Here is a 57,671-nt window from a genome sequence, read left to right on the forward strand (position 1 = left end):
TAAAGCCCTAAAGGTTTTAAAACATGGTTTTTCACATAATTATCGAAACGTTCGCCTGATTGTTTCTCGATTATGGTTCCGATTAGGTTAAAATTGAGGTTACAGTAATCAAATTTACTTCCCGGCAGGTAATCGTTATAACATTTTGCCCAATCTGGGTTTTTATCCGGATTGATGACATCAAGGTTTAAATATCCCTGCGAATCGTTTAAGCTGGAAGTATGCGACAAAGCCATTTTTAAAGTAATTTTCTGATCAGGAAATTTTGGGTTCCTGATTTTAAAACCTACCAGATCCCCGAAATCATCGTCAAGAGAAATTTTACCCGCCTCTACCAGCTGCATAACAGATGTTGCCGAAAAGGATTTTGATATGGATGCGATCCTAAAAATATCCTGATCGGTTAGCGGAACTTTATTTTCCAGATCTTTTAAGCCAAACGAATGGGTGTAAATGATTTTACCGCTTTTTACTACCGCCACCGAAGCGCCAACAGCATTATATTTTTCCATTACCTTTTTAAAATCTGCCTCAGCACTTTCGTTCTGGGCATGCGATTGGTTGTTTAAACCAAGGATTAAAAAGAAGGCAAAAAAATACTGTGAAAATTGAAGTTTCATAAAAAAGCGGATCAAACCTAAATATAGGATTTGGGCGGGGATTAAGTGAGCACGTAGTAAAAAATTTACTTCGCATCGTTCACTTCCAGCCAATGTCCGTCGGGATCTTTAAAATAAATCTGTTTTACGCCATCAACACGGAGGGTAATGCCTTTTTCTTTTCCGGCCCAGTCTTCAAAGCTGATGTTTTTGGTATTGAGTTTTTTCACAAAATCATCAACCGATGGAACGCTGAAACATAAATGTCCGTTTTTATCGAAAGTTTCGTTGCCTTTTGCCCCCTGAATCAAATGCAGCTGTCCGGCCGGCCCCAGGCTAAACCAGGTATGGCGGTTATCTTTAAAGGGCTCAGGAATGATTTTAAGGTTAAAAACACTTTCGTAGAAGGAAGTAGCTTTATTTAAATCGGCTACATAAACGGCAATATGGTTTAAAACAGCAGGTACATTGTCGGTTTTGTTCTGCGCCATGACTTTTTGAAATAGGATTGAAAATAAAATGATGGTGGTTAGGAAGACTTTTTTCATGTTTAAATATCATGTTTTATTTTAACAAGGTAAAAACTTATTCCAACAAAATATTAAGCACAGATAAGGAAGATGAACACAGGTAATTGTTTTAAACTATAGATTTCTCGGCTACGCTTGAAATGAAAATCATGGGGAATTTCTGTGTTTTACGTGAATCCGTGGCAAAAAATAATTACACCAGAAAAAAGGTCTTAGCGAGACGCTAAGACCAGTTAGGGGTAATTGTTTTAAAATACAGCTTTTCTACGACGCATGAAATGAAAATCATGGGGAATTTCTGTGTTTTCCGTGAATCCGTGGCAAAAAATAATTACACTAGAAAAAAGGTCTTAGCGAGACACTAAGACCAGTTAGGGGTTTTACCTGTAAATGAAACTTAGTTTGCGCTCGTTTCCAAACGAGTGTATGAATAGCTAAACGATTTTATCGTTTGTAACTTCAAACTATTCAATGCTCATTACAAACGAGCCTTAACTGAAAATGAGGATTGCAGGGAATTTCTGTGTTTTCCGTGAATCCGTGGCAAAAAAATAATTGCAACAGAAAAAAGGTCTTAGCGAGACGCTAAGACCTGTAAAGAAGAAAAAGATTCTTCGCTGCGCTCAGAATGACAAAACCTTTCTATTTTGCTAAACTTTCAAATTCTTCTTCTGTCAATTCTATTTCTGTGGCTTCTAAGTTTTCTTTTAAATGGTCAACCGATTTGGTTCCGGGGATTAACAGGATATTCGGTGATCTTTTTAGCAACCAGGCCAAAGCAATCTGTGCAGTTGTAGCCTTATGTTTTTCGGCAATGGCTTTAATTTTATCTTCGAGTTTGTGAGGACCAGATGCCAAAGGAAACCACGGAATAAAAGCCAGTCCTTGTTCGGCAGTAAAATCCAACACACTTTCCCATTGTCTGTTGCCCAGATTATAAAGATTTTGAACAGAAACAACCGGCAAAATATCCTGTACCTGCTTAATTTGATCGATGGTCACTTCTGATAAACCTACATTTTTTATTTTCCCTTCTTTTACAGCCTCTATTACAGGTGCCAGGGTTTTGGCTACTTCAACATTGGGATCAATGCGGTGCAGTTGCCATAAATCGATGCTATCTACTTTTAAACGTTGTAAACTCCCTTCAATATCCTGTCTTATTTTTTCGGGCGCACCATTAGGCACCCAATTATTTGGTCCTGGCCGGTCAAAACCACCTTTAGTGGCAATAAAAAGATCTTTTTGAAAAGGATTTAAGGCATCAGCAATAAGCGATTCGTTAAATTTCGGTCCGTACGCTTCGGCAGTGTCAATAAAATTAACGCCATTTGCAACAGCTTCACGTAAAACAGTTATTGCATTTTCGCGATCTTCTACTTCACCAAAAACACCGTTTCCGGTTAATTGCATTGCGCCATAACCTAAACGTTTAACCTCTAATTCGCCGAATTTAAATGTTGTTTTTCCCATTTTGTTTTAGATATGATGATAAATTCTACGCTAATGATAACCGCACAGTGATGGCATTGTTTGTAAAATGAATTTTATGATAAATAAATGAACAAAAGCAGAATTTAACAGGTATTAAACTTCACATCAGATTATTTTCAGCCTATCAGGCTGGTTAAAGATGATTTCAAACACGGCTGCTTATACTATATAAAAATCAAAAAATGCCTTGAATGCTATTTAAAAGTACTTCGGAAGAGCAATTTGGTCTTTCGTAGTAGAAAAAGGTACTGCCGTAGTAGAAAAAGGTACTCGCGGAGCACAAAAAACATCTTCCAGAGGACTATTAAAGAGCTCCGGAAGTACAAAAAGGTACTGCAGGAGTAGAAAAAGGTACTCGCGGAGCACAAAAAACACCTTCCAGAGGACTATTAAAGAGCTCCGGAAGTACAAAAAGGTACTGCAGGAGTAGAAAAAGGTACTCGCGGAGCACAAAAAACACCTTCCAGAGGACTATTAAAGAGCTCCGGAAGTACAAAAAACTCCTTCCGGAGTACTAAGCCGAACTGTTGAAGCACTAAAAGCTACTGCCGAGGTACAAAAAGGTATTTCCGGAGTACCTAGTTTGCGCTCGTTTCCAACGAGTGCATAAATAACTAAACGATTTTATCGTTTGAAAACGAAAAACTATTCTAAAATTGTTCGGAAAGGAGCGTGAGCTGAATTCAGTGCTTTCCGTGAATCCGAGGCAAAAAAATTGCAGCAAAAAAAGGTCTTAGCGAGACGCTAAGACCAGAGCAGCCATAATAAAAGATTCTTCGTTATGCTCAGAATGACAAAAAACAAAAAGTTACCTCCTAGTTTGCGCTCGTTTCCAACGAGTGCATAAATAACTAAACGATTTTATCGTTTGAAAACGAAAAACTATTCAATACTTGCTCGGAAAGGAGCGTGAGCTGAATTCCGTACTTTCCGTGAATCTGCGGCAAATAATTGCAGCAAAAAAGATCTTAACGAGACGCTAAAACCAGAGCAGCCATAATAAAAGATTTTTCGCTATGCTCAGAATGACAAAAAACAAAAAGTTACCTCCTAGTTTGCGCTCGTTTCCAACGAGTGCATAGATAGCTAAACGATTTTATCGTTTGAAAACGAAAAACCATTCAACACTTGTTCGGAAAGGAGCGTGAGCTGAATTCCGTGCTTTCCGTGAATCTGCGGCAAAAAAATTGCAGCAAAAAAAAGGTCTTAGCGAGACGCTAAGACCAGAGCAGCCATAATAAAAGATTCTTCGCTATGCTCAGAATGACAAAAAATAAAAGGCTGCCCCAGTTTGGAACAGCCTGATTGAATGATAAGGATAACTGACTATAAAAAAATTAATTACAACCTAGTTTGCGCTCGTTTCCAACGAGTGCACAAATAACTAAACGATTTCATCGTTTGAAAACGAAAAATTATTCAAAACTTGTTCGGAAAGGAGCGTGAGCTGAATTCCGTACTTTCTGTGAATCTGCGGCTAAAAATTTGCAGCAAAAAAAGGTCTTAGCGAGACGCTAAAACCAGAATAGCCATAATAAAAGATTTTTCACTGCGCTCAGAACAACAAAAAATAAAAGGCTGTCCCGGTTTGGAACAGCCTGATTGAATGATAAGGATAACTGACTATAAATAATTAATTACAAGCTATTTCCATCCGCCACCAAGTGCGTGATAAATATCTACAACAGCGTTTAATTGTTGTTTTTTGGTTTCAATAAGTTCTAATTTCGATTGTAAAGCATCACGTTGTGTCATCAATACCTCAAAATAATCAGCTCTTGCGGCTTTAAACAAATCGTTCGAAATATCGATTGATTGCGTAAGCGCCGTTACCTGTTTTGATTTCAGGTCGTAACTTTTTTGCAGGTTGCTGATCTTCGACAGCTGATTGGCTACCTCAATATAACCATTTAAAATGGTTTTTTCGTATTCAAATACAGCCTGTAGTTGTTTTGCATTTGCAGAAGAATATTCTGCTTTGATGGCATTTCTGTTGATCAGGGGTCCGGCCAGATCTCCTGCTAAAGAGTAAATCAAAGATTCAGGGGTTCTTAACAGGTAAGAAGGGTTAAAAGCCTGGTAACCAATAGCTGCAGAAATACCCAGTGAAGGATAAAACTGTGCCTTTGCTACTTTAACATCTAATTTTGCGGCTGCAAGTTCGTATTCAGCCTGTTTAATATCCGGACGGTTGGCCAGTAACTGCGAAGGTAAACCCGCCTGTACGGTTGCCGGTACCAGATCGGTAAAGCTGGATTTATCCCTGATGATGGGTTGTGGAAAACGACCTACCAGAAAATTAATTTTATTCTCGGTTTCAGTAATATCTTGCTGAATATCGAACTCCAGACTTTTAGAACTTAGTACCTCTGCTTCAAATTTACGTACGGCAAGTTCGTTAACCCTGGTCGCTTGTTTCTGGATTTTCATTAACTCCAGTGCATTGCTTTGCAGTTCGATCGTTTTTTTCACGGTCTCCAACTGGCTATCAGAAGCCAACAATTCATAGTATGAATTTGCTATTTCGGCAATCAGATTGGTGATGACGAAATTCTTACCCTCAACTGTCGACAGGTAATGGTTAACTGCCGCTTTTTTCGAATTACGCAGTTTATGCCAGATATCGGCTTCCCAATTGGCTTGTAAACCAAACTGGTAATCAGGTAATACTTCCGGAACACCTTTGCCCGGAGTGATTTCGGTAGAAGCATCGCCTGCACCAGAGCTTGTGTAACGGCCAACTTTATCCAATCCGGCACCCACACCATAACTTACGCTTGGCAAAAGCTCTCCTTTTCTGGCTTTGATTTCGTTTTTGGCAATCTCGATATCCTGAAGGGTAATATTCAGCTCCTGGTTATTTTTCAGGGCTGTATCAATCAGATTGATCAGGTTAGGATCGGTAAAAAAGTTACGCCATTGTATACCGGCAGTGCTTACGGTATCCTGCGAGCCGTTAAAGCTCACAGGTACATTTTTATTTTCGGCTCGCTGGGCTACTTCTGGTAACTTACAGGCGGTGTATGCAGCGCATATCAACACCAGTCCAAGGCCTTTATAAAGATTTTTCTTAAACATTATTCTCAATTTCTTCAGTTAACGGATGTTCTTCTTCAATTTTGATCAGCTTGTGTTTTGCTGCAATTGATCCGAATATAAAATACAGGCCAGGGATTACAATTACCCCGAAAATGGTACCGAAAAGCATACCTCCGGCAGCGGCCGAACCAATGGTACGGTTACCGATTTTACCTGGTCCGCTTGCAATCATCAAAGGAATTAAACCTGCGATAAAGGCAAAAGAGGTCATTAAAATCGGGCGGAAACGCACGCTTGCACCTTCGAGTGCTGCCTTGAATACGGTTGCTCCCTGTGCATGGCGCTGCGTGGCAAACTCCACAATCAGTACGGCATTTTTACCGAGTAAACCGATGAGCATTACCATGGCCACCTGCGCATAAATGTTGTTTTCCAGTCCCAATAATTTAAGGAAAAGGAACGCGCCAAAAATACCCGCCGGTAAAGAAAGGATTACCGAAAGCGGCAGGATGAAACTCTCATATTGCGCGGCAAGAACCAGGTACACGAAACCTAAACAGATCAGGAAGATATAAATGGCTTCATTACCTCTTGATACTTCATCTTTAGAGATACCTGCCCAATCGATCCCAAATCCCCTTGGCAATGTTTTCTTGGCAACTTCTGTAATCGCTTTAATGGCTTCGCCAGAGCTATAACCCGGAGCCGATTGTCCGCTGATTTCAGAAGCGTTGTACATGTTGTGACGGGTAATTTCTGATAAACCATATACCTTACGCATTTTAATAAATGCCGAGAAAGGCACCATCTCATCGCGGTCGTTTTTAACCGAAAGCTTTAAAATATCTTCTGGTAAAGCCCTGTATTGAGGCAATGCCTGAACGATTACTTTATATTGACGGTCGTATTTAATAAAACTCGTTTCGTAGTTACTACCCACAAAAGTTGATAGCGTGTTCATGGCATTATCGATACTTACGCCTTTTTGTTGTGCAATATCGTTGTCAACATCAAGCATGTATTGAGGGAAACTTGCACTATAGAAAGTAAATACAGATGAAAGTTCTTTTCTTTTGTTCAGTTCGCGTACAAAATCGTTGGCAACGGTTTCCATTTTTTTGTAATCGCCGCTACCCGCTTTATCCAGTAAACGAAGCTCGAAACCGCCCGCTGCACCATAACCCGGAACTGCCGGTGGCTGGAAAAACTCGATGGTTGCACCCGGGATGGATTTTGATTTTTCTTCAAGCTCTTCAATAATTTCTGCTGCAGAATGTTTACGTTCGCTCCAGTCTTTCAGGTTAATTAAACAGGTACCTGAGTTCGATCCCGTACCTTCGGTCAGGATTTCGTATCCGGCCAAAGATGAAACTGATTTTACACCATCAATATCCTCGCACATTTTCTGCAGTTTCTCTGCAATCTGGTCGGTACGCTCTAAAGTAGATCCCGGAGGCGTTTGGATAATGGCGTAAACCATACCCTGATCCTCATTAGGAATAAATCCCGAAGGTACACTTCCGCTTAATGCCCAAACACCCAAACAGAAGGCAACCAATACACCAAAAGTTAAAATCCTGCGGCTTACCACCCTGCTCAATACCAACTCGTACTTGCCTGAAAGCTTGGCAAAACCATTGTTGAAACCATCCAGGAAACGATCTATCAAAGTTTTCTTTTTCGCCGAACCATGATTGTTCTTCAGCATAATGGCACACAATGCAGGCGTAAGCGTTAAAGCCACAATACCTGAAAGGATAATTGCCGTTGCCATGGTAATGGAGAACTGACGGTAAAAAATACCCACCGGACCAGACATAAACGCTACCGGGATAAATACTGATGCCATTAAGAAAGTGATGGCGATAATTGCCCCGCCGATTTCTTTCATGGCCTGTTGTGTGGCTTTTAATACCGAAAGATGCCTGTCGTGCTCCATTTTGGCATGCACCGCCTCAATTACCACAATCGCATCATCTACAACTACCCCAATGGCGAGTACTAATGCAAACAAGGTAATTAAGTTGAGTGTGATACCGAAGAACTGCATAAATACAAAGGTTCCGATCAGTGATACCGGCACAGCAATGGCCGGAATAAGCGTCGAACGCCAGTCGCCAAGGAACAGGAATACCACTAAACCTACCAGGATAAAAGCCTCTACCAGGGTGTGGATTACTTTTTCGATAGATGCATCCAGGAATTTGGAAACGTCGTAACTGATTTCGTAATCCAAACCTTTTGGAAATGAAGCCGATTTAATTTCGGCCATTTTAGCTTTAACATCTTTAATAACCTGACTCGCGTTACTGCCATAAGATTGTTTCAAAACAATTGCAGCAGACGCTTTCCCGTTTAAGGTAGAATACAAATTGTAAGCGGAAGCACTAAAATCTACGTCGGCAATATCTTTTAAGCGAAGCAATTCGCCGTTTGGTGTTGCCCTTACCACAATATTTTCGTAACCTTCTTTGGTATTAAAACGTCCGGAATATTTTAACACATATTCGAAAGCCTGCGAACGTTTACCCGAGCTCTCCCCTGTTTTACCTGGCGAGGCCTCTAAACTTTGCTCATCAAGGGCTTTCATTACCTCATCAACAGAGATTTTATAAGCCTGCATACGATCGGGTTTTAGCCAGATACGCATCGCATAATCCCTGTCGCCCAAAATATCTGCAAAACCCACACCATCAACCCTTTTCAGCTCCGAAAGCAGGTTAATATCAGCATAGTTATACAAAAAGTTCTGGTTCATTTTAGGGTCTTTACTGTACAAGTTGATGTACATCAGCATATTAGACTCTTCACGGGTAATTTTAACCCCTTCACGAACCACCAGAGGAGGAAGTTTATTGGTAACAGCGGCTACACGGTTTTGTACGTTAAGCGAAGCCTGGTTAGGATCGGTACCCAGGTTAAATACCACCTGGATGGAGGCTTCACCATCGTTACCGGCATCAGATGCGATATATTTCATGCCCGGTACACCGTTAAGTGCACGTTCGAGCGGAATAACCACCGATTTAATCAACAATTCGTTGTTTGCTCCAGGGTACTCTGCCGTAATATTTACTTTAGGCGGAGAAATGGATGGGAATTGTGTAACCGGCAGGTAGCTGATGGCCAGCACACCGAGAAACACAATAATAAGCGATATTACGATAGAAAGGACGGGCCTTTGTATGAATTTACTAAACATAAAATAAGTATGGAGGGTTTAGATTATTCTGTTTTCAATCTCAATTGTTTCATCACGTCCTGAGGCTGCTGGAATTTAAAAGCGATTTTATCATCGTCCTTAACTTTCTGCACACCTTCGAGCAAGATCTTATCTTCTACAGTGATGCCATCGCCAATAATGTACAGATCGGGTAATTCGCCTGCAATGGTTATCGCCCTTGAGTGTACTTTATTGTTTTTATCGATTACGAAAACATAGGTTTTATCCTGGATATCGTACGTAGCTTTCTGCGGGATAACAATGGCATTTTTTAGAGGAACAACCATCTGGATTTTTCCTGTTTCGCCATTTCTGAGCAGGTTATCTGAGTTATTGAACCTCGCCCTGAAAGCGATATTTCCGGTCTCATTATCAAATTCACTTTCAATTACCTCCACTTTACCCTTTGATTTAAGCAATTCGTTGTTGGCCAGTAGCAAGCTTACCTCCTGCTGTCCTTTTGCTTTTGCAGCGCTCTGATAGTTTAAATATTCAGGCTCTGAGACGTTAAAATATGCAAAAACCTGACTGTTATCAGATAGACTGGTAAGCAAAGCCCCTTCATCAACCAAACTCCCTAACTTTAAAGGAATACGGTCGATGGTCCCATCAAACGGTGCCCTGATTTCGGTATTAGAAAGGTGGAATTTAGCCAGAGAGGTTTCGGCATTTGCCGATTGCAGTTTCGCTTTGGCCATAGCCAGTTCATTTTTGGAAACGATATTTTTATCCGACAGTAATCTGGTGTTTTCCAGTTCAATTTCTGCCGATTTGGTTTCAGCCTGTGCTTTTAACAATTCGGATTGCGCTGCTTTAGGCATAATTTTAAACAGCAGCTGACCAGCTTTTACATGCTGACCTTCATCTACATAAATATTCTGCAGATAGCCTTTTTCCTGAGCCCTAACTTCGATGTTGCGGACAGATTTAATCTGCGAAACATATTCTTTGGTAAAGGAAGTATCCATTCTCAGCGCTGTGGTTACCGCATAAGTTGCTACTTCTTCTTTTTCTTCTTTTTTCGAGGTACAAGCCGTTACGTAAAGCATAGCACTAAGGCCCAGGCATATTACAACTCTTTTCATTTTTTTTTGTTGAATGGTTAAATCTGATTTATTTTTTCTCTAATTAGTTTGGCTGAGCAGCATTTTTTACGACATAAGCGATATACAACCGCGGTACGGAGGCTTAATAATTTCAATAAATGATGGTTACTCAACGATTTAATTCGATAGCGAAATAAATACAGATTTATGAAGTTTAAATGAAGTTGAAATTCATGTTTCATTCATCAAAACGGACTTTAACAGAAGAAAAAGCTGATTTTCAGCACTAAACAGAAAATTAACGGCACATAATGGGCCAATTAATTAAAATATATGCTCTTTTGCATAAAAGAAACAGGATTCTTTAGTATAAAAATTACATTTTCCTGTTTTAGGATATTTTTAAAATAGTTGATAAGCAAGCATATTTTAGCCAAGCTTAGCAGAGGACCAGAAGGCTCAGCGATGCTAAATCTATCGAGATAGATTTCTCTATCAGATTTAATTAGGCTGCGTCAAAAAGAGATATAGAAAGTAGAATAAGCCCACCATTCCAGTGATTATCATTAAAAATTCTACAATGGCCATTCCTTTCGAAACTATTACAATTTCTTCGGGTTTGTTTTGATTATATATGATATTGATCTGATCACCAACACTATGAAATGGAATAGGTGTACTGTCGCCATCTGTTACATCAATTCTTTTTCCATCAAGAGTAATGAAAAATAAACTTATCGAGAAGCTTATCCTATTACGTTTCATCATTTGATTTATAGCCGTTACAGTAGCCTGGGTTTTTAATCCGCTTTTTGTTAGCTTCACGCGGTCTGCAAAGCGTAAAAGGCCAATCATCATCAATACCAGGCTAAGAATTATAGCACAGATCATTTCAAATTCGGTCAGATGGAGATCAAATAACATATAGGTAAAAGTATATAAATTGCATGATAGTTTACCGTTTGCAAATGGTAAACCGTAAGGCTATTTCTGAAATTTAGCCACGGATTCACGGAAAACACGGAGAACGCATTCTTACTGGCTGGAAAATATTATTAAAAAAGACCCTTCATTTTATTCAGGATTATAAAATGAGTTTGTCAACAAAATACTTTACACCCTATATCAGCGTTATAAATGTGATTTTGACATCGAATTTCTAACCGGATAATCAATTTCAGGTATCGGTTTATGGAATTGCATTCAATTCAACATCTTGCAATAAGATTAGCCAGCATATACTATGCAGCCAATCAAATTGCAGGCTAAAACCTATTAACGCTCAATGAATAAATTTTCTCAATTGCTCTGTATTTCAGTGGCTCTTTTCGTATCAGGCTGTCAAAATAAACAAAATTCAGATCAATGGGACAATGCCTGTCTGGACCCGGGCTTGCCAAAAAACATCATTTATCACGAGCTGGACCAAAAAGGAGAAATTTTTTCTTTTTATGAAAAACACGACAAATCGAAACGCACCAGTAATGTATCGTATTTTAGCTATGGGATACATGAAAAACGTGATACTTCGGGTACAACATACAACAATTGCCGGGCATATTACTCAGGATCTGATACGCTATTGATCAATATTGGTATTAATGGACCTTTCGGAGGACAGGGCCTGCTCATTAAATACGTAAACAAAAAATTTAATACCGAAGCCTACATGCATACGGATTTGGTTATTGAAGGCGAAATGGCCCCAAATCAAAAGATAATATATCAAAAGTTAAGCTTAAACAAGGAAAACTACGAAATCGGGGATAGTTTGTTTGGAAAAATTGAGTTTAAATCAATTGATCTGGATTACTCGGGTGATACCATTTTACGATCCGGCCATGGGAATTTTAGGGCTTTGGTAAAAGAACAAAAGAAGCTCAAATATTAGGTTTCTATTATTTGAGATTTTGATTCCCACAGTTAACGCAATGACAGGGATATTTTCCTGATCAATTGATTATCTTCGTATTTAAAAACTATATACTTTACCTGCCCAATGCCTTTTTTATCACAAATATCCCTGCCTCCACTACGCGGTGGCGGTTATACCGCACAAATTCCAGCTTTGGGTGATGGTTTGCAGTTGAGGTTAAAAAGCAATGTTACGTTTTTTGTAGGCGAGAACGGATCGGGAAAATCGACCCTGCTTGAAGGGATTGCCGAAAGATGCGGATTTAGTTTAAACGGAGGCAACCGTAACCACAACCTAAATACGGGATACCGATTTGAAGGTTTTGAATCGACATTAACAGAATTTTTAGAATTATCGTGGACACCAAGAAGAATAAACGATGGATTTTTTATGCGTGCTGAAAATTTTTTCAATTTTGCCAGTTATATCGACGAGCTGGCACTGGAAGACAGCCGCATTTTGGAGGCTTATGGCGGTCGTTCGCTCCATGAGCAATCGCATGGAGAATCTTTCTTGTCGCTCTTCAATAACCAGTTCGAATCAGGGATTTATATCCTCGATGAGCCTGAAGCGGCATTATCCCCAGCCAGGATTTTAGCCTTTATATCGGTTATCAATCAATTGGAACAAAGCGGCAGGGCACAGTTTATCATTGCTACCCACTCGCCTATACTGATCTGTTATCCAGGCGCAAACCTATACCAATTTGATGAAGATGGGATATCAGAAACTACTTATGAGGATACGGAACATTTTACCCTGACCAAATCATTTCTGGATAACCCGCAGCTTTACCTCCGTCATTTAATCAACCCTTAGTGCTGATAAAATCAGTTAATGCAAAAAAAATAACCCATTCAAAATAAAACACTTACCAGCTAAAATTGTATTTATTTATGTTATAATTGCACAGCACTGAAAGCAAGCCTTACCTTTGCAAAAAATTACCATAATGAACAGTACCCAATCAAAAGCGCTCGAACTTGTTGTAGGCATCATTAAAGATACCATTAGCGATATTAAAATCGAAAACACATCTGCAAATACCGTTACCCTGAAAGATGGGAATGCTACGATACAATTAACACAACGTGAGGGCGAAAATGCGGATCTTGAAACCGTTGTAATCGTAGATCCAAAAGATATTATTTACAGCGAAGACCTGCTTCCTGAACTAAACGACCTTACCTCTGTTACCGTAATTATAAATGGTTTGGATATTGAAACACACCTGGTTTTTCAGGCCGTAAGGGATTGTTTCGACCAGATCAGCAACAGTTACGAATTTTTGAAAATCTTTGAAAAAGACGTGAACACGATTAAAAGCGGATTTAAATTCGGAAGTAATGCCTTTGTGTTAACGGTAGTGAATGAAAAAGATCAGATTTTGATCAGCACAGAGTTTGCAGCTTCATTTGATGCAGCCATCAGAAAAACTGTTGAAGCAGATGCACTTAAAGTACAAACTGCCGTACATAAAATGATTAAAGTAGACGGTGCAATTTAATGCATTTTACTATTAAACATAATAGAGCCTTTTGCAAAATGCAAAGGGCTTTTTTTTTAAAGTTTATTTGCAGAATTTCAGAAAACAGATAAAAAGCATTTTTTTTCAAAAACCGAAAACCCCTTTTAGGAATACTTCGTATATGTGCACAAAGTACCAAACATATACCAAGTTCAAATGTCCCATTTTCCTGAAAACCACTACCTGCTGCCCCTTATCAAGTATTTTGAACAGTTCCATACGCTATCTAATGGTTTCATAGCTGACCACGTATCGCATTGCAAGCAACTGTTGGTTAAAAAAAATAAATTTATACTTTCTCCCGCTGATCACAATTCATCACTTTATTTTATAGTTAGCGGTTTGGTAAGGGGATTTATCAAAGATAATGGCAAGGATATTACCACCAGGTTCAGTTTCGAGAATGAAACCATAGGCGCTATCCACCACCCGAATAATATTTCTCATCATTCTATCGAATACCTTCAGGCACTGGAAGACTCGGAAGTAATCTGCATTCCCTTCAGCCTGATCGATTCGGTTTATTCCCTCTATCCTGAAGCCAACATAATTGGAAGAAAGGTATTGGCTTTTCAGTACTATGCAGCATCAGAGCGTTCCATTTTAGCGCGGATTCCTAATGCTTTACGACGTTACCAGCGTTTTGCCAGTTCAAAACCGATGCAGCAAGACCGCATTCCTTTAAGTTGCCTGGCTAGTTACCTGGGCATGCGCAGCGAAACCTTGAGCAGACTCAGAAATAAGGAATTAAGATTATCGCCCAAAAGGTAAATTAAAGGCTATCTGGTTGAAACCGGAAGAAATCAGCATAAAAGTCAGGAATTTCGCTTTCATTAATCGCTTTGGTTAAAGTTTCTATATCATATTCCAACTTTACAATTTCTGCCTGTACATCATTAGCGATATTTAAAATGCAATAGGTTGCTTGCCTGTGGTTCTCTTTACTTCTACCAACCGAACCGCAATTAACCAGAAGTATATTTTTATGGTGTTTGATATAAGAAATATGCGTATGTCCCATTACCAGGGCATCTACTGATTGATTAGGCAGCATTTTTATTAAGTCTTCGCCAGAATGAGATTCATAAATATATTCATCGTTACTTCTGGGGCTGGCATGTACAAGCCATATATTTTTTATGCCATAATCGGTTTTAAAAGAAAGCATTAACTGGTAAGGTCGCTGTGTTAACCATGTTTTGTGTGCTGCCGTAATTGTCTTCTTGCTAAAATTAATGGCCAGGTTACGCTGGAAGGTCTCTTCTTCATCATGATGGGCCAAAGGAATGATGGTTTGGTTAAAACCTATGCGTTCATCATGGTTTCCTAAAAGGCATGGAATATTTCTTTTCTGCAGCATTGCAATTACTTCATTTCCCCAGGGTGCAAAATCGACCAGATCGCCCAGGCAATAAATATCCGTAATCCCCCTTTGATCAATATCTTCCAGAACTTTTTCCAAGGCAATGAGGTTGGCATGTATATCGCTGATGATGGCTATCTGTATCATAATCTGTTTTTATCAGTAATGCATTTTTGATGCAAAGCTAGATCGTAACTTGCGCCCGGCCATTGTATTAATCAATAAATTTATGGTGTTTTTAAGGGCTGTTTTTCAATAAATATACAGGCACTGTGGCTTTACATCTACTTAACTTTCAACCATCACCGCGCCCCTCTGTAAGATTAAACATGTTAAAGCATTTTCTGTATAAATGATCTTACGCAAACGATTGTTTAAGACCAGACCGAATTGCTCCTTTTTAGGCTACAGACACTCAGAATACCGACTAAAACACACTAAAACAAATAGTTACCACCTACTCTATCCCGGATGTTACTTAATTAAGCCTTGAATTTATCGAATTGTAAATATTCTCTTTACAATAGCCTCCGCTGTCACACCGATAATACTTTTTTCTTAACCTATTTTAACCCTGTCTTAACATCTGCTTTAACTGGCTAAATGAACTTTGGCGCAACTAATTCATTAACAGATAAGATAAACATGAAAAAAATCTTTACCCTTTTATCTTTATTGTTTGTTGTAATTTCCCTGCATGCGCAGGTTACAACCGGAAGTTTGTCCGGAACAATAAAGGATTCGAAAACCACCATGCCCGGTGTAACGGTTAAAGCCACACACGTACCTTCGGGAACCAGTTATGTGGTAAGCACTAATGATGATGGCCGCTTTACCATCTCCAATATGCGTCCGGGAGGACCATACAAAGTGGTAATTACTTATGTGGGTATGGACCCAAAAACAATTGAAAATATCACCCTGCCCTTGGGCGATCCTTACATCCTCAACCTGAATATGGCCGCAGGCAGCAAAGAGCTGGGCGAGGTAAGTATTAAAGGGGCTTCTAAAAACTCGACCCTTAATGCCAGCAGAACGGGTACATCAACCAATCTGGGCAAAAAGGAGATCAATGCGCTACCCACTTTGAGCAGAAGTTTGAACGATTTGATCAGGCTTGCCCCACAGGCAAACGGTGCGGCTATTGGCGGAGGTAACTCGCGCCAGAACAATGTAACCGTTGATGGTGCCGATTTTAACAATAATTTTGGTATCGGTAACAATCTTCCGGGTAACGGAAATCCCGTTTCAATCGATGCATTGGAAGAAATATCGGTAAATGTTACCCCTTATGATGTAAAACAAAGTGGCTTTATCGGTGCATCAATCAATGCGGTAACCCGTTCGGGTACAAACGAGTTTTCGGGTTCTGCCTATACTTATTTCAGAAACCAGAACCAGATTGGTAAGAGAGTAAGCAATTACCCTGAACTAGCCGATCCGACAGACCAAACCTACAAAACTTTTGGGGCGAGAATTGGCGGGCCGATTATCAAAAACAAATTATTTTTCTTTTTAAACGCAGAGCGCGAAAATGAAGTAAGACCTGGCCAAACCCGTTTGGCTGCAACACCAGAAGCACCTTATAATTCGGGTATCCCTAATGTGGTACGCCCTACCGTTGCCGAACTCGATGAAATCAGCAATTATTTAAAAACAACCTACGGATACGACCCAGGGATTTACCAGGGTTATCCATCCGAAACCGAGAGAACAAACTTATTGGGCAGGTTAGACTGGAATATCGACCAGAATAACCATTTCAACATTCGTGGCAGTTATGTTAAAACCAAGCAGCCATCGTTTGTAAGTACTTCGAGAAGTCCGCTGGGAGGATTCCCGGGTGGAGGATCGAGGACAGGTAACACCGCTCTCGCATTTAAAAATTCAAACTATTACCAGGAGAGCAATTTATATTCCATTACTGCTGAGCTAAACAGTAAGGTATTTAGGCGCTTTGCCAATACGCTGCGTTTATCATACACGAATCAGAACGATCCAAGAAGTTCCGACAGTCAGATTTTTCCGCTGGTTGATATCTTAAAAGCCGATGGAAACAGTCAGCCTACACCATTTACCACTTTTGGTTACGAACCTTTTACTTATGGTAATTTAAGGGATGTGCAGGTGTACTCGTTAAACGATTATGTTACCTGGGCGGTAGGCAAGCACAACATCACTGCTGGTTTTCAGGGTGATTACAGCATTACTAAAAATGGTTTCCAGCGTTTTGGAACCAGTTATTATACCTTTAACTCGTGGGATGATTTTAAAAATGGTGCCAAACCGATTGAGTTTGCACAAACTTATTCGCTTTCACCAAATTACGAGCAGGCTTTTCCTACCTATAAATTCTGGCAGTTTTCGGGTTATGTGCAGGATGAAATCTCGGTTACCGATCGTTTAAGGGTTACGGGTGGTATCCGTGCCGAATTGGGCAGCTATCCGAAAATCCTGAAAGAGCATCCATTGGTATCAATGCTTACCTTTCATGATGGCGAACATTTAAATACCGGAAATCTTCCTAAATCTAAAATATCCATTTCCCCGCGTATAGGATTTAACTGGGATGTGATTGGCGATCGTTCGTTACAGGTAAGAGGTGGTGCAGGTCTTTTTGTGGGGCGTATCCCAAATGTATGGATCGTGGCACAGGCAGGCGATGCAGGTATGCTGCAGATTACGGAAACTTATTCAGGACAGAACAATACGCCTGGTCCGTTTAATCCCAATATTGGTGCTTACCGACCAACAACAGTACCAGTTGCCGGAACAGTATTACCTAATCCGATTACAGTAATGGACCGTAACTTAAAAATGCCTGCTTCATTTAAAACCAGTTTAGCAGTTGATGTGAAACTTCCATTCGGCATTGTTGGATCGGTAGAGGGAATATTTAACAGGGATATCAGGACTATCCTTTTCCGCAATGCGAACCTGGTTGATCCGAAACCTTTAAATGTTGCAGGTTACCCGGATAACAGGATGATTTATCCTAATGCGGCTACTGATAAATTTATCAACCCGATTTTAAACGGACTGCCTGTGGCAAACGGTACGGTAATTCCAGGCGTTGGTGCCAGACAGCCAGATGCTTTTAACGTAATTGTGCTTGGAAACGCCAATAAAGGATATTATTATTCGTTAACCGGTACTTTGAGCAAACGTTTCGACAATGGTTTTGGTGCAACGGTTTCTTATATCAGAAGTTCAGCAAAAAGTTTATACGAAGGCAGTGGCGACCAGACTTTATCGGGATGGCAGGCTACCAGCAGTGTAGATGGCGCCAACAACCCGACATTGGGTTACTCAGGCTTTGTTTCACCTGATCGTATTATTGCCTCTGTTTATTACCGTAAAGAATTTATTAAACATTTGGGTACCCAGTTTACCCTGGTTTATGATGGATCGAATGGACGTACTTCTTACACCTACTCTACCGATATCAACAGAGACGGTGTAGGCGGAGATTTAATTTATGTTCCAAAAGATGCTTCGGAAATTACCTTTGTGCCCTTAACCGTTGGAACCGGTGCCGATGCGGTAACCTATACCCCAAAACAGCAAAGCGATTTATTTTTCCGCTACATTGATCAGGATAAATACCTGCGTGGCAGAAAAGGCCAGTATGCAGAGCGTAATGCTGTAATTACTCCATTTAACGGTCAGTGGGATTTTAAATTCTTACAAGACATTTTCACCAATGTGGGCGGTAAACGCAATACCATCCAGTTCAGTATCGATATTAAAAACTTTGGTAACCTGTTGAACAAAAACTGGGGCATGCAAACCAATTTCGGAACCACTTCTATCCTTGTGCCTACCAACGTAGCAGCATTGGTACCAGGCGGAACCACCAAACCAACATTCAGAATCCAGACAGACAGGAATTTCCCTATCGTAAACGGCAATAAAGATGTGGTGGGTTATGCTTCTACTTACGAGATGCAGTTCGGTTTCCGTTATATCTTCAATTAATTCAATTTCTTAATCAGGGGGAAGCCATTTTGGCTTCCCCTCTATTATTTTAATAGCATGTTAAAAAAAATACTATTCCCTACCTTATTAATTACCATTAGTTTCGCGTTAATTTCGTGGGGCGTAATCGGCCACAGGGCCATTGGTAAAATTGCCGAAAACCACTTAAGCAGCAAGGCGAAAAAAGCGGTTCAGGATATTCTGGGCAGCGAAAGCCTGGCCATGGTAAGCACCTATCCGGACGAAATCAGGTCGTACCAGCAGTATTCTTACACTGCGCCCTGGCATTATGTAAACCTGCCTGAGGGATTAAGCTACGACGATTTCAATGCTCAACTGAAATCAATGGATAAACCAAATATTTATAAAGCGCTTTTGCAATGTATAAGTGACTTAAAAGATGCTTCGAAAACAAAAGAAGAGCATATTTTTGCGCTCAAATTCCTGGTCCACCTGGTTGGCGACATCCACCAGCCAATGCATACCGGCCATTCGGAAGATTCGGGCGGTAACGGCATCAAGGTAAAACTGATGCGTAAGGAAACCAATCTTCACGGACTTTGGGATAGCGGATTAATTGATTATACCGGCTTAAGTTACCGCGAACTGGCTGCCGATTGTGATGTAGTTGAAAAAAATGAAGCAAAAACATGGGAAAAAGATGATGTGGCAAAATGGGCTTTCGAATCATACGAAATCAGCAAACAACTTTATGCAGAAGCCGCAAAAAATCCGGAATTCGATTATAGTTATTACCCTGCACATGCCGATATCGTTAAAAAACGCCTTGCACAGGCAGGTATCCGTTTAGCTGCTATACTGAATGAAATTAATAAATAAACACAAAATGAAAAAAATCAATTATAGCCTGTGCTGTATGCTTAGTGCGTTCTTTTTATTTACAGAAAGTAAGGTACAGGCACAAACCGATACCATTGAGCATGTGGCCCAGGGCCGCAAAAATGATGCATCACAAATTAAAAAACCTTATGTAATCCTCATTTCGGCCGATGGTTTCCGTCATGATTATGCAGAGCGCTACAAAGCAGATCATTTACTGGCGCTTAGTCAAAATGGCGTTCAGGCTCAATCTATGATCCCCAGTTATCCTTCAGTAACGTTCCCTAACCATTATACATTGTTAACCGGGATGTATCCTTCGCACCATGGTTTGGTTAACAATAGCTTTTTGGAAGAAAAAACAGGCGAAAAGTATTCGATGGGTGCGAAAACAAAAGTGAGGGATGGTAAATGGTATGGTGGCACGCCATTATGGGTACTGGCAGAACAGCAGCACATGATTGCCGCAAGTATGTTCTGGGTAGGATCGGAAGCCGAAATAAAAGGCCTGCGCCCAACCTATTATTACGATTATACCGAACAGATTAAGGTTGATAAAAGAATCAGTATCGTTAAAAACTGGTTAAGCCTTCCGGAAGATAAAAGACCTCACCTGATTACTTTTTACCTTTCAGAACCAGATCATGCCGGACACAGCTTTGGCCCTGATGCTCCACAAACGGAAAAAGCCGTTAAAATGGTCGACTCTGTGATTTACGAATTAACAAAAGCCATCGAACCGCTAAACCTTCCGGTAAATTATGTTTTTGTTTCTGATCACGGTATGACCGCGGTAGATCGCGAACATCCGATTGCCACGCCAAAAGAAATTGATACCGCTAAATATATCATTGCATCATCGGGTACCATGATGGATATTCATGCCAAAAACAAGGCAGACATACAACCTTTATATGAGGTATTAAAAGCCAATGAAAAGGATTATAAGGTATACCTGAAAAGCAATATGCCTGAGCATTTCCATTACAGCACAACAGACGATCGCATGAACCGTATCGGCGATATCCTTTTAGTACCCGAATGGCCAAAAGTATTTTCGGGCCGCAAGCCTGGTGCCGGTTACCATGGTTTCGATCCATCGGTGGTAAAAGATATGCATGCTACCTTTTTAGCCTGGGGCCCGGCCTTTAAAAAACAGGTAAAAATCCCTTCTTTTGAAAATGTAAACGTATATCCGTTGGTTGCAAACATCCTTGGTTTAAGTTACCAGGAGCCAATAGACGGAAAATTAGAGGTATTAAAACCGATTTTAAAATAACATCAGATGAAAAAATTATTACTGGCATTTGTTGCACTGCTTAGTTTCACAACAGTTTATAGTCAACAGTACGCGCTAAAGTTCAAAACTTTGGAAGAGTTCCAAAAATTTATGCAGTGGACACCTTCGCGTTACCCTTTGATCAGCTGTCACCGTGGTGGTCCTGTTGCTGGATTTCCCGAAAATGCCATAGAAACTTTTGCCAATAGTGTTAAACTCCACCCAACCATTATTGAGTGTGATGCCGCTTTAACCAAAGATTCGGCCCTGGTAATGATGCATGATGACCGTTTAGACAGAACATCAACCGGTACCGGACCTATAGGAGAAAAAACGCTGGCTGAATTAAAAGACATCCGTTTAAAAGATAATGAGGGTACGGTTACATCATTTCATATCCCAACGCTTGATGAGGTTTTAAAATGGGGAAAGGATAAGGTAATTTATACACTGGATGTAAAAAGAGGCGTGCCCTACCAAAAGATGATCGAAGCGGTACGGCGCAACAAAGCAGAAGCTTACAGCATTATCATTACCTACAGCTCCACACAAGCAGCCGAAGTTTACCGCCTGGCTCCTGACCTGATGATTTCTGCATCGATCAGAAGCATCGCCGATCTGGAAAGACTTAACCAAATGGGTATCCCCAATAACCGCATTGTAGCTTTTGTGGGTACTTCTGCGCCCGAAAAAAGCGTTTACGATTACCTGCATAGTAAAGGTATCTGGTGTATTTTGGGTACTATGGGCAACTTAGATAAAAGTGCCAAAGCCAGTGGCGATGCCGTTTATTCGAAACTGGTAGATAATGGTGCAGATATTTTATCGAGCGACAGAAGTATCGAAAGCGCAAATGAGCTGTTAAAATATGCAAAAGAGAAAGGTTTAAGCACCAAAAATCTTGGCGCATTAAAAAAATAAAAATTTTCTAAAACAAAGCGGTAGGTTGTTTGTCTATAATATACACCTACTTATTTAGAACAGATCTGCGAATGAGTAACAGATCAAAAAAGGTTATCATCGTGGATGGTAACCTTTTGTAATTTATAAACCTGACGATATTATAAATAAAAATAAATACACTCATAATCAGGCAGAAAGAAAAAACAACTTTAAAAACGTCAAAAACTGTCAAACAAATCAATTGCTTACTGGTTTATTCCGCACACCTACTTATTTAAAACAGATTTTTTAACTTTGGTTAGTTAAGAAATCAAAAAAGGTTATCATCATGGATGGTAACCTTTCCTATTTTAGGTCTGTGCAGGAAACACCTTAAATTGCTACGCCTTTTCAGTATAAATTATATCTTGAAAAACAAATAACGATTAAACCATATCAGGCCATCGGGGTCAATATGGATATGATCAGAAACATAACTTTCAGGGGATTTAAATCCGTTTTACTAATCCTTCTACTTACCTGCGCATCAGTGCTATCTGTATTTGCCCAATCAGCTTCTGAAGTTAAAAAGATGCGTTTTATGGTTGGTGATACCGGGCGTGAAGCTTTAGTGCATATTCCAAATACGGCAAAAACAAAAGCAAGCCCGCTTATTTTTGTTTTTCATGGTCATGGTGGTACCATGGAAAATGCTTACCGGAGCCATCAATTCGAAAAACTTTGGCCTGAAGCAATTATTGTATATCCGCAGGGTTTAAATACCCCGGGACAGCTTACTGACCCTCAGGGCAAATTACCAGGCTGGCAAAAGGAAGAGGGTGATATGAACAACCGCGACCTGAATTTCTTTGACCAGATGCTGAAAACGCTTCGAACCGATTATAAAATAGATGACACCCACATTTATGCCACCGGGCATTCTAACGGAGGCGGATTTACCTACCTGTTATGGGCAACCCGCGCTGATGTATTCGCGGCCTTTGCACCATCATCAGCTGTGAGCCGAAAAGCAGTCGGCATGTTAAAACCAAAACCTGCTATGCACATTATGGGAGAACAGGATCCATTGGTAAAACCTGAATGGCAAAGGCTGATGTGCAACCTGATATTAAAAGTAAACAGCTGTGATACACAAGGAAAACCTTTTGGCGAATATGCTACCTATCACGCATCAAAAAGCGGAAACCCAGTGATTTTATATGTTCATCCAGGTGGGCACGTTTACCCAAAAGAAGCAGATGAGGTGGTGGTTAAATTTTTTAAGGATATCAAAAAGCCTTAGTGAGATAAGATGACTTGATTCTTTAAGCTAATCTTTACGAGTATCGTTGTAAAGATTCTTCGACTCCGCTCAGGATGACAATCGCCAAATATAGTCCTCATTTGTAACGAGGATTAGTGAGGTATGCATTTGTAATGCCAATAAGAAAGAAATAAGTTTCGGTTGGTGAGACACCAACCGATAAAAATAAGCTAATTGTTAAGAGTATCGCTGTAAAAATCCTTCGACTCCGCTCAGGATGACAATCGCCAAATATAGTCCTCGTTTGTAACGAGGATTAGTGAGGTAGGCATTTGTAATGCAAATAAAAAAGAAATAAAGTTTCGGTTGGTGAGACACCAACCGTTTAAAAAAAGATCCTTCGACTCCGCTCAGGATGACAATCGCCAAAATATAGTCCTCATTTGTAACGAGGATTAGTGAGGTATGCATTTGTAATGCAAATAAAAAAAATAAAGCTCCGGTTGGTGAGACACCAACCGATAAAAAAAGGGTCAGTTAAAAGCATAATCATTTATGCTCCGGGCTTAATCATTTGACCTCTACCTCCAATCGTTTAACTTAAAAGTATAATCGTTTACGCCCCGGGCTTAATCAATTAACCTCCTACACCAATCATTTAACTTAAAAGCATAATCATTTATACTCCGGGCTTAATCATTTAACCTCCAACACCAATCGTTTAACTTAAAAACATAATCATTTATGCTCCGGGCTTAAACATTTAATCTCTACCCCCAATCGTTTAACTTAAAAGTATAATCGTTTACGCCCTGGGCTTAATCACTTGACGTCAAACACCAATCGTTTAACCTAAAAGCATAATCATGTATACTCCAGGCCTGATCATTTGACTTCAAACACCAATCGTTTAACCTAAAAGCATAATCAATTAACCTCCATCACCAATCATTTAACTTAAAAGCATAATCGTATATGCTCCGGGCTTAATCATTTAACTTAAAAGCTGAAACATTTAGTTGTTTTATCAGGTGGTACCACCTTGCTTATTCCTTTTACCAACCTTCGAACATTACATTAAGGCCTTTGCATCCTATCCATACCATAATTGTAATTCGGTTTACTTCCCATTATAAACTTCATCGTTCCTCCATTTACAATATCCTGATGTTTGATAAAAGATTTATTGTAAGGTTTTCCATTTAACTCCACACTTTGGATATAAATATTCTTTGGTCCATTATTTACAGCAGTTACAGTAAAGCTTTTTCCCTGTGGAAGTTTAATGGTTGCAGCATCAAATTTCGGACTACCAATTACATATTGCGCTGAGGCAGGAAATACCGGATAAAAACCCAGCGAAGAAAAGATATACCATGCCGACATCTGTCCGCAATCTTCGTTACCGATAATGCCATCCGGACGGTCGTGGTAAAATTCATCCATAATGTAACGTACCTTTTCGGCTGTTTTCCATTGCTGACCGATATAATTATACAGGTAAGCAATATGGTGGCTTGGTTCGTTGCCATGGGCATACTGACCGATATTTCCGGTAAGATCGACCAGATCTCCTGCGGCCGGAATGGTAAAAAAGTCATCCAGCCTTTTCGTAAATGTTTTCTCGCCACCCAGCATTTCAATCAGTCCTTTTACATCCTGGGGCACCAGCCATAAATACTGCCAGGCATTACCTTCGGCATAATCAGTGGCGTAAGGTTTGGTCGATTTTAAGGGATCAAACACAGGATTCCAGCTGCCATCTTTCATTTTACCACGCGGAAACCCAACGGTTTTATCATAATACAACTGATAATTTTTCGCACGTTTTTCGAAATACTGGTAATCGGCATCTTTGCCCATGGCCTTTGCCATTAAAGCGATGCTTCCATCGGCAATGGCATCTTCCAAAGCATTGGCAACAGGCCTGTTAACGCCAATATCAGAAGGAATGGCTTTAAAATCACGTACATAATTTAATCCACGGAGGTCGCTCATCGCCGTTTTTTTCATGGCAGCAAAGGCCCGCTCGGCATCAAAACCTCGGAAACCTTTTAAATAAGCCTCGGCAATAATCTGCTGACTGCTTACTCCCACCATTGTTCCGGTATCGTAGCCGTTTAAATGCCATATAGGCAAATAACCCTGTTCATCATAAATAGCGAGCATAGTATTTACGAAATCGCTTATTTTATCAGGATTGAGGATAGTGAAAAGGGGATGTTCGGCACGGTAAGTATCCCAGGTAGAAAACACCGAATAATTTTGGAAAGTAGGTTTTTGATGTACTTTATTATCCGCACCCTGATAATCACCATTATGATCGTTAAACAGGGATGGGTGCATCATCGCGTGGTACAGCGCGGTATAAAACACCCTTTTATCAGCCGTGTTTTCGGTTTTAATTTCCACTTTAGAAAGCGCTTTGTTCCATTTATCATCTGCTGATTTAATTACAGCGTCCATGTTCCAATCCGGAATCTCTGCGGCGATATTAGCCAGTGCATTTTCACTACTTACGGGCGAAATGCCTACTTTAAACTGAATGGTGCCGGGCGATTGGCCCAAACTGATCAATCCCTTAATTGCTTTCCCCTGCCCTTTTTTGGCATTGAGCGATTTCGACTCTTCATACACATTAAAGGCATCAATGGCTTTCTCGAAACGGATGGCGAAGAATACCTGCTGCTCTTTGGCCCAGCCTGATGAAAAACGGTAGCCCTTTAGAGTATAGGCATCAACCTGTTCAATATAGGTATCGGTTGCTTTATCGTTAAGCCCTTCCTTTAAGTCGATAATAATCTGTGCGGGTTTGCCCGAGGGGAATTTGTAGCGGTGAAAGCCCACCCTTTCGGTTGCGGTAAGTGCTACATCGATATTGTAATCGTCGAGTTTTACGGCATAATAACCCGGACGGACTTTTTCATTTTTATGCGAATACAATGAAGAATAACCACTTTTATGATTTTCTTCAGTGCCTTTATCAGTTTTGATGGCTCCTGTAAACGGCATAATCAGTACATCGCCAAGATCGCCGATTCCGGTACCACTTAAACGCAAATGCGAGAAACCGGTTAAAATACTATCGCCATAATTATAACCCGAACACCAGTCCCAGCCCTTAAAAATATTCATCGGACCAAGCTGCACCGCCCCAAAGGGAACATTTGCACCTACAAAAACGTGTCCGTGGCTACCTGAACCTATGTAGGGGTCAACATAAGTGGTTTTGGACTGAGCATAGGTAAGCGTAGCGGTCAGAGCGAAATAAAGTGTAAAAAGGTATTTCATATATATTGTTGAATTGCTTTATTGTTGGGATTGTGTGATTGTTTATAAAAAAGTGCCATCTCGACTAGAATGCAATGGAATGCCCGCCTGCTTCGGGCAGGGAGAAAACTATCTGGATAGATTTCTCGACTCCGCTCGAAATGACGGTCGCTCCAGCTGCACTTTAGCCGCACTGGATTCCCTTATATTTAGTACACAGGGAATATTGATGGTTGAAAACATATCTTCATCGTTATTTTGGGCGAGTTTTGCCAATAACAGTTTCATAATATGCTGAGCGATTTTTTCCATGGGCTGCTGAATTGCTGTAATTGCCGGAGAAATAAATTCAAGCAGCTCAAAATCATCGAACGAAACCAATGCGAGGTCGTCCCTAAGTTTTCCATTTGATTTTTTGAGGGCACGCAAGCCTTCCATGGTAAGGTAATTGGCGGCAAATATTATGGCGTCGATTTGTGGGTGTGCATGTAGAAAGCTGGTAATGGCATTTACTATACTACCTGTACCCTCATACTTAATTTTAAAGATGAATTCCTTTCCTCCATGATCAGCAACTGCATCGCGATAACCTTCCAAACGATCGGTCATCTGTTGTTCTTCGGTATTGGTGGTAATAAAAGCACAGTTGTGGTAACCGTTCTCAAAAAGATGTTGCGTTGCTTTATAGGTACTCGCAAAATTATCTACCAGCACATAATCGGCAGGGATGCCTGGCAGATAGCGATCGAAAAGTACGATCGGAACATCGGAATCAACAAGTTTTTTTACTTCTTCTTCCATGCCTACAGCTGTGGCCACAATGTAGCCATCAACACGTCTTTCGGTAAAAACTTCTACCAGTTCGGTGAATTTGGTTTTTTCTTTCCCGGTACTGCTGAACAGGATTTTATACCCATGTTTTGCCGCTATTTCTTCCAGGAAATGGGCAATGCCCGAGAAAAAGGGATCTGAAATATGATCAACCAAAAAACCGATGGTTTTAGATTTTCCGGTTCTTAATCCTTTGGCAAATGAATTCGGCCGAAAGCCAACTTCGGCTACCAGATTGAGTATTTTGGCCGTTACTTCTTTACTGATAAATTTTTCTTTGGCCTTCCCGTTAATTACAAATGAAACGGTGGTGGTAGAGAGATTTAGCCTTTGGGCAATGTCTTTAATCGATATTTTTTTCGTCATGGAGATTTAGATCTGTAAGCGTATGGTCAACGAAATAAATCCCGATAAAAATTAACGGGATGATCTGGTTAGCAATGGCCAAAATATCCCTGTTCGATTAATAAAGCCTTAAAAAATGATTAAAAACGGATTTTATTTGAAAAACCAATAGAAAAAAAATAGGCTTAGGGATTTTAATTGCCTGCGTATTAAGTAAAGGTTTTTTAACCACGGATGCACACAGATAAACACGGATTTTTTTTCCCGCAGATTTAAAAAGATCAGAAACGCAGATCAAACAGATTTGAATGCGGTAGCTAATATTAAGACGGATTAATTTACTGATCTTAGCGTCTCGCTAAGACTTTTGTTTTCGCTATGCGTACCTGGGTGTGCAGACGGGAAGATATCCATTTCAATAGATTTCTCTTTACTGGTCTTAGCGTCTCGCTGAGACAATTGTTTTTTACCCCGCCTGCCCGGCCGTTCAGGCGGTGATTTACAGAAAACACGGGTTTACCCCTGCGGGAAATGGGATAATAAAATTCCTAACTGAAAATCAGAAAATAGAGACCCATCTTAAAAGATTTCTCGACTTCGCTGCGCTCCGCTCGAAATGACGGCACGAGGGGCTTTACTATTAATGATAACTCCTTTAACTACTCAAAATAATACGTTTTCCCCGCTTCTGTTTTAACATCATACAAAACCGTTGCTTTTAAAGCTACAGGATTAAGTTTCGCACTTGCTGCTATAATCGGTTTTTGCTGTTCCTCTACTTCAAATAAAAGGTTTGAATTTTCCCCTTTTGCCAATGCCGGTGCAGCCCCTTTTACAAACTTTATGGCATTGGGCAGTCGTAATCTACAATTTCCGCCAAGCGCTGAATGAACGGTCAACTTAATAATTTTGCCATCTTTCCAGGTAATATCAAAACTGAATCCTCCCCGCGATACCAATCCGCTAACATTTCCGTTTTTCCAGGCATCAGGCAAGGCAGGTAAAACATAAATAAAACCATCCTGCGATTGGAGCAGCATTTCGGCCACGCCGGAGGTACAGCCAAAGTTGCCATCAATCTGGAAAGGTGGATGTGCATCAAAAAGATTTGGGTAAGTGCCTCCATCTTGTCCGCTTTCGGCAACCGGTGCCGGACTAAGCTGATCGGTAATTAATTTATAGGCGTGGTTACCATCGAGCAAACGGGCCCAGAAATTTACCTTCCAGCCCATGCTCCATCCGGTTGATTTATCACCCCTGTTCAATAGCACAGTTTTAGCGGCATCAAAAAGTTCGGGGTTATGATAAGCCGAAACCTGGTTAGAAGGATATAAACCATAAAGGTGCGAAGCGTGACGGTGTTTATCGCCCGGCCTGTCGAAATCCTGTAACCATTCCTGCAGCTGACCAAAACGTCCGATCTGCATCGGCGGAAGTTTAGCCCTTAACGTTTTTAAGCTGTCGGCAAAAGAAATATCCTGTTTTAAAGTAGCAGAAGCCTTTATTACATTGCTAAATACATCAAAAACCAACTGATTATCCATTGTAGTCCCCGCAGCAAGTGCCACACCTTTCTGGTATTCGTTTTCTGGCGACATAGACGGAGATACAATCAGCCACTTATGTGCAGGCTCTTCCTGCAGTACATCTTTGTAAAACATAGCCAGCTCTTTTAATACCGGGTACATTTCCTGCAAAAACTTTTTATCCCCGGTATACAGGTAATGTTGCCAGATATGCTGCGTTAACCAGGCACCTCCCATAGGCCACATACCATAATAGCCGCCATCAGTTGGTCCGGTTATGCGCCATAAATCAGTATTGTGGTGCATATTCCAGCCACGGGCATGGTACATTTTCGATGCACTCTCCTTCCCTGTTATGGAAAGATCTTTAAGCATGCTGAACAAAGGCTGGTGCATTTCGGAGAGATTGGTTACCTCAGCCGGCCAGTAATTCATTTCCGTGTTGATGTTTACGGTGTATTTGCTGTCCCACGGCGGAGCGATTTTCGAATTCCATTTGCCCTGTAAGGTTGCAGGCTGATTTCCGGGCTGAGAGCTGCAGATCAACAGGTAACGGCCAAACTGGAAGTAAAGTGAAACCAGGGTCGGATCATCACCTGATTTAAACTTTTTGATGCGTTCATCGGTTGGGAGTTTTGCATCATCAGTAAAACCAAGATCGAGTTTAACGCGGTCGAAATATTTTTTGTAAGCCTGGATGTGATCTGCTTTTAAGGCCTGGTAACTTTTGCCCATCGCCAATGAAAGAAAGTTCGAAGCTTTTTCGTTTTCATTAACATCTAAGGTTTTATAATTCTTAAAGTTGGTCGCGATTGAAACGAAGATGGTTGCGGCATCAGCATTTTTAATCGTCAAACTGTCTTTTTCTGTTTTTAATGTACCGCCTTCGGTTTTCGTTTTAACAAGAGTGGTGTATTTTACCAAACCTTTTTTTCCTTCCAGATCGCCCGTGATGCCGCTTAATTTAAGCGTATTATTTTCGGTAATGACTTTGTAATTTGGCATCGGACTGTTCATGCCCAGGCTAAAACTGATGCTTTTAGGTTTATTTGCGGTAATCCTGATGATCAGCACCTGATCTTTAAGCGAAGTAAATGTTTCGCGTTTATAGCTTACTCCATCTTTGGTATAAGTTACGGTAGCAGTGGCATTGCTGATATCGAGATCGCGGTAATATTGACTAACAGGCGCTGTATTTCCGGAATGGATAAAAAGACTCCCGGCAAGCTGGTATTGCATCCCATGGTTATAACCTTCGCCACTGGCCCTTTTAAAAGTATTATTTGCCAGCTGCTGGGCATCATTGTATTTTTGATCGGCCAGTAATTTACGCATGTCGCTAATATTGCCATATACATCAGGCAACACATTATTGCCGGGTCCGCCAGACCATATCGTTTCTTCGTTCAGCTGGATTTCTTCTTTATCAGGATTACCATAAACCATCGCTGCAAGTCTTCCGTTGCCCAGGGGTAAAGCCTCATTCCAGTTCCTGGCGGGCTTATCGTACCAGAGTTTCATGGTATTGGGTTTTACTTTTTGAGCCTTGCCAATCAGAGAGCAAAAGAGCAATGTGGTGCTAAGGAGGCTGATTTTCTTCAGTAACATGTTATGCTGGTTAGGGAGATTTTTAATTTATTGGTATTGGTGGTAAGATAAGATTTATTGTTTTTTTTTTTTTTATGCAGGCACGTCATTTCTATTGATTCGTCATCTCGACTGAAGCAAGCGGAATGGAGAGATCTATCGAGACAGATCTCTCCGCTACGTTGCACTCCGCTCGAAATGAAGGAATGTGGGAAGCAATCTTTTTTGCAGGAAAGATTGCTTCGTCGTACCTCCTCGCAATGACGATTTTTTTTGCTTGCGTCTTTTCACTTTGGTCTTTTAGCTTTAGTCTTTCACCTTAATCAACTCCTCCACCATATTTACAAAAAGCTTTGCGGCAATCGGATCGGTATTTCCTTTGGTTAGCAACATTTCAGAAAGTATTGCGGTTCCTTTATCGGTTACCTTTACAACCGGAAATCCCCTGATGGCATCTAGAGTTTTGGTACGCTGGTCTATATTTCCTTCGAGATAACCATGCACCTTGGTAAATGCGGCGAGGGCTTCTACACCCGTATCTCGGTTAATGCGGTAAGCACCCGAACTCACTGTTGGGTTCTGCCTTTCGTTATTGTTGAAATAGCGCAGTTCCATTGGTTCAATTCCTTTAAAAACAATTGATTCAGGAATTTCCATCGAAACAATTTCGCCCTGCTCTTTTACTATACTTCTAATCTGCTCCGGAAATATCACTGAAGCCAGACTTCCGCTATTTAAAAGCAATAGTTTACCGCCATCTTTTACAAAGTTTCGGATAGCAGCAGCTGTTGTAGCTGAGGTATTTACTGAATCCACTCCACTTAAAATCAGTACATTTGGTTTTTGTTTTACCGCGGCATCAACATCAGCAGCAATAGTCACTTTTAAACCTGAATTTGCAGCGAGCTGAGCAATTTTACCTCCCTGATCAACCAAAACGATCTTAGAATTATTAATTTCTACGGCTTTAATATAATTTTTATCGGCAATGGTTATTTCGTAATCATTTGCAGAGATTATTTTCCCGTTTTCGATAAGTTTGACCACCAGTTTAGCATCCGTTTTCGCTAAAAAAAGGTTTTCAGGAAGATTGATTTTTGGTGCAATCCATTTGCGTCCATAGTAATCAACAGGAGGCATTGTTTCTTTGCCTTCTTTTAATACTTTTCCATTTTTATCTTCGATTGACCATTGAATAGTGCTTTGGGAAATGGCTTTTCCATCTTCACTATCGTTAACTACATAAAAACGGACAGGCAAGGTTGCCCCAGCAAAAAAATGTCTTCCCCATAACTCTGCAGAAAGCAAAACGGGTTGCAAAGCTTTTTTCATCTGGTAATAAGTGCGCTCGGGTTTAAGCAGTTTGGCATCTTCAATATTGCTGAACCAGGTTAATGCCGCAAAATGCAAAATACCCGCAGCTTTATCATTGGTGCGTCTTACTGCCTCAGCCGATTCGCGGGTGATGAATGATTGTGCTTCTAAAAAATATTTCGGATCGGCATATTCGTAAGCATAATTCCCCACCAATGAAGATGGGTTTTGATGTACATAAGTATAAAAACGTGTCGGGTGCCCGGTTTCGGAAGGATATCCTGTAGAAAACTCCTGACTAATCAACGGTCTGCCCGGGTTTTTGAAACGCTGCTGCCATTCACCATTAAATTCGGAAAAGATGGAGCCGTGATACCAGTTGAGGTACCAATGCTGATCGTCGATATCCCCATCATCAATGGTGCTATAAAAGTCTTTTCCAAATTTTTTCTCTTTACGGATATAATTGGAATCAAAACTGATGGGCCTGGTGGGATCGATCTCCCTCATTTTTTTCACCACATCCGAAATGATCTTCATTTTAAGTTTCGCCCGTTCCATATCAGGATCGTTATCATAAAATTTCATCTCGTTGTTTACCGTCCAGAATAAAAGCGAAGGATGGTTACGGTACTTTTTGATCAGGTCGAAAAACTCGTTCTTCCAAAGGTCGATTAGTTTAGTATCTGGCATACTGCTGTTGATCATGAGCCACGGCCAGCCACCTTCGTAACTCACCCCTACACCCTGATGATCGGAAGCATTCATCCAAACTTCGCTATAAGGTGCAGTATGGGTGCGAGTAACGGCAATATTGCCATCGTGCATCAGTTTAGAAAATGCATTGGCCAATAAAGTATCGTTTGGTGCCAGCGACATTGGCGTATGGTTTCCTCCGCGCAGCCAGTAGGGTTTATCGTTCAGGTAAAAATAATCGCCTTTAGCGGTAAACGTCCTGAAGCCCGATTCTATCGTTAAACGATCAGTTTCCTGCTTGCCTTTACTCAAGATGAAGCTAAAATTATAAAGATTGGGATTGGCCGGCGACCATAATTTAGGTTTCAAACCACTGATGCTGTATTTGAAAACCTTTTCTTCACCAGCATTCAAATTTTGATCTTTCAAGGCTTCACCAGCAAATAATGCGCGTAGATCTTGATTATCAACTATTGATGTAGCCAGATTGAATGCACTGTTTTTAGCAGTATTGTTTTTTACAGTAAGCTCGATATCTGCACCGGTTAAATTCGGTTTGATAAATACATCGGTGATCTTTAATTGATCGGAAATAATCAGTGATACAGGTTGCCAGATGCCCGCAGGATCATCGTTATAAAAACCATGCGCTAAATCTTTGATCATTTTATTGGTAATGGGCACGGTTACGGCCACATCGGTTACTTTATCGGCATCTTTAATATCCTTTACAAAATCCCTCGAAACTTTAACCACAATCAGGTTGCGGCCTGGTTTCAACAAGCCTGTTCCATCAACTTTGAAAGCGCCAAACATGCCAATATGCGGCTCACTGGCTTTTTTTCCATTGATAAAAACCTCTCCTACCTTTGATACTGCATCGAAATCAAGTTCGAGGTTTTTGCCTTCAACTTCGGCCGGGAGTTCGATCCATTGGCGGTAATAACCGACATCCGTTTTTTTATAATCAAAGGTATAGGCTTCGCACCGTTCAATTTCTTTCTGGTAATGGTTATCGGCAACACCTTTACTTGCGGTATTGTACTTTTCGCCATGCAACCACTCCCGGTTCGGATTCCAAAACTGTGGTACAGTCATTACATGCCAGTTTTCATCGCTACTTTCGGGTGAAATTGCCTTTAGGGGATCGCTGATTTCATATCCCGGAGCAAATAACCATTTTCCGGTGAGCGAGAGACTGGTCCTGCCGTTTGGCAGTGTGCCCACCTTTACCGGTTTGTAAGCAGCGCGCTCCTGCACTCTTTTTTGTACCTTATTTACCAATGGAGTAGCATATTCCTGCACTTTATCATCTTTAAAAGCATCAGCAGCCAATGGTTTGATCGATAAATCATCAAATTCGTTTGCCAGCCAGCTTCCACCAAGGATTACTTTTCCTTTTGGCGAAAACTTTGTATACGGATCTTTCACATCAATAAGCGGAAGTGTTATATCCTCCAGAAAAACCTTGATCCTGTTACCTACCACCTGGATCCGGAATTTGTACCACTGACCAGGAACAAGCTTAAAATCAAGGTGGCGGAGCGCCAAATGATCGTCGGTTCCCATGTAACCCAATCTGGCCAGGTATAAATCGTTCTGGATACCACCCCTCAAACCAATAATATATTTATCATTTCGTGATGAAGCCCTGAAACCAGCCCATATCTGAACCTGTGTTTCACTTTCTGGCGTTCGGGCTTTAAAACTCACTTCATAATCGCTGGCTTCCAAATCTCCAAAAGCAACATCGATAGCTTTCGTTTTTAAAACACCCTGTTCTATTCTGGCTGTTCCACGCCCGGTAGTTTCGAGTTTTTGGATGCTATCAAAGTGTTCGTTTATACTTTTTTGGGCAAATAGCGGAACAAAAGGAAAAAGTATAAATAATATCGTTAAGGTTAAATTTGGTTGCTTCATGGTTTGTTTGGTTTGGTATTTTTTGGAGCGGTAAGTCCGGGCCAATCGTCGGTACGAAAAGGACTTGCCGGTAATCCTTCAAGGTTATACAAATTAACATCAGGTGGATTATCGGCCCAGCAATAGCGCACCGCTACAGGTGTTGGTACGTTGGGACTGGACATTACAACCGTATTTTTAACAATTGTAGCCCTGGCCGGAAAGAATTTCCCATCAACCCCGGCAATAATAAAATTGTTTACCGAATCAACTGGTTTTATCTGACTAGAAGGGTTGGTAAATCCGATAATGGCTTTATTCCCCTCTATTTTTAAGGTAGCATAGCGTGGTCCAGAGGCCTGTAATTTTTCGTGGTAGATGAGTTTTTGCGCCATCAGCGCAGCCCGGATCCCAATTGGCTTTTTTTCTTTGGGATGCAGATCGCCATTGCTATTGATATCAATTGTTGTTACAAAATCAACGTTTGGCATTGTGGCAGCAATGGCCTGAGCTTCGCGTAACTCGGCGATAGCACTGCCATTAAGCTGTGGCTGTACTTTATTGTAATTTGGTAGTTGCACAATGATAAAAGGCAGATTTTTCTTATCAAAATGTTTACGCCAGTCGCTGATCAGCGCAGGCAATAATTTGCGGTACTGAAAAGCCCTGTTTGCATTAAACTCACCCTGGTACCACAATACACCTTTCACACTATAATCGGTAAGTGGTGATAACATGGCATTAAAAAGAAGGGTTGGATTCGATTGCTCGGAAGGTAATTTTGGCTGTTTTAAAAAATCGGGGAAATCTGCCAGTCCTTCCCTGCTGATCCAGGCTTCGGCCAATGATGAACCATAACTGCTGTTGATTACACCAATGGGCACTTTATACTTATCGAACAAAGCCGCTGCATAAAAGTAAGCCACGGCTGAAAACCTGCCCAATGTTGCAGGCGATGCACTTAGCCATCCTGTATGTAAAAGAATATCGTTCCGCACCGTATCAGCAGCCTGTCTGTTTACTTTAAATTGCCTGATTTTTACATTAGTTGAAGCCAGTATATCTTTGTTATATAAATCCTTATCAATACCATATTCCATATTCGACTGACCTGAACATAAATACACATCGCCAATTAAAATATCGTGAAGTGTAATTGATTGGTCTGAACTACTGATGTTCATTTCATAAGGTCCACCAGCATCGGCCGCAGCAAGTTGTATATTCCATTTCCCATCCGCTGCAGTAACTACTGAATAGCTTTTTCCCTTAAAAGAAATACTGACGTTTTCTCCGGGATTGGCCCATCCCCAAACGGGAATTTTGGCATCGCGTTGAAGCACCGCATGATCGCCGATCAAAGCCGGTAATTTTAACGCCCCCCTCGCGTTCAGGCACAACAATGCCAGGAAGATTGAAAATAAAGTCTTCATTTCGCTATTTCGGGAGAGGAATATTATTTTGGAATGGAATTTCTTTTTTGAGCATTTTTGATGCAAAACCAGCCAGATAGAGGTAATAATCGTTTGGTATGCCTTCTTCGAATTTCACAAAACGGTTCTCTCCGACAGGTGGATTTTTGGAAGCCTTAAAAATGGCCGTTCCTTCGTCTACCTCATCAAACATGGCTACATAAACCATTTCTACACCGCTATTGATCGCACCCGAAAGCTGTTTCCAGAAAAATTGCCCCCTGTTTCTCGGGATCTGATCAAATGGGGAATTGGGTTTCATATTATGCCAGCTAAAACCGGGATAAACTACCGGAACAAAATCTAGCCGATTGGCTTTGCACCAGGCTATATCGGCCTTGATCCGTTCCATCATTACCGGGATATTTTCTTCTTTAAAACGCCCCACAAACCATGGCTGGATAATATCTGCTTTTTTGCATACTTCGAGCAGTTCGGGATCTGCAATAGCATCGCCTTTAAGCTCACGCCACTGGGTAGGTACGCCCAACAATAAAGAACAACCGCCATAAACAGGATCGTGCTGAAGGAAATCCATAATTTTGGTGATGGTTTTTAGCGTATAACGCCTTTTATCGTTAAACCCGATGCCCCAAAGGGCAACCAATGGTTTTTGGTTATGGTATAAATAACTTTGTTTATTTCCACGGGTGGTGAGCCTTAAACTATCTACCAGGTGTTTAAAATCGCTGATCACCAGCCCTTCGTCGCCCTCCTGCATGCCCGAAAAATCGTACATCAGCGATATGGCCCGTTTGTGTTTACCTGCCGCATCGAGCGCAGAACGAAGTACTTTGTTATTGTGCGCCAAACTCTTTGTATTTTTAAGGTTCGAAACAAAACGCTGCACAAATACACCATCAATACCATACTGCTCCATCCATTTAAAATGCAACTGAACGGTCGATTCGTCGTAAGAACTAAAAAGGTAGGCCGGGCTTCCATCTTCATGCTGAAAAGCGGTTTTATAGGTCTTCTTATATTCTGAAACATCGGGCCATACATCAATTTTAATGCTGCCTGGCGCAAAACCTTTGGCTCCGGCATAATGGTTCCAGCCGCGTTGGCCGCCATCTCCCAGCGCATTAAACCAGCCCTGGTAACCGGCCATTACCAAACCTTTATAACTTTTAAACGCACTGGCAGCGCTATGTTTAAGCTGTGCATTTGCCGTATAAGCAAAGCATAACATGATTAATAATATCGTATTCCTTTTCATTATTTGCCTGGGCTTATAGTTCCATTTCCCCAATTTTTGTTCGGTTTTGGCCCCATTTCGAGTTCTAAAGTAGCACCGCCAATCAGTTGCTCATGGGTAAACCAGGGCGTATTTAATTCTTTTCCGTTCAGTTTGGCACTTTGTATGTATTTGTTCACCACCGAACTGTTATTGGCAATTACACGGAATGTTTTTCCATTAGGTAAGGTGATGCTCACTTTTTCAAAAACAGGACTTCCGATGGTATAGGTTGGAATACCTGGAGTAAGTGGATAAAAACCCATAGAAGAAAATACAGCAAAAGCCGTCATACCGCCACCATCTTCGTCGCCGGGAATACCGAAAACATTGTCTTTAAACCAGGTATCCAATAAAAAGCGTACCCTTCTCTGCGTTTTCCATGGTGAAGCAGTAAAATTATACAAATATGGAATATGGAAGCTTGGTTCGTTACCCATCGAATATTGACCTACCAGGCCGGTAGCGTCAGGAAATTTAGCATTAAATTCATATTTACTCCTGTCAAGCGGCTCCCTGAAAAGCTGATCGAGTTTATCTTCGAAGTTTTTGCTTCCGCCGAATAAGCCAATCAAACCCTTCACATCATGCTGTACCTGCCAAACATAAGTCCAGCCGTTGTTTTCATCGTAATAATCACGACCGCCCATTCCGCCATCAAATTTAGGGTCGATATTGATCCAGTTGCCTTTATTATCCTTCGGCATAAATAATTGCTTTTTAGGATCCCATAAATTGCGGTAGTTCTGTCCACGGGCGTTAAATTTTTTATAATCGGCTGTTTTGCCTAAATCGTTGGCCAGTTCGCCCAAAGCCCAATCGTCGTAACTATGTCCGAGAGTAATGGCTACCGCCTGGCGTTTTTCAAAGTTATGCACTTCTGCAACAGTTTCCTTTTCGCCCGGATGTAAAGCAGGGAAATAACCTTTCTGGTAATATACTTCTTCCAGTTCGGTTTTAGGGCCATTTTTCCAGGGTAACATGGTGGCTTCGGTTGCATTTTTGTACATGCCTTTGTAAGCTTCGGCCATGTCGAAATTTTTCAGTCCTTTACGATGGGCATCCAGAAAACTTACGGTAGAATGAAAACCATTCATGCACACGTGATCGCCAAAAAGTACCGGAAATGTTGGCATCCAGCCGCTTTGGCTGTACATGTTTACATAAGAATTAAGCATATCTTCTTCCTGTGCCGGGTTTAAGATTACGCGGAGCGGATGATGTGCCAGATAGGTATCCCATGCCCAGTCATCAACAAAAAATGGACGGCTGGTTTGGTGGATTTTGTTATCGTAACCACTAAAATACTGGCCATCTTCGGTAATGTCCACCATGCGCTCGTAGGTACGGTAAAGTGCGGTATAAAACGAACGTTTTTGCGCTTCTGTACCTCCGGCCGTCTGGATCTGGTTGATTACTTTTGCCCAGGCATTTTCACCCTGCGTTTTAATGCTTTCGAAACTCTGTCCTGTAAATTCTGCATCATAGTTCTTTTTAGCCTGCGCAGCACTGATATAAGAAATGGCATATTTAAAACTGATGTTTTTTGCCTTATCCTGGTCAAAACTGACCCAGGCTTTTACACTTTTACCATCAATGGCACGCTCATTTACCACCTGACCGCCTTTAATTACGCCAAAACTTGCACCGGCATCAAAAACACCATATAAATATACCTTAACATTGCCATGATAGGTTTCCAGGCCGGTTATTTCGGTATCGGAAATGAATTTATAAGCCGATTCACCCGGGTTATACGTGCCCAGCAACAGCGTTTTCTGTGCATTTGCAGGAAATACAAAACGGTAATAACCGGTCTTTTTTCCGGGTACAAATTCAACATTCACCTCATCATCAAGCAAAAAGGTACTATAATACCAAGGCCGGGTTACTTCCAGATCGTAATCGTAGGTAAGCTGATTTTTCCAGTTTGCCAGCTCAATCTTTTTTACAGATGGTTTGATGGAAAATACCTCGCCCAAACGGTGGGAAACAATATTTAGGGGGAAGCTCGAAATCTGATCGTCCATATAATCGGTACGTTGCGGAAACATGCGGATCATCTGGTTGGGCAATTGCACGGTTGGCCGGGTTGGCTGCAACAACTGACCCACATTACCAATACGTGGATCAATATATCTGAGGTTTCCGGCTCCATCGTTATTTTTTTCTTGTGCATGGGCAACAAAGGCATTAAGAGAGAGCAATACAATATTGGAGAGGGCAATACAGGATCTGAATAGGTTCTTCATTTATGGATTAAAGGTTATCGTAAATTGGTATAGAAGCTTGTTTAAATTACATGTAAAGATTTTGTAGCCCGAAGTTTCCTGGAGCGCATATAAAGCAATAATCCGGTGAAAGCCAGTACCAGTATCAACGGGATTACCAGTGTGGCCTGCAAAATTTCAGGTCCGGCCATATTTTTGGCCTCGTTCAGATCCTGTGCCAGTAGTGAACCTTCTGATGCTTTTGAATACACTTTAAGATCGGCACCCGCCGGAAGGTGTTTCACGATCAGCTTATCATAAAAACTGCCCATAAATACGGTATAAATGGATACCGCGAACATGCCTGCCCCACCCATTAAATTAAGGCCCAATGCCCCTGAACCCGGGATGTTTTCGGCCACAAAACCGATCATAGTAGGCCAGAAATAACATACACCAATCCCAAATACAATGGCGGCCAGGAAAATTGAATTTCCGGTAAGCGTACTCAACATATACAATCCGCTGGCAGCAAATATGGCCGATAACAGTAAAACACCTTGTGGTGCCAGTTTATGTACAACCGGTTCGGCAAACGCACGGCCGATAACCATAATACCTGTAGTAAGGGTAAGCAAGAGCAAAGCATTGTCGGTTACGTTTTTAAGCAGCAAACCAATCCATTGTCCGGTAAAAAGTTCGGTAATGGCCGTGCCGAACATACAGATGAACATAAAAATAAAAAGTGGCGACAATACGGCACGGTACATATCGGAAGTGCTGTAACCAGAGGTAACACGTTCGGTTTTAGGAAAATCGAGTCTGGAAAACAGAAAACCATAAACCAGTGTAGGGAGCAACATGGCTGCTACCTGCCATTGCCAGCTCAAACCAACTTTTACAAAAAGTGTTACTACGAGCGTACCGATTACAATGCCACCGGGAAACCATAAGTGAAAGTGGTTTAATTTTGTGGTTTTGTTTTCGGGAAATAAAGTGGCCACCAAAGGATTACAGGCCGCCTCAACTGTTCCGTTTGCAATGCCGATAAGCAAGGTAGAAAGGAACAGGCTCCAATAACCCTGTGCAAAAATGGTTAAAGCTATTCCTGCCAGGTGAAATACAAAAGCAGCAACCAGCAGGCGTTTCATACCCACAGCATCAACAATGAAACCGCCAATGATAATGGCCAGTGGGAACCCCCAGAAAGCCGTAGCAGTAATGGTACCCAGTTGTGTGGCATTAAGCTGAAACTCATTGGCAAGCTGGCCCATCATGCCCGCCCTGATTCCGAAAGAAAGCGAGGTAACAAGCAGGGCCATGCAACTTGCCCAAAATAATTTGTTGGTTTGAATGTTTGGCATAGTGTTTTTTATAGGTTTATTTAGATGATTCGAGTTCGGTAATTGTCCACGGTTTGGTACGTGAAGCATGTAAATCGCGCACTTTTTTTACATCAGCAGGTTTGATGGTGCTGGCTTTATTGCCTAAATCGTTACGAATGTAGCTCAAAACCGAAGCAATATAATCGTCGGTATTAAAACCCAAAGCGGGCATTACATCAGGATAGGTTTTAGCATTGATGGGCCCCGAAAGTCCGTGAAGCAAAATTTTGATCAGTTTCTGTGGATCGCCGGTTACATCTTTTGATGAGGCAAGCGGTGGCGCAGGCATATCTTTGCCTCCGATGGAAACACCTTTTCCGTCAGCACCGTGGCAGGTGGCACAAAGCTGTTTAAAAATCAATCCGCCCTCGGTTACCAGTTTACGGTCGGCTTCTACCATTAATTTGGCATTACGCTCCGAAGCGGCTTTGGCATCAATGGCCGACTGGTATTTCTTTTGCGATTCTAACAGAACCGGAACATTGTTATTCTGTGCCAGCACATCTGCCAATAAGGTTTTCGACTGATCTGATTTTGCATAACGCAGGCTCAGTGCAAGCTGAAAACGCACATCTTCGTTCGGATCGTTTTTAAGTGTGGCAAGCGTACTTAATAAACTGGTGTTGCCTTCCCTCAATTTTTCATCGCAGATCCAAACCGCGGTTTTCCTCACCGTAGCATCTTTATCTTTTAAACCCTGGTTTAAGGTTGGCTCATCAAGAGATTTTAAGCCATTAAGCGTCCAAAGTGCATGGATACGGGCAAGCGGATTTGCAGAAGTAGTAGCCATAGTTTTTAAGGCCGGAACAACCGATTTATCGCCGCGTACCACCAATATTTTCTGTGCATTATCTCTCCACCAGCCATTTGGATGTTCGAGATAAGCTACCAGTTCGCTGCCGGGTTGGTTTAACATCTGCGGACGTTTTTTATCGGGTTTGATCCCATCGTAAACCACCCGGTAGATGCGGCCTCGGCCGATATTTTTATCCAATCCACGAGGCACGATTTTGCTTCTTAAAAAACTTCCCGGTTTTGTCCAGTTTCCTTCCTGAATGATTCCGCGATACATATCCACAATGTAAAGGCTTCCATCCGGACCGGTTACACTATTAACCGGACGGAAATTCATATCGGTAGAAGCAATAAATTCTTCTTTGTTATAAGCATTGGTCAGGGTAATTTTTCCGGCAGTATTGGTCACTTTTGCCCTGCGGATTAAACGGCCAACCGGTTCGCAAATAAACAGATCTCCCCGTGCATCATTCGGTAAAGCGGTTCCCCTGAAAATAGATTGCCCGGTACAGCCCGTAAAGTGGTTCAGGGTGCTATCCGGACGGAGGCGATTCACTCCACCCTGTACATCCGGGGTAGAAATAATCGGCCAAACTGCCTGGAATTCGTCGTTATACTGGTCTTTAAAATCAAGTCTGCCATAAGCCGGATTCTGCTGAAAGTTTAAAGCAGGGGTTTCGGAACCGGCAGCAGAAAAGTACAACCGGCCATAATCATCGTGGGTAAGCCCCCATTGTCCGCTTGCGCCTTCTGGTAAAAATTCGCGTTTAATCTGTCCGTTTTCATAACTGTAGCGCGCATTTTCTACCGTAACATATATTTTATTATCAATGTTCCAGATTAAACCGCTTTTCTGGTGCTCAAGATTACCTGTATTAATGGCATCGTTATTAAATACCTGTTTTTTCTCATCGGCTACGCCATCCCCATTGGTATCGCGATAGCTGTAAATGTTGTTAGAATTGGTTTCGTTCACCAGCAAACGGTCATCAAGTGTTAAAATCATCCGAGGCAGTACCAGATTGTTGATAAAAATGACCGATTTATCCATTTTTCCGTCGCCATTTGTATCTTCCAGCCTTTTAACCGAACAAACGGCCTTCATCTCCCCTGTACCGTCTACATCCTGCATATAGGTATTCATTTCTGCAACATACATCCTTCCGTTTCCGTCCCAAACAATGGCAACAGGCTCGTGTATCATCGGCTCACTGGCCACGAGTTCTAAATGATATCCTTTTTGCAGGTGGATCGTTTTCATACTTTCTTCCGGAGAAAGATAAGCCGAAGATGGATTGGTGTTAACGATGATTTTTCCATCGGCATCGCGTTTAAGGGCAGTTTGGGTGACTTTACAGGTATAAATGAAACTCGAAAGCGCCAGTATACCTATTACAATTTTTTTGTTTTTTTTCATTTGTTGTTTGTGTTGTGGTTATTTTTTTCGGCCAAGTGCATATTTAATTCCGCCCAATAAATGCTGAAGAAATAATGGCTCGGTATAAGAAGCTTCGGTATGGCCCAGTTCAGTATAAAAGGCCCTTCCGCCATCGTAGGCATGGTACCAGGCTATGGGGTGGTTATCGCCCATTTTGGCTTTGCCTGCATCGTAACTTTTCTCGTTAATGGTAATGAGCACTTTCAGATCAGTAGCAACAGATTTAAAGTTGTACCATTCATCCTTCCGTTTCCATAAGTTGGGAAGCATTTCTGTTGAAAGGTGATTTTTATCAATAACGTTCAGTTCGGCTTCCTGCTGGTTGGGGTGACCGGCAAAATAAGCCCCTACCAATTTGCCATACCAGGGCCACTGGTATTCGCAGTCGGTTGCGGCATGCACGCCCACAAAAGCATCACCATGATGGATATAATCTTCAAAAGCTTTTTGCTGTGTATCATTTAATACATCGCCTGTCGTACTCAGGAAAATTACGGCATTATACTTTTTAAGGTTGGCGGCATTAAAGTTGTTGGCATTTGTGGTGCTATCAACATCGAAATTATTTTCTGCACCTAGTTTTATGATGGCTTTTACGCCATCGGCAATGGCATTGTGGTGAAAACCTGCCGTTTTACAAAAAATGAGGACTTTCTGCTTTTTGGCAGATAAACTGTTGCTGAAAAGCAAAACGGCGATTACAATCAGGCTGCTGATGTAGTTAATCTTTTTCATAAAAAAAGGTTTAATCTGGTTAGTTTAACAGAAGGTGAATTTAGAAGAAGGGCTTAAAAAAGTATTAATAAACAATTAATAGAAATCTGTTATTTGTAACGAATTGGTTATTAAAAAACAACCAACCTACACTATTACCTAACAATCAACATATTACCAACCCGTAATCAAAGTGTTTAATAAAATATTACTATAAAAAATTAATCTTTGTGCAGCTTGCCTGTGGCTTTTAAAATGAAATCGACAATGGGTTTAGGATTAGGCAAACTATGGGGATGATGTGCAAAACCAGGCTTGTGGATTACGGTAATTTGTCCACCACCCGCGATAATTTTACGTTCAAAATCCAATGTGTTTTCGGCTGGTTTAACCTGCTCATCCGCATCGGCACATAAAATCAGAATCGGGTATTTTCCCTTTACTATGTCAGCTATGCGATCGGTCGGATTTTTATTAAAGTTTTTTACTGCCGTGAGGTCTTTTAAACCAAAATCAGCCATAAATGCTTTTACCATATCATTTGATTTTCCGCTCTCCAATATATCGCTAGCCCAGTTCGAAATATTTAATAAGGGATTATCTACATAAACACAGGCTACTTTATCAGGATTTTCGGCAGCCCAATTAAAAACATATATGCCTCCGCGGCTCATTCCTTCCATAACGGCTTTTTTATGCAATCCAGCTTTTACCAGAAGATGGTAATAGCCATTCCAGATATTGATAGCGGTTGGGTTGCCCAACAGTTCGGCTACATCGCAATACACAATGTGGAAGCCTTTTTCGAGCAGCGCGATATCTGCCTGCGGTTCGTGCGCCCAAAAACGTGCCCTCCACACCCATGGATGCCCTTTGGCAGTATATTTCGGCTTAACTATTTTGCAGTTCCGGCCCACGTACTCGAAATCGGCACATTCGTAACCGAAAAAACCGGTAATTTTAAACGGAGCGGATAATCTGGAGAAAATATTAAATGCAACATCCCTTTTCATTGCTAAACAGCTATAAACGGTATTGGCCATGATGGATGCGCCTTCGGCATTTGGATGGAGCAAATCTGAAAATAACTCCTGATGGTTAACCAATGGAGCATGCATATCGATTACCTCTGCTTTTGCTATAAACGCGACCTCCTGTATTAATGGATTGATATTTTTCGTAATCACGGGATCCCAGATACCCGCTGAATCTTTGACAAAAGACACCATCGCTGTTAACAGTACAATCCTGGGGTGATTGGGAAGCTGTTTAAATTTTTGAATGAAACTGAGGTAATCACTTTTAAAATCGGCTATGTATTTCCGGTTTATGGCTTTGGCATCATTACCTCCAAGATCAATGATTACAATATCGGGCTTCCATTGCAGTGTTTCGTTAAACTGTGCTGTTTTTTGATAGGGATGATCGCCTTTTAAAAGTAATGTGGTACCACTGATGCCAAAATTACGTACCTCGTAATTACTTCCCATCAGTTTTTGAAGCTGCACAGGGTAAGCATTGGTTTCGCGGTTCGCTATACCTGCGCCATAAGTAATGCTGGCACCAATACAGGCGATTTTGATTTTCGCTTCGACAGCCACAGCACTTACCATGATGGTTATCAAAAAAAGATAACTCCTTAAAAATATTTTTCTGCCCATATATTTAATTTATGGCCTCCATCCTTTATCAAAAAAGACATAGATGAAACCAACGTGTTTATATTTAATTGTATATAAAATTAGGGTTCGGGATTAATTTTTAATTAATAAAAAAATAACAAAATCAATTATTTCCAAGTGCTTAAAGCTGATTTAATACTTTGTTAAGCTATTGTTAATGTTACCGGCTTAGCTTAGTTTTTTATAACCATATCACATGAAAAAACTAACCTCTTACGGCTACAGCGCACTTTTTATGCTTTGCCTTGTTTTATTTTTTAAACCCCTTTCAGCAAAAATCAGTTTGCCGGCAATCATAGGCGAAAACATGGTTCTGCAACGTGGAATAAAGGTACCCATCTGGGGTTGGGCCGATCCGGGAGAGAAAATAACCCTTGTATTCCAGGGGAAAAAATTCCAGGCCAGTACCGGTCAAAACGGGAAATGGTTTTTAAAACTGGATACTTACAGTAAAGGTGGTCCATTTGAGATGCAGATCAGTTCCGCACAAAACAGCATCACGTTAAAAAATATTGTAATCGGCGATGTATGGCTTGCTTCAGGACAATCGAACATGGAATTCGGAATACAGAAGGAAAAAAGTGGTGAAGCAGCAATCGCCAATGCCCGGGATACGATGATCAGGTTGTTTTATGTTCCGATGGCATTTTCGATCAATCCTAAAGAAAATATCGATCCTTCTGCAGCATCCCGGAATGGTACATGGATTGTTTGTTCGCCGGAAGCCATGGCCGATCCTAAGTTTGCCTGGCATGGCTTTTCGGCAACCGGATATTATTTTGCGAAGGAAATCAGAACGCATGAAAACACACCAGTTGGCATGATCGGAAGTTACAAGGGCGGAACACCTGCGCAGGCCTGGATAAGTGAGCAGGCACTGGCTACTGCACCAGCTTTTGATACTTATATTAATGATCATCAAAAACTTCTTGAGAATCTCGAACTGGCAAAACAGGCCTATCCCAGCAAAGTAGCAGAATACCGCGAAAAACTCAAAAATTTTGATCAAAACTCTTCTGCCCCTAAACCACAAGCTCCCTTACCACCAGAAGGTGGTTTTTCGGCGCCTTCAAGTCTTTTTAACGCAATGATTAATCCCATCATCCCTTATGGAATAAAAGGCGTGATCTGGTACCAGGGCGAAAGTAATGGGGATAAACTTCAACAGGCAATAGAATACCGCAATCTTTTTCCAAGATTAATTGCCGATTGGAGAAAAAACTGGTCGCTGGGTAACTTTCCATTTCTCTTTGTACAACTTGCAAATTTTAAAAAGGCACCCAAAAAACCTGCTGAAGGTGTTTGGCCATGGGTACGCGAAGCACAATTAAAAACACTGGCATTACAGGCAACCGGAATGGCGGTAATAACAGATATTGGCGATTCTGCAGACATTCATCCCACCAATAAAAAGGATGTAGGCATAAGGTTATCATTGGCAGCCCGAAAAGTTGCCTATGGTGAACAACTGGTTTATTCAGGTCCTGTTTTTAAACAGATGAAAATTAAGGGCAAAATCATTGAGCTTAGTTTTGATCATACAGGCACGGGATTAACCGGATACAGACCAGGAACTCAGGCAATGAACGAGCTTAAAGGTTTTGCCGTTGCTGCCGCTGATGGCCAATTTGCATGGGCAGAGGCTAAAATCGAAGGTAATAAGGTATTGGTTATGGCTAAAGGAATAGAAAACCCGGTTGCCGTACGTTACAACTGGGCAGATAATCCACAGGGAACACTTTATAATAAAGAGGGACTGCCGGCATCTCCATTCAGGACAGATGATTTTAAACCGGAACAATAATCAAAAGAAGCGCCTGACAGGTCTGCCAGGCGCTTTTTTGTTAAGTAATATTTTTTCATTCCGAACATGGTGAAGAATCTTTAACGGTAATCCTTCGGCTCCGCTCAGGATGACATTCTCCTATAAAGTGGTCCTTCAAAGGTGGCCGTCTCGACTGAAGCGCAGCGGAATGGAGAGATCTACCTAGATAGATTTCTCGACTTCGTTGCACTCCGCTCGAAATGACGACGTTTTTGGGAGCCCAATCCTCGGACCTCCGTCCCCGGTCTTCCAACTAACTGAAATTAATTCAACTTAAACTCCTGCCTCGTAATATCTAAATATAAATCGCCGTAACCCTGCGTTGATTCGATCTGCGTATCGAGATTATAATTATTCCACGAATCGATAAAGATCAATCCACTGGCAGAGGCATTATTTTTGGCCACATTACAGAATTTTTTGTAGAACAAACCACCGTCGTTCCTTAAAAAGTTTGGATTTCTGCTTGCCGGATTGGTGATCAGGTTATTAAAGGCAGGCGAAATGCTCGGGATAAATTCGATATTCCATGATTGCAACATGCTTTTCCAGTATTTCCATCCCTGATCTACGTTCTGCAAGAACAAAAAGTAACGGTCGTAATCGCGGGTATCAATCATGTTGTACTCGTACATGGCATCAACACAGTTCTGAAAACGGTAGTAAAAACGTTGTGGCGGCGACCAGCGATCCTGCATGCCCACAATGTAAAGTTCGAAACCCAGTAACGACAGTCTTCTGCGGATTTCTTTATACACCGCCGGACAATCATTTGCATTCAAATTTTGAGCATTATTGATGATTACCAAAGTTTTGCCGTTAACCTTCATGTAATTATCCTTTTTAAAATAACTGTTGGGATCGGCCCCCATCCTTTGAAAATCCTTATAAAAAGACTCAAGCCTTGCAGGCAGTGTTTCGATAGCAATGGTATTGCTGATACCTAAAGAGGCCGTGTTAAGGTTATAGGAAAGAGCAAATTTCATGTCTTTTGCATTCGGTGCGTTTAAAAATGCATTTACCGTAATTGAATCGTTGCGGTAATTATTAAAATCGAGGTTTGCAGAACGTACGGAAAACACAAAATAATCGAGTTTTGCTTTTTTGGCCATGTTAATCTGCTCCGTCATTACATTTACGCCTGAAGCCGGAATGGTGGTCGGCAGCGCATTCGGATAGGCATATTTGCCAATGCTGGGTACCTCTTTGATGTTGGCGTTAAAACCAGAACCAAAATTGGTATAAAATGCGCCCAGAATATAGTTACGTGTTGGTGGTTTGATTTCGATCTCATAATTGAGCACATTATCATCCACCGATGGCTGATCGCCGCCTTTTTTACAGGCAAAAGTGAAAGTAACCAGGGCCATTAGCCCCAGGTAACTGTATCTATTTAATTTTTCCATTGATTTTTTATTGCTGTCCATTTCAACCGTTCTATTTTTTAATCTGAAGTTCATATTGATCTGGTTAAGGCTTTAAAAATTTATTTACTATAGTATAAGTTACTCCTGCCGCCGTTAAATCCTGTATGGTATTACCAAACCATTTCTGTTCGAAACGGGCATCGAAAAACGGTTGCGCCAGGCTCCAGTTGCGGTGTACGTAAGGTGCAGCAAACTTTAGTGCTTTTTCGGGCGAATCCTGCGGGCTGCCTAAAATTACCAGCGCCTGTCTGTAAGCTTCGATGTTTCTTTCAGCAATTACCGGATATTCCCAGCGATCGGGAATTTCCTGGAAGGGGTTGTTCAATACGGCGCTGGCCGGATTGGTATGCGGAACGAGTTTAAGGTTATTGGTACGGCGCTGCAAGGTCCAGGCTTCGTAAGCACCATCAGGATAATAGTTTAACCAGCGCTGCACCCATATTTTAGCCATGTTGTTCTGTGGAATATCTGAATTAACCAGCCCCCAGAAATTATTATATCCTTTACCCGCAGTATTCCATTTAATTCCGTTACCGGCAGTGTAAGCCGCAGCGGCATTTCCGAGACCCCAGAAAGAGAAGTTGGCATTGATCCCATCAAGGTAATACTGCTCTGATGTTTTTGCACCGCCCAAACCCAGTTCTCTGGCTTCGGCTTTCATAAAACAAACCTCAGCATAATCCATTAACATAAAAGGGTGTGCGGCAGCCAGAATAGATGATTGTAAATTACTGTAACTGTTTACATTTGCGCCATTAAATGGACTTAAACCCGGCAGGTTCCATGTTGGGATATTAAAGGTACTTTTAGCATTACCCATGTATGGTATTTTATAGTTGACCACTCTTAGCGTATCATCAGCAACACTCGAAAGTGTATCGGTGATCACAAACTGATTGGCCGGAGCCACAGCTTCAAAGTAGGCCTGCATCCTCGGATCTTTGTAGGGACGGAAATACAGCATGGCATAATCGCTCATTTTCGGCATTTGATCGGGATTAGTTACATTTTTAAGCAGTTTGATAAAATAAGGCGATTCGCTACCCTCTGCTGCAGAATAGATTACTTTGGCATTATCAGCATCGGATGACATTAACAATGTTTCATTAGCCATTACTTCTTTAATGGTTTCCTGTGCGGCAGGAATATTCAACTGAACGGTAAGTGCAAGCCTCAACCTTAACGAATTGGCAAACCTTTTCCATTTGGTAAGGTCGCCACCGTAAAGTATATCCGGACTAAATTTATCGCCTGTAACCACAATCGCATCTGATGCTGCCTTTAAACGGCTTAATAAACTGGCATAAATGCTGTTTTCATCATCGTATTCTACGGACGGGGTCATTTCAAGCGCTTTACTATAAGGCACCGGACCATAAGTTCCCACCATCATGGCATACACATAACACTCCCAGATGTTGAGGATCTGGATGCGGTTAGCATAACCCGGGTTATTTTTATACAGTTCGCGGAGCTGTTTTAGATTGCCCAGCACTTCTACATAGGTTTGTTGCCAGTAGCTATCGTTTCCACCATTATAACGCCCGCTTTTATTGATAATATGCGTGTATTCCCATAAAAAATCGACGTTGTTGTTCCCCATCAGGTCGGCGGTACGTTTTACGGTACTCGAAAATACGGGTTCTGCATCGGGTGTTAAAAACTGTGCGGGATTGGTATTAATTTCTTCAAAATCTTTTGTACAGGATGATAACATCCCGATAGCCATAAAGCTGAGTATATATATAATCTTTTTCATTTCTCTTTATCCTTAAAATGATACTTTTAAATCGAATCCGTAGTTAACAAAAGGCAACGACCCGCCCTGTTCAAGCCCCAGTGCATTACCTGAGGTATTGGCAGATTCGGGATCAATTCCCCTTGGGGTCTTTTTATAGATCGTCCATACGTTGCGGGCTACGAAAGAAAGCCTTGCTGATTGGAACGGACTTTTCAGCAACCACCTCGAAGGAGCTGTGAACCCAAAAATCAACTGGTTCAGTTTTACATAAGAAGCATCATATATCATCAAACTTGCCATATTTTGTGCGTTAGGCCAGTAAATAAATGGATTTACACTGATTACGTTTACTTTATCGGCAATCATACGGCCATTGGCATCAAGGATCAGGTTCCCGTTTGCATCTCTTTTCGGGCTGTAACCCACGGTTTGCATCCCTTTTCTTCGGGCAGCATCGGGATAAGGTTTATTATAAAGCTGGGTAACACCTGCCAGTTCGGTTCCACTTTCGCCCAAAATCACATTACTGAAATAAAAGTCGTCCCTGCCATCAATACTCATTAAAGAAGTACCTAAGAAATTCGCCTGGGTTTGACTGCCTGAGTAAAGGCTACCACCCATTTTAACCGATACGTTAAAACTGAAATCGAAGTTTTTATACCTTACGTTAGAACCAATCGATCCTAACCATTTCGGCTGGAAATTGCCAAGGTATACATCAGCGTCGGGATATGGCCTGCCATAAGAAGTACCGGCACTGGGCACATCGTTAACAATTACTTTCCCCGAGGCGTCGCGGTAAAAATCTATTCCCAGCAAATCGCCGATTGGTCTGCCCACAATGGCATTCACACTCACATTATAGATGCCACCCAACCTGAATTTGTTGATCCCTTCGGCCAGCGAAACTACCTTGTTTCGGTTTGCAGACCAGTTTGCGGTTACATTCCAGGTGACGTTTTTAGTACGAACAGGTGTGGCATTTAAGGTAAGCTCCATCCCTTTGTTTTCAATCTCACCAGCATTTACGATCCTGTTGGTAAAACCTGTTTCCACAGGTACCTGCGAATCGAAGATCTGGTTTGAGGTTTTCGATTTATAAACCGTAGCGTCTAAACTCAGCCTGTTGTTTAAGAACCTTAATTCGAGCCCAAGTTCTGTTGAAGAAGTTTGTTCTGGTTTAAGGTCAGGGTTTTTAAAGGTATTTTCGTAGTTCAGGACTGGCAATCCGTTAAAAATACCATCGGTTTGGAATGAAGAACGCAAGGCATAAGGATTGGTATCTTTACCTACCTTAGCATAAGAGGCCCTGATTTTACCAAAGCTTAAAATGGATTTAGCGGGTACTTTAAAGAAATCGCTGAATACAAAACTTCCACTTACGGATGGATAAAAGAACGACCAGTTCTCGGGGCCTAAAGATGACGACCAGTCGTTACGTCCGGTTACATCGAGGAACAGATAATTATTGTAGCCGAAGGTTGCGGTACCAAAAACAGAATTTTTCCTGAATTTAGATGGATTTTCGGAAATGGTTGGCAGTACAGCCGAGTTGGCCATATTCATCATATCGTGGATCTGCAGGGAGTTGGTTTGCCCGGTTACCCTTAAAGTATTCCGGTTATTTAAGTTCCCTCCCAGGTTGGCCGATACAGTAAAATGTTTGTTAAGGGTTTTATTATACATAAAAAGTCCTTCAATATTCCAGTTCTGGTTATTGTCGGTAAATTCGCGGTACTGGCCCAATGGATTCCTCAAGCCACCTTTATCAATAAATACCATGGCATTGCCAAATGTAAGATCGGCCGCTACCTGTGTCCTGAATTTAAGGTCTTTTAACAAACCAATGGTTGCGGTTACCCCACCAATTACCCTGTTCTTTTTATCGGCATTGTAGTTTTCGTTAAGCGACCAGTAAGGGTTTTCGTATCCCTGCTGGCTGGTTGCCGTGTAGGCGAATGAATTTCCGCTGGCATCTTTCCAGGGGATTAAATCGTTGGTACGGAAACTCCTCATCATTACCGATGCAGCATTCATCGGGCTGTTTGCATCCAGATTTCGGGAAACACGGTTTTCTACTTTCTCATCAAAATACTGCAACCTGGTATCGATCCTTAACCAGGGCGCAAAGTTTTTAGATCCATTTAAGGCCAGGTTATGCCGGTTTACAATATTCTGCCCTTCTATTACATCATTCCCGTTGGTATAAGTATAAGAGGCACGGAAAGAAGAAGTCCCGTCGCCGGCACTGAAAGAAAGATTCTGAACACCAGTAAAACTGGTATTATAAAAATCGACTACGTTATTAGGCTGTGGGCGGTATTCGCCCGGTACACCAGAATAAGAGGCATAAGGCTGACCTAACATGGGGGCACCAAAACTTCGGGTATCGTTACCCATACGCATGGTTGGTGCAGCGGGATTGGTTAAATCAATCCGGTTGGTATTGGCCATGTGGCTATCGGCGCCTTCACCATAAACATTCTGGTATTCGGGATACTCAGAAATGGTATTCATCATTACGTTTGAGTTAAAGGAAATGCCTAAACCCTTACTTTTCTTTCCTTTTTTAGTCGTAATTAAGATGGCACCATTTGCCGCACTCGATCCGTAAAGTGCAGCGGCATTGGGTCCTTTTAACACCTCCATACTCTCGATATCATCAGGATTTACGGCACTGGCGCCATTACCATAATCGAGGTTTCCGATACCGCCGTTTTGTCCGTGTGAGTTATCGATCGGAATACCATCAACTACCCAAAGTGGTTCATTATTGCCCGATACAGAATTAATACCCCTCAAAAGTACCTTGGTTGATCCGGTAGCCTGACCACTGGTGATGATTTGTAAACCGGCAACTTTACCTTCGAGCATATTGGTGATGTTGATATCCCTGGCCTCCGTTAATTCGTCGGTGTTGATGCCCTGCCTGGCGTAACCCAATGACTTTGAATCGCGGCTGATGTTGAGGGCGGTTACCACTACCTCGTTCAGGTTAGAGGCATCTTCAGTCAGGCGGATAACCAATGTTTGTTTACCATCCACATTAACGACCTGTGTTTTATAACCCACATAGCCTACGTTTAATATAGCGGTTTTGGCATCAGGTACGGTAATACTGAATTCGCCTTTTGAGTTGGTGGAAGTTCGTACGGTAGATTCTTTTAAGGATAGCGTTGCCCCGGGTAAGCCCTTACCCGTTTCATCTAAAACCCTTCCTTTAATGATGACACCCTGCCCGAAGCTTTTAAAAGCCACAGCGCATGCTATCATCAGCATGAGTAGTTTTAATTTCATATTTGGTTAATATTTGGTTTGTAATTGAAAATGAAATTCGCATTCTCTAATTAAAAAAAGCTTAATAATTGATTAATTAAGTGTAGAATGCTGTTTTTTTTGAAATAAATTGGAAATGGTACTTATTACCAGCCTTTCTACCTGGTCGTCACCCTGAATTTATTTCAGGGTCATTCCTGCAAAGAAGATGACGGAATGATGTAGCTGAGCGAAGTCGAAGGATCTTTTCAATGCGCAAATCCAAAGAAGTCAAGTTTTAAAAACTTGACTTCTTTTTTACAGGTCTGGCTCACTCATGTTTAGCCACAGATGCACGGATTAACACCGAAGACAACTCTCGTTCTTTCACGTGTTTTGTCAATCCTGGGCGAATTCGAAGGATCTTTTCCATGCACTTATGCAAAGAAGTCAAGTTTTAAAAACTTGACTTCTTTTTTACAGGTCTGTGGCTCACTCATGTTTAGCCACAGATGCACGGATTAACACCGAAGACAAATCTCATTCTTTCACGCGTTGTGTCATCCTGAGCGGAGTCGAAGGATCTTTTCCATGCACTAATGCAAAGAAGTCAAGTTTTAAAAACTTGACTTCTTTCTTATCGGCCGGTGGCAAAAGAATAAAACATTAAATCAGTGTATAATGAGAAAATCCGACATCACAAAAAAAGATCCTTCACTGCGTTCAGGATGACGGATTGGAAGAAAATATCGCTTACTTTACCTGCCCGGGATGGGAAGCCAGCACTTCTGAAAAGCTTTTCCCGAATTCATCTTCATAAAGCAATTTGTATTCCTTACAGAAGTTTTCGTAGGTATTTTTGGCGATAGAATGTTTACCCAGAAAAACAAGGGCTTTACATTTGATAACCATCGCTTCTTCGTTTACCGAATCGAAATAAAAGATATAATTGGAAAGTTCTATCAGCAGTTCAGGATCGCTTTCTACCCCTACTGAATGTGAGAAGTGCAGATAAGTATCGATAATCTCATTAGAAATTTCGGCCTTAAAGCTGTCCATCCACTCATAATTTACAGTTGGTAAAAATGGTCCGCGTTTGATGATGGCGGCCAGGTGCCTGATTTTTTCGTGGTCAAGACGCGATTTATCTTTAATGATGTTCACATACTCCTGGTAATCGGTATAAGTTATCGCCGGATCGATATTGATGCGCCAGTAACCGGTTTCTTTCGAAATCTGGCAGTTACTGATCTTATCTAAAATACTTTTCAGCTTGGCAATATTCACCGAACGGTTATTCCTTGCACTTTCGTTCGATTTATCAAACCACAACAATTCTTTCAGTTTATCGGAACTGATACCACGCTCCCACCTGATCGTATAAAGCAACACTACTAAAAAAAGTTCTTTAATGAGCGGTGTAAACTGTTTGGTAATCTGCTGACCGTTATCATCAAACACCTGTAAATCGCCGAAAAGGAAAATAGAACTCTTTTTTTCTTCCGAAACCTCTTCAGCAGCTATAATTTCTTTCTGATCAGTAATCACTTCTGCCACCGCGTGTACCGCACGGTGGGTTACCGGTTTAACCGGCTTTTTATTTCTGAACACGAAAAGAAGAATGCCCATTACCGCTATAAATATCCCCGAAAACCAGTACCAGAATGGCGAATTTTCGGCAAAAAGTTTGTCGGGCGCTTCTAATGGAGGTGCATTAAGCGCGTAAACATTTACATGTGTTTTATCGGTACTATCGCGGAAAGTGGTTACCGCAATAAAACGTTTAGACGATTTACTGTAATACAGATCGGCATACGAATTAATATCGTGGAACTGGTATGGAATTTTACTACCACTTAATTTATACTCCGGACTTTTTAATGAACCTACCATTAACTGGAGCTTCGATTCGTATTTGTGACGCGGAAAAATCAGTCCGTAAAAAGTATTTTCCTTTTCATTGATGATGAGCGAATTGGCAAAAACAAAATCCTCCCCGCCTACTTTCAGTTCGTATAACTTTTTGATGGTCTTTTTATCCATATCGAAATACAACAGGTCGTATAAATTCCGCGGATTAAGCATTTGTTTGCCCGTGGTACTTCCATAACCGCCGATTACATAAGCGCCATTACCCGATTGACCCAATGCGGCCAGGTAACGCGGTGTAAAGGTATCGCCTGTAAAAGGGACCTGTTGCCACTGTCCAGTTGGAAAGTGGTATTTATTAATCTGGTTTTTATAAATAAAATGCCCATAACCGGCAATCATGTATAACGACGAATCTTTTGGAGAATAAAATTTATTAAATAGCCAGTTGTCGGTAATAGGAGTTTTAGGGTTGTAATCTTTCGACCAGGTGCGCGAAGCAGAATCGAAAACACTTACAATTTTCTGATCGGCATAAAAATTTAAAAGCCGGTTATTGTGTTCATCATAAAGCGAATAATTACCCCTTAATAAAGTAAGTTTATTGGCAAAAGGATAAGACTTGATTTTGGTATCGCTCACCGAAAAAGTTTTAAGCGAATCGCGTTCCACAATATATAACTGGTCGTTTTTGGAATTAAAAGCGATACTTGCAGGTCCTTTTACCACAAAATTACCAAGTCGCTGCCAATCGTAATGCATTTTTTTTATCCATAATGCACGGTTAACCGAAGCTTTATTATCGCGGATCAGTTCTTTTGCAGTACTGCCATCATATTCATCAAGTGGCCAGTGGTATTTCAATTCGCCGTTTTCGGTAATCTTGATATTCCGGATCTTCATCGGTGGATTATCAGAAGTTTTAAACTGCTGGTATTCGTTAGCCCCGAAAAGGATTTTAAAACAGCTTCCTTTTTTGAGGTTTACACTTGCCACTCCGGTATAATTGCCAGAAGTTAATGTTAAAAGGGATTTCTGTGCATCGAATTTCAATTTTACCACATTCCAGTTATGGTATAGTGTGGCTGGCGGAATTTCAAAAGCTATCTTCGAAAACTTGTTCCCGACAATTACCTTAAAATGGTGTTTTTCTTTAAAATCATTGTCGTAAAGCAAATCGATATTTTCGGAATCGTTAACCACCAAACGAAGGATATAGCCAAAATAATCGTCTCTTTTCGGGAGAAAATTCAGGTCGAAACTTAAATCAAAGCCATCATCAAAGCACAGGTTTTTACCAGGACTCAGATCGAGGCCCGTACGCTGATCCTGAACCACTTCGTGACTGAAAAAGCCGAGGCCATAAGATTGAGAAAAGCTTTTTTCGCAGCAGCATAAAAGGATGATTACTGCACTCCAGAAATATAATTTGGTCATCATTTATTAACATTACGAATATAATATATATATCCCAATGTTGCCATAGTTGTGTAAATTTAAAGCATTTATTAGGACAGAGTGCATGTTGCAAAGGGCAAAATATTTCTATGATCTCTTTTCATTTTCAGGCAGTTTAATTTTGAATATATTTCCATTTTTTTTAATGTTAACCCAATTAACGAATGACCAATGACCAGTTAACGAATGACCAATAACTAAGACCAATGACCAGTTAACGAATGACCAATTAACTAATGACCAATGACCAATTAACTAATCACCAACGAACCTTTTTTAACCACAAAGGCACGAAGGCACAAAGGCATTCATTTTCTATAGGCTTTAACCAATCTGCAGTTGGCAGTTTTCAGTTAACAGTTTGCACAAAGTTAACCCAATGAACCAATCACCAATGAACTAATGACCAATTAATGAATGACCAATCACCAATTAATGAATGACAATGAACCAATGACCAATCACCAATGAACTAATGACCAATAAACCAATGGCTAATAAACTAATCAACCTTAACTCTACCTGTTAAACGGTCATCCTCCGAAGATGAACCCACCATAATTTTAAACCAGCCAGGTTCTACCACACGTTTCATGTTGGCATCGAGCAGAGAAAGATCCTGTTGAGTAAGTACAAAATTAACGGTTTTGCTTTGGCCAGCTTCAAGGTGTACACGTTCAAATCCCCTCAGGTTTTTGCTGTATGTAATTACCGA

General features: G+C 41.2%; 34 protein-coding genes (2 of these 34 running past the window's edge). 10 read left to right on the forward strand and 24 right to left on the reverse strand.

Going from position 1 to position 57,671, the window contains the following annotated elements:
• From DRW42_RS02545 to DRW42_RS02575, 7 genes are all read right to left on the reverse strand, one after another.
• Positions 1-620, reverse strand: partial view of a serine hydrolase domain-containing protein gene (locus DRW42_RS02545; RefSeq protein ID WP_113947278.1) — the 5' portion only. It extends 526 nt beyond the left edge of the window; only the first 620 of its 1,146 coding nucleotides appear in the window; it begins with the start codon at positions 618-620; its stop codon lies beyond the left edge, outside the window.
• Between the two features lie 65 nt (positions 621-685).
• Entirely contained in the window at positions 686-1,147 is a 462-nt protein-coding gene (locus DRW42_RS02550) for a VOC family protein (protein WP_113947279.1), read from the reverse strand.
• Positions 1,148-1,771: 624 nt separating this feature from the next.
• Positions 1,772-2,602: an aldo/keto reductase gene (locus tag DRW42_RS02555; RefSeq protein WP_113947280.1), complete on the reverse strand. Its 831-nt coding sequence runs from the start codon at positions 2,600-2,602 to the stop codon at positions 1,772-1,774.
• Positions 2,603-4,267: 1,665 nt separating this feature from the next.
• Positions 4,268-5,701: a TolC family protein gene (locus DRW42_RS02560; RefSeq protein ID WP_113947281.1), complete on the reverse strand. Its 1,434-nt coding sequence runs from the start codon at positions 5,699-5,701 to the stop codon at positions 4,268-4,270.
• Positions 5,694-8,864 (reverse strand): efflux RND transporter permease subunit, encoded by a 3,171-nt coding sequence (locus DRW42_RS02565; RefSeq protein WP_113947282.1) that lies wholly within the window; start codon positions 8,862-8,864, stop codon positions 5,694-5,696. Before DRW42_RS02565 ends, DRW42_RS02560 begins: the two co-directional genes overlap by 8 nt.
• A 23-nt stretch (positions 8,865-8,887) precedes the next feature.
• Positions 8,888-9,970, reverse strand: a complete 1,083-nt coding sequence (locus DRW42_RS02570; protein ID WP_113947283.1) for an efflux RND transporter periplasmic adaptor subunit — start codon at positions 9,968-9,970, stop codon at positions 8,888-8,890.
• Positions 9,971-10,432: 462 nt separating this feature from the next.
• A complete protein-coding gene (locus DRW42_RS02575; RefSeq protein ID WP_113947284.1) occupies positions 10,433-10,855 on the reverse strand; it encodes a DUF3592 domain-containing protein in 423 nt (140 codons plus the stop codon).
• Between the two features lie 361 nt (positions 10,856-11,216).
• Between DRW42_RS02575 and DRW42_RS02580 the strand changes: the two genes are divergently transcribed.
• The 4 genes from DRW42_RS02580 to DRW42_RS02595 all read left to right on the forward strand — a co-directional run bounded on the left by DRW42_RS02580 (position 11,217) and on the right by DRW42_RS02595 (position 14,145).
• The gene (locus tag DRW42_RS02580) at positions 11,217-11,822 is read left to right on the forward strand and encodes a hypothetical protein (protein WP_113947285.1); all 606 of its coding nucleotides are present in this window, start codon (positions 11,217-11,219) and stop codon (positions 11,820-11,822) included.
• Positions 11,823-11,930: 108 nt separating this feature from the next.
• A complete protein-coding gene (locus DRW42_RS02585; protein WP_113947286.1) occupies positions 11,931-12,665 on the forward strand; it encodes an AAA family ATPase in 735 nt (244 codons plus the stop codon).
• Positions 12,666-12,798: 133 nt separating this feature from the next.
• Positions 12,799-13,353, forward strand: a complete 555-nt coding sequence (locus DRW42_RS02590) for a hypothetical protein (protein WP_113947287.1) — start codon at positions 12,799-12,801, stop codon at positions 13,351-13,353.
• A gap of 177 nt (positions 13,354-13,530) precedes the next feature.
• A complete protein-coding gene (locus tag DRW42_RS02595; RefSeq protein ID WP_113947288.1) occupies positions 13,531-14,145 on the forward strand; it encodes a Crp/Fnr family transcriptional regulator in 615 nt (204 codons plus the stop codon).
• A gap of 1 nt (position 14,146) precedes the next feature.
• Here DRW42_RS02595 and DRW42_RS02600 read toward each other — a convergent pair whose 3' ends face one another.
• Positions 14,147-14,884: a metallophosphoesterase family protein gene (locus DRW42_RS02600; protein WP_113947289.1), complete on the reverse strand. Its 738-nt coding sequence runs from the start codon at positions 14,882-14,884 to the stop codon at positions 14,147-14,149.
• A gap of 498 nt (positions 14,885-15,382) precedes the next feature.
• On the opposite strand from DRW42_RS02600, the gene DRW42_RS02605 reads away from it, so the two are divergent.
• The 5 genes from DRW42_RS02605 to DRW42_RS02625 all read left to right on the forward strand — a co-directional run bounded on the left by DRW42_RS02605 (position 15,383) and on the right by DRW42_RS02625 (position 23,019).
• Positions 15,383-18,715 (forward strand): TonB-dependent receptor, encoded by a 3,333-nt coding sequence (locus tag DRW42_RS02605; RefSeq protein ID WP_113947492.1) that lies wholly within the window; start codon positions 15,383-15,385, stop codon positions 18,713-18,715.
• Between the two features lie 57 nt (positions 18,716-18,772).
• Complete coding sequence (locus DRW42_RS02610) at positions 18,773-19,555, forward strand: S1/P1 nuclease (RefSeq protein ID WP_113947290.1); 783 nt, start codon at positions 18,773-18,775, stop codon at positions 19,553-19,555.
• 7 nt (positions 19,556-19,562) lie between these two features.
• Positions 19,563-20,834, forward strand: a complete 1,272-nt coding sequence (locus tag DRW42_RS02615) for an alkaline phosphatase family protein (protein ID WP_113947493.1) — start codon at positions 19,563-19,565, stop codon at positions 20,832-20,834.
• A 6-nt stretch (positions 20,835-20,840) separates the two neighbouring features.
• Positions 20,841-21,755, forward strand: a complete 915-nt coding sequence (locus DRW42_RS02620; protein WP_113947291.1) for a glycerophosphodiester phosphodiesterase family protein — start codon at positions 20,841-20,843, stop codon at positions 21,753-21,755.
• 442 nt (positions 21,756-22,197) lie between these two features.
• Complete coding sequence (locus tag DRW42_RS02625; RefSeq protein ID WP_167437781.1) at positions 22,198-23,019, forward strand: CE1 family esterase; 822 nt, start codon at positions 22,198-22,200, stop codon at positions 23,017-23,019.
• A 1,038-nt stretch (positions 23,020-24,057) separates the two neighbouring features.
• Here the strand turns inward: DRW42_RS02625 and DRW42_RS02630 are convergent.
• From DRW42_RS02630 to DRW42_RS02685, 11 genes are all read right to left on the reverse strand, one after another.
• Positions 24,058-26,271, reverse strand: coding sequence for a GH92 family glycosyl hydrolase (locus DRW42_RS02630; protein ID WP_208643480.1), 2,214 nt, complete (start codon positions 26,269-26,271; stop codon positions 24,058-24,060).
• A 108-nt stretch (positions 26,272-26,379) separates the two neighbouring features.
• Complete coding sequence (locus DRW42_RS02635; protein ID WP_113947293.1) at positions 26,380-27,447, reverse strand: LacI family DNA-binding transcriptional regulator; 1,068 nt, start codon at positions 27,445-27,447, stop codon at positions 26,380-26,382.
• Between the two features lie 638 nt (positions 27,448-28,085).
• Complete coding sequence (locus tag DRW42_RS02645) at positions 28,086-30,560, reverse strand: glycoside hydrolase family 95 protein (protein ID WP_113947295.1); 2,475 nt, start codon at positions 30,558-30,560, stop codon at positions 28,086-28,088.
• A 285-nt stretch (positions 30,561-30,845) separates the two neighbouring features.
• On the reverse strand, positions 30,846-34,469 hold the full coding sequence (locus DRW42_RS02650; RefSeq protein WP_113947296.1) for a glycoside hydrolase family 2 protein: 3,624 nt from the start codon (positions 34,467-34,469) through the stop codon (positions 30,846-30,848).
• On the reverse strand, positions 34,466-35,881 hold the full coding sequence (locus DRW42_RS02655; protein WP_113947297.1) for a sialate O-acetylesterase: 1,416 nt from the start codon (positions 35,879-35,881) through the stop codon (positions 34,466-34,468). The genes DRW42_RS02650 and DRW42_RS02655 overlap by 4 nt, the downstream gene beginning before the upstream one ends.
• A 4-nt stretch (positions 35,882-35,885) precedes the next feature.
• Positions 35,886-37,139 carry a glycoside hydrolase family 99 protein gene (locus DRW42_RS02660; protein WP_113947298.1) on the reverse strand — a complete coding sequence of 418 codons (1,254 nt, stop codon included), beginning with the start codon at positions 37,137-37,139 and terminating at the stop codon, positions 35,886-35,888.
• Positions 37,139-39,409 (reverse strand): GH92 family glycosyl hydrolase, encoded by a 2,271-nt coding sequence (locus tag DRW42_RS02665; protein ID WP_113947299.1) that lies wholly within the window; start codon positions 39,407-39,409, stop codon positions 37,139-37,141. Before DRW42_RS02665 ends, DRW42_RS02660 begins: the two co-directional genes overlap by 1 nt.
• Before the next feature lie 41 nt (positions 39,410-39,450).
• Complete coding sequence (locus DRW42_RS02670) at positions 39,451-40,731, reverse strand: MFS transporter (RefSeq protein ID WP_113947300.1); 1,281 nt, start codon at positions 40,729-40,731, stop codon at positions 39,451-39,453.
• Positions 40,732-40,747: 16 nt separating this feature from the next.
• Positions 40,748-42,964 carry a DUF7133 domain-containing protein gene (locus DRW42_RS02675; RefSeq protein ID WP_113947301.1) on the reverse strand — a complete coding sequence of 739 codons (2,217 nt, stop codon included), beginning with the start codon at positions 42,962-42,964 and terminating at the stop codon, positions 40,748-40,750.
• A gap of 18 nt (positions 42,965-42,982) precedes the next feature.
• Entirely contained in the window at positions 42,983-43,720 is a 738-nt protein-coding gene (locus tag DRW42_RS02680; RefSeq protein WP_113947302.1) for a ThuA domain-containing protein, read from the reverse strand.
• 200 nt (positions 43,721-43,920) lie between these two features.
• Positions 43,921-45,360 carry a GDSL-type esterase/lipase family protein gene (locus DRW42_RS02685; protein WP_113947303.1) on the reverse strand — a complete coding sequence of 480 codons (1,440 nt, stop codon included), beginning with the start codon at positions 45,358-45,360 and terminating at the stop codon, positions 43,921-43,923.
• Positions 45,361-45,577: 217 nt separating this feature from the next.
• Between DRW42_RS02685 and DRW42_RS02690 the strand changes: the two genes are divergently transcribed.
• Entirely contained in the window at positions 45,578-47,185 is a 1,608-nt protein-coding gene (locus DRW42_RS02690) for a sialate O-acetylesterase (RefSeq protein ID WP_113947304.1), read from the forward strand.
• A gap of 284 nt (positions 47,186-47,469) precedes the next feature.
• Here DRW42_RS02690 and DRW42_RS02695 read toward each other — a convergent pair whose 3' ends face one another.
• From DRW42_RS02695 to DRW42_RS02715, 5 genes are all read right to left on the reverse strand, one after another.
• Positions 47,470-48,666 (reverse strand): glycoside hydrolase family 99-like domain-containing protein, encoded by a 1,197-nt coding sequence (locus DRW42_RS02695; RefSeq protein ID WP_113947305.1) that lies wholly within the window; start codon positions 48,664-48,666, stop codon positions 47,470-47,472.
• Positions 48,667-48,676: 10 nt separating this feature from the next.
• Positions 48,677-50,392 carry a SusD/RagB family nutrient-binding outer membrane lipoprotein gene (locus tag DRW42_RS02700; RefSeq protein WP_113947306.1) on the reverse strand — a complete coding sequence of 572 codons (1,716 nt, stop codon included), beginning with the start codon at positions 50,390-50,392 and terminating at the stop codon, positions 48,677-48,679.
• Positions 50,393-50,404: 12 nt separating this feature from the next.
• Positions 50,405-53,671 carry a SusC/RagA family TonB-linked outer membrane protein gene (locus tag DRW42_RS02705; protein ID WP_113947307.1) on the reverse strand — a complete coding sequence of 1,089 codons (3,267 nt, stop codon included), beginning with the start codon at positions 53,669-53,671 and terminating at the stop codon, positions 50,405-50,407.
• Between the two features lie 711 nt (positions 53,672-54,382).
• The gene (locus tag DRW42_RS02710) at positions 54,383-56,938 is read right to left on the reverse strand and encodes a galactose oxidase (protein WP_113947308.1); all 2,556 of its coding nucleotides are present in this window, start codon (positions 56,936-56,938) and stop codon (positions 54,383-54,385) included.
• 520 nt (positions 56,939-57,458) lie between these two features.
• Positions 57,459-57,671: the final stretch of a glycoside hydrolase family 3 N-terminal domain-containing protein gene (locus DRW42_RS02715; RefSeq protein ID WP_113947309.1), read on the reverse strand. 2,118 nt of this gene lie beyond the right edge of the window; the window shows 213 of its 2,331 coding nt (coding positions 2,119-2,331); its start codon lies beyond the right edge, outside the window — the gene reads right to left on this strand; it ends in the stop codon at positions 57,459-57,461.

The sequence above is a fragment of the Pedobacter miscanthi genome, from assembly GCF_003315595.1.
GTDB lineage: Bacteria > Bacteroidota > Bacteroidia > Sphingobacteriales > Sphingobacteriaceae > Pedobacter > Pedobacter miscanthi.

Excerpts from the sequence above, each read along its gene's own strand:
- DRW42_RS02665 (WP_113947299.1), bottom strand. The coding sequence starts at position 39,409 with ATGAAGAACCTATTCAGATCCTGTATTGCCCTCTCCAATATTGTATTG.
- DRW42_RS02620 (WP_113947291.1), top strand. The coding sequence starts at position 20,841 with ATGAAAAAATTATTACTGGCATTTGTTGCACTGCTTAGTTTCACAACA.
- DRW42_RS02695 (WP_113947305.1), bottom strand. The coding sequence starts at position 48,666 with ATGAACTTCAGATTAAAAAATAGAACGGTTGAAATGGACAGCAATAAA.
- DRW42_RS02685 (WP_113947303.1), bottom strand. The coding sequence starts at position 45,360 with ATGGGCAGAAAAATATTTTTAAGGAGTTATCTTTTTTTGATAACCATC.
- DRW42_RS02705 (WP_113947307.1), bottom strand. The coding sequence starts at position 53,671 with ATGAAATTAAAACTACTCATGCTGATGATAGCATGCGCTGTGGCTTTT.
- DRW42_RS02600 (WP_113947289.1), bottom strand. The coding sequence starts at position 14,884 with ATGATACAGATAGCCATCATCAGCGATATACATGCCAACCTCATTGCC.
- DRW42_RS02555 (WP_113947280.1), bottom strand. The coding sequence starts at position 2,602 with ATGGGAAAAACAACATTTAAATTCGGCGAATTAGAGGTTAAACGTTTA.
- DRW42_RS02700 (WP_113947306.1), bottom strand. The coding sequence starts at position 50,392 with ATGAAAAAGATTATATATATACTCAGCTTTATGGCTATCGGGATGTTA.
- DRW42_RS02610 (WP_113947290.1), top strand. The coding sequence starts at position 18,773 with ATGTTAAAAAAAATACTATTCCCTACCTTATTAATTACCATTAGTTTC.
- DRW42_RS02630 (WP_208643480.1), bottom strand. The coding sequence starts at position 26,271 with ATGAAATACCTTTTTACACTTTATTTCGCTCTGACCGCTACGCTTACC.
- DRW42_RS02590 (WP_113947287.1), top strand. The coding sequence starts at position 12,799 with ATGAACAGTACCCAATCAAAAGCGCTCGAACTTGTTGTAGGCATCATT.
- DRW42_RS02565 (WP_113947282.1), bottom strand. The coding sequence starts at position 8,864 with ATGTTTAGTAAATTCATACAAAGGCCCGTCCTTTCTATCGTAATATCG.
- DRW42_RS02580 (WP_113947285.1), top strand. The coding sequence starts at position 11,217 with ATGAATAAATTTTCTCAATTGCTCTGTATTTCAGTGGCTCTTTTCGTA.
- DRW42_RS02615 (WP_113947493.1), top strand. The coding sequence starts at position 19,563 with ATGAAAAAAATCAATTATAGCCTGTGCTGTATGCTTAGTGCGTTCTTT.
- DRW42_RS02550 (WP_113947279.1), bottom strand. The coding sequence starts at position 1,147 with ATGAAAAAAGTCTTCCTAACCACCATCATTTTATTTTCAATCCTATTT.
- DRW42_RS02660 (WP_113947298.1), bottom strand. The coding sequence starts at position 37,139 with ATGAAAAGGAATACGATATTATTAATCATGTTATGCTTTGCTTATACG.
- DRW42_RS02690 (WP_113947304.1), top strand. The coding sequence starts at position 45,578 with ATGAAAAAACTAACCTCTTACGGCTACAGCGCACTTTTTATGCTTTGC.
- DRW42_RS02650 (WP_113947296.1), bottom strand. The coding sequence starts at position 34,469 with ATGAAGCAACCAAATTTAACCTTAACGATATTATTTATACTTTTTCCT.
- DRW42_RS02710 (WP_113947308.1), bottom strand. The coding sequence starts at position 56,938 with ATGATGACCAAATTATATTTCTGGAGTGCAGTAATCATCCTTTTATGC.
- DRW42_RS02575 (WP_113947284.1), bottom strand. The coding sequence starts at position 10,855 with ATGTTATTTGATCTCCATCTGACCGAATTTGAAATGATCTGTGCTATA.
- DRW42_RS02645 (WP_113947295.1), bottom strand. The coding sequence starts at position 30,560 with ATGTTACTGAAGAAAATCAGCCTCCTTAGCACCACATTGCTCTTTTGC.
- DRW42_RS02680 (WP_113947302.1), bottom strand. The coding sequence starts at position 43,720 with ATGAAAAAGATTAACTACATCAGCAGCCTGATTGTAATCGCCGTTTTG.
- DRW42_RS02560 (WP_113947281.1), bottom strand. The coding sequence starts at position 5,701 with ATGTTTAAGAAAAATCTTTATAAAGGCCTTGGACTGGTGTTGATATGC.
- DRW42_RS02625 (WP_167437781.1), top strand. The coding sequence starts at position 22,198 with ATGATCAGAAACATAACTTTCAGGGGATTTAAATCCGTTTTACTAATC.
- DRW42_RS02595 (WP_113947288.1), top strand. The coding sequence starts at position 13,531 with ATGTCCCATTTTCCTGAAAACCACTACCTGCTGCCCCTTATCAAGTAT.
- DRW42_RS02675 (WP_113947301.1), bottom strand. The coding sequence starts at position 42,964 with ATGAAAAAAAACAAAAAAATTGTAATAGGTATACTGGCGCTTTCGAGT.
- DRW42_RS02670 (WP_113947300.1), bottom strand. The coding sequence starts at position 40,731 with ATGCCAAACATTCAAACCAACAAATTATTTTGGGCAAGTTGCATGGCC.
- DRW42_RS02585 (WP_113947286.1), top strand. The coding sequence starts at position 11,931 with ATGCCTTTTTTATCACAAATATCCCTGCCTCCACTACGCGGTGGCGGT.
- DRW42_RS02655 (WP_113947297.1), bottom strand. The coding sequence starts at position 35,881 with ATGAAGACTTTATTTTCAATCTTCCTGGCATTGTTGTGCCTGAACGCG.
- DRW42_RS02570 (WP_113947283.1), bottom strand. The coding sequence starts at position 9,970 with ATGAAAAGAGTTGTAATATGCCTGGGCCTTAGTGCTATGCTTTACGTA.
- DRW42_RS02635 (WP_113947293.1), bottom strand. The coding sequence starts at position 27,447 with ATGACGAAAAAAATATCGATTAAAGACATTGCCCAAAGGCTAAATCTC.
- DRW42_RS02605 (WP_113947492.1), top strand. The coding sequence starts at position 15,383 with ATGAAAAAAATCTTTACCCTTTTATCTTTATTGTTTGTTGTAATTTCC.